We start from the raw sequence: 55,074 nt of genomic DNA, 5'->3' as shown, positions 1-55,074 counted from the left end.
GAGGACCTCCCAGAGGTCGCCGCCGTCCGACGTCCAGCCGCGGCCCTTGACCCGGTGGCCCTGCTCGGTGATGCGGACGTCGAGGCCCACCGCGATCTTCTCGCCGTAGGCCGCCAGCGCCTTCGCGCACCACTCCGGGTCTTCCAGCGCGGCCGTGCCCAGATTCACCCGGGCGCAGCCGGTGGCCAGGGCGGCCTCCAGCGACGCGTCGTCGCGGATGCCGCCGGACAGCTCCACCTTCACGTCCAGCTCGCCGACGACGCGGGCGATCAGCTCGCGGTTGGAGCCACGGCCGAACGCCGCGTCGAGGTCGACGAGATGGATCCACTCCGCCCCGTCGCGCTGCCACTGCAGGGCCGCGTCGAGCGGCTCGCCGTAGTTCGTCTCGGTACCGGCTTCGCCCTGCACGAGCCGGACGGCGCGACCGTCGGCCACGTCAACAGCGGGGAGGAGTGTGAACGTCACCCGAGCAGCCTAGCGTCCCCCAGCACGAGGGCGGCCACGCGCTCCTGGGCCTCCGTGGTCCGCGGGAACTTCGACGGGACCGGCGTGCCGGGGCCGGTCGCGGCAGGTCCGACGCCGGTCCACGGCCCGAAGACCATGATTCCGACGAACGCGGGGTGCTGCCGCGCCAGCGCCAGGTACAGGTACTGGGTGCTTTCGAGGTCCGCGTCGGTCCTGCCCGCGCACCACGACTGGGGCGCGGCTTCGGGGAGCAGGAACAGCTCCTTGCCCGGTGCGCGCTCCGCCAGCTTGGTCATGCGCGCGTCCAGCGCCTCGTACCCGATGCAGTACTCGTCGAAGCCGACCCAGTCGACGGCGGCGGGCACGGTGAAGGTGTCGTCGACCCGGATACCCGCCTCGATCAGCATGACCTTCTTGTCCGGGAAGGTGTTCTTGATCCGCTGGGCCGAGAACTCGACGTCGGCGAAGCGCGCGCCGTGGTGGAACGGCTCGTCCTGCAGCACGAACCCGGCCACGCGGTCGAGGTACGGCCGCACCTTCGCGGCGAGGACCTCCCAGCGCTCGGCGGCGTTCGGGTGCAGCGGGCACCCGGCCGCGTCGCAGTCGAAGAACTCGTTGCCCGTGTGGACGACGCAGCCCGCAGGGGCGCAGTCCCGCAGCACCTCGGGGCGGTAGGCGTCGAAGTCGCTGATCTGCACCAAGTTCAGGTTGCTGCGGCCGCGCACCTCGGGCAGGTGGTTGCCGCCGGCGGCGTTCAGCCGCGCGCCGAAATAGCCGTAGTAGCGCAGCTGGGACCCGGGAAGCTTGCGCAGGTCGTCGGAGTTCATCCGTTCGATGCGCAGGTCGTCGACGAGGCTGACGGTGCTGCCGTTGTCGGAGTAGCGGCCGAGGTAGATCCACAGCCGGTCGGTCGGCACCGCCGTGCCCAGTGTGATCGTCTTGCGCGTGCCGTTGACCAAGAGGTCAAGCGTCGATCCGGCCGGTGTCAGCGTCACGTCGAACGAGCCGTCGGACTTGGGCGAGGCGAACGAGGGCAGGTTCGCGACGGACTGGCCGGCCTGGAAGACCTGAACGCCTCCGTTGGCGCGCACCAGGAAACCGAGATCGATGTCCTGATTGGACACATAACCCCAGCTGTTCGCCGAACGTGCCAGCGCGATCGACGACCAGTCGCCGGACGTGCGGTCGCCCGCCACCGGCGTCAGCGTCGCCGAGATCGAGGAGCCGGTGGACGGCGCGTCGAGCCGCACGGCCGTCGTGCCGAGGTGCATCGACAGCTTGCCGCGGTGATTCGGGTGGTTGACCTGCGCGTACCACGGGCGCGGCACGTCGCCGGTGTTCCACCTGCCGGACACGCGGCTGTACGTGACGGCGCCGGTTCCCTGACGCTGCTTGAGGTTGTCGTTCAGGCCGTAGGTGGGATCCGCGGCCACGGCACCATCGAAGTCGTCCTGGAACGGTGCCGGTGCGGCGTGCGCGCCCCCAGGCACGGCAACGGTGGCAGCCACGAGGGTGGCTACCGTCAGCAGTCGTGTGATCACGACAAGGTAGTCAACCAGTTCCGCAGCAGGTGCGCTCCGGCATCGCCGGACTTCTCCGGGTGGAACTGGGTCGCCCACAACGGGCCGTTCTCGACCGCCGCGACGAACTCGTCCCCCGCGTGGTCCGCCCACGTCACCAGCGGCGGCCTGAGGTGCTCGGCCGGCTCGAGCTCCCAGCGGCGCACGCCGTAGGAGTGCACGAAGTAGAACCGCGTGTCCTTGTCGAGTCCGGCGAAGAGCTTCGAATCCTCGGGCGCACGCACGGTGTTCCAGCCCATGTGCGGCACGATCGGCGCTTCGAGGCGCTCGACGGTGCCGGGCCACTCTCCGCAGCCCTCGGTCAGCACGCCGTGCTCGATGCCGCGTTCGAAGAGGATCTGCATGCCCACGCAGATGCCGAGCACCGGACGGCCGCCGGCGAGGCGCTCGCCGATGAGCCGGGCGCCGCGCACCGCGTTGAGGCCCTCCATGCACGCCGCGTAGGCACCGACGCCGGGCACGACCAGTCCGTCCGCCTCACGGACGGCTCGATGGTCCGACGTCACCTCGACGTCGGCGCCGACGCGCTGCAGCGCGCGCTCGGCGGAGCGCAGGTTGCCGGATCCATAGTCAAGTACGACGACACGTGCCACGCCCACCAGGTTAGTCGGTCGGGACGGCACCCTGCGTGACCGGGATGACCGGCAACACGGTGTTGATCGGTTTCGTGCGCACGAGCCGGCGCCTGAGCACGACCAGCAGCCCGGCCAGCATCGCGAGGAGCAGGAGGACGACGAGGTAGTACACGACCGCCGGGATGTCGAAGATCACCGTCGCGGCGGCCGCCAGCACGATCAGCGGGAAGATCAGCCAGAGCGGCCACAGTTGCGTGCGCGGCGGTTCGAGCGTCCGCAGCACGGCTTCCGCCCTGCCCTGCTCGGTGAGTTCGGCGACCCGCGCGACCTCGTGCAGCCCCGCCGCACGGAAGAAGTCCGGGATCGCCGCGCGGCCGTTCCCGAAGTCGCGGATGCGTTCGAGCGTGCCCTTGCGGCCGGCCGCCGGGTACAGCGCGGTGAGCTTGTCGATGGCGTCGAGCTGCCACTTCTCCTTCTCGCGCAGGTCGACCATGCCCGCGGTGGCGCGGTCGAAGGACCGGCCGACCGGCCCCGACTGTTTGGCCTGCGCAGACAGCCGCAGCACCGCCTCGCGCGATCCCCACATCGAGGCGCGGCCGAGCGACGTGGTGAACATGTAGAGCAGCGCGGCGTCGTCGTTCCACACGGCCAGGGCCGCGCCGCGCCCGATCTTGCGCACCCGGTTCGTCATGTACGCGGCCTCGCTGAGCTTGGTGCCCGGCGGAGGCAGCAGGACCGTGCCGGACTGCACCGGAACCAGCGCCGCGGGACCCACGTTGCCGCTGTGCATGGACTTCTGCAGCTCGGCGGCGTTCAACGGGGTCCAGATCAGCATTCTCACGACCGACATCATTCCTGGTCGGCCTCGCGCGCCCGCACAGACATGCCAAAGACGTCCCGGACGTCCGTCCACACCAGACGTGAGGTGTGCACGAGCAGGATCTGCCTGATCGTGCACACCTCCTCACCTCTAAACGGCGCGAGAAGGCGCGCCGGTCCAGTCATCCCCCATGACTGCGAACATTTCTTCACCCCCTGAAGAAACTACGCACAGCACTCCCCAGCCCCACCACGTCGAGATCATGTGCCGCGTCATGATCTTCAGCCGTGCCGTAGTTGCGGAGTTCTGCGTGTCGTTTGACACCTGTAGAACGAATGCGGTGCGGGATTTGTTGCAGTGTCTCTGATACGAGATGAGAAGAAGTTCCCTCCAAGTAGGGCTCCACCACCATCACGTCGGCGTGGTCGGTGTTCTGCACGGCCTTGCGCAGCCCGTTCGCGTCGAACGGCCGTACCGTGGCCGCGTACAGCACCGTGACGTCGGCGTTCTCGGAATCGACGGCCTTGAGCACGCGGTCGAGCATCGGCCCGACGGCGAGCACGACGCCGCGTTTTCCGTGCCGGACCGTCGTGAATCCTTCGCCCACGGGATAGGCCTGGGTGTTCGCGTGCAGCGAAAGCCTCAGGTAGACCCGGTTGTCGTCTTTCAGCGCCTGCTGGAGCAATGGCGTGACCTCGTCCGGATGTCCGGGCACGTGCACAGTCCAGCCTGGAAGCGTGTCGAACAACGCGACGTCACCCGGTGACTGGTGCGTGCGGCCCCACGCCGGGTCGTCATAGGACGCTCCGATGCTCACGAACACCGCGCCGACGTCCTGATGTCCGATGTCGAGCTTGATCTGCTCGTACGGCCGTTCGACCAGGAACGGCGCGTAGCTGTGCACGACCGGCCGCAGCCCGGCCAGCGCCAGGCCACTCGCGACGCCCACCATGGTCTGCTCGCGAATCCCGACGTCGACGACGCGTTCGTTCTCCTGCGGGAACTCGTTGCTGGAGATCACCGCGGTCACCACGGCGATCCGCGGGTCGGCGGCGATCTCGTCGTTGACCGTCTCGACGAAGGCCTGGCGCATGGTGGTCATCAGTAGCTCTTCTCGATCTTGGCGACCACCGCGTACGGGCGGTCGTGCGGCGCGGTCAGTGCGGTGAAGACGGCCTCGTGGTCGCGGCCGTCGATCTCGGCGGTCTGCCACCCCTCGACGGCGAACCGCCGCGCGATGCCACCGGGCCAGCCGTACATCGCGGACTCGTTGTCGATCACGATCGCGGTGAGGTTCGCGACCTTCAGCCGCGCCGCCACCGCGATCGCCTCGTGGTTGCTGCCCTCATCCAGCTCACCGTCGCCGACCAGCACGAACGTGCGACCACGGCTGCCGGCGATCCGCTGCCCGATCGCCGTGCCCACCGCGATCGGCAACCCGTGGCCGAGCGAGCCGCTGCTGATCTCCGCGCCGCGCACGAGCACCCGGTCGGGGTGCTGGCCGAGCGGGCTGTCCCACGACGTCCAGTCGTCCAGAATGGACTCGTCGATGAACCCCTTCTCCGCGAGCACGGCGTAGTACGCCATCGGTCCGTGCCCCTTGGACAGCAGGAACCGGTCGCGATCGGGGTCGTCGGCCGTCGCGGGCGTGACGTTGAGGACCTTGTCGTAGAGGACCCAGAGCACGTCGATCGTGGAAGCCGCAGCCCACTCGTGCTTCTCGTCCCCGGTCATCCTCGCGAAGAGCTCTGGTATCCGTTGCATGGCACCAACTGTTCAACCTCGACCAAGCTGGAGGTCAAGCGGTTACCATGATCCGGTGAGCAAGTTGCCGGAAATGCTGACCATCGGCCAGGTCGCCGAGCGCAGCGGCGTCCCCCACACCGCCCTGCGCTTCTACGAGGACAGGGGTCTGATCACCTCGGTCCGCACGGCGGGCAACCAGCGCCGCTACCTGCGCTCGGTGCTGCGCCGGCTGGCGTTCATCCGTACCGCGCAACGCGTGGGGCTCACTCTGGAGGACGTCCGCGACGCCCTCGCCCAGCTCCCGGACAACCGCACGCCGACGAAGTCCGACTGGGAACGCCTCTCCCGCTCGTGGAAGTCGGAGCTCGACGCCCGCATCGACGCCCTGTACCGCCTGCGCGACCGCCTCACCGGCTGCATCGGCTGCGGCTGCCTGTCGCTGCGCAGCTGCGCCCTGCAGAACATCGACGACGAACAGGCCTCACACGGGCCGGGCGCTCCCAAGCTCAAGCCCGCCGTCGAGGGCGGCACCGTCTAGGAAGTCCCAGCCCGGTCTCGCCCGGAACCCGCCGCTGACGCCACATCCAGCCCATGAAACCCGCAAACCGGTGGACGCGCTGTGGTTTCCTGTTCAGGAAATGGAAGACGAAAGAATGATCCGCCTCTCGAAGCGGATGTCCCAAGCGCTCCGGCACAAGCCCGAGCGCGTCGGCCTCGCCCTCGACCCTTCGGGCTGGGTGCCGGTGGCCGACCTCCTGAACGCACTCGGCATCTCCGAGACCGACCTGCGCGAGGTCGTCGACCGCAACGACAAGAAGCGCTTCGCCATCGACGGTGACCGCATCCGCGCGAACCAGGGGCACAGCGTCGAGGTGGAACTCGGGCTGCCTACCGCGATCCCGCCGGACCAGCTGTTCCACGGCACCGTCGAGCGGTACCTCGACGACATCATGCGTGACGGGCTCAGGCCCATGTCACGCCACGACGTGCACCTCTCGCCCGACCGCGAGACCGCACGGCGCGTGGGGGCCCGGCGTGGCCGGCCGTTGATCCTTACCGTGGACGCCAAAGCGATGCACACGGACGGGCACGAGTTCCGGCTCAGCGCGAACGGGGTGTGGCTCGCGCAGTACGTGCCGGCGCGCTACCTGGGTACGGCGTGACGCGGAAGGTCGAGGAGGACTACGACGCCATCGCGCAGCGGTATCTCGACTGGTCCGCGCGGATCGCCGACGACCCTCGGCTGCACTACCTCGGCGAGTTCGACGGGCGGCTGCCCGATGGGGCGAAGGTTCTCGAATCGCTCGGCATCGGCACGCCGGACATCACCGAGAACCGAGCACTCGTCGGGCAGCACCTGGAGATCATCACCGACGATCTGGTGACCATGCACGAGCCGGACCCGGCGACGTTCCAGTGGGTCCTCGCCCGCAGGGGCTAGAGGAGCCAGAGAACGGCGCCGCCGACCGCCACCAGGAGCAGCACCAGCAGGATGATCGCCAGGACCTTGGCGGTCTTCCACGTGGTGTAGACGCCACCGGCCAGGAAGCCCGCGAGGGCCAGCAGGCCGATGACGACGACTTCCTTCGGCATCAGAGGATGCCCTTGGTCGACGGGACGCCGGCGACGCGCGGGTCGGGCTCGGTCGCGACGCGCAGGGCGCGGGCGATGGCCTTGTACTCCGCCTCCGCGATGTGGTGCGGGTCGCGGCCGTACTCGACGCGCACGTGCAGTGCGATCTGGGCGTGGAAGGCCAGCGACTCGAAGACGTGCCGGTTCAGCACGAACGGGTAGTTGCCGCCGATCACGAAGCTGTTGAACTGCTCCGGTTCGCCCTTGTGCACGGTGTACGGGCGGCCTGAGACGTCGACCGCGGCGTGCGCGAGGGTCTCGTCCATCGGGATCCAGCAGTCGCCGAAGCGGCGGATGCCCTTCTTGTCCCCCAGCGCTTCCCGGAGTGCCTGGCCCAGCACGATCGCGATGTCCTCGACCGAGTGGTGGGCGTCGATGTGCGTGTCACCCGTGGCGCGGACGATCAGGTCGAAGCTGCCGTGCACGCCGAACGCCGTGAGCATGTGGTCGTAGAACGGCACGCCCGTGTTGATCTCCACCTGGCCGGTGCCGTCCAGGTCGATCTCCACGTAGACCGACGACTCCCTGGTGGTGCGCTCCACCTTGCCGACACGACTCACCGGCTGACCTCCTTGCTGGCCGCGAGGAATGCGTCGTTCTCCTCGGGCGTTCCGATGGTCACCCGCAGGTGACCCGCGATTCCGACGTCCCTGATGAGTACGCCGTGGTCCAAATAGGACTTCCAGACCTCACGTGCGTTCTCGAACCAGCCGAACAGCACGAAGTTCGCGTCCGAGGGCACGACCTGGAAACCCAGGGCCGCCAGCTCGGACGACACGCGATCACGTTCCGCGGCCAGCAGAGCCACCGAACCCAGCGTCTCCTCGGCGTGGCGCAACGACGCGCGTGCGGCCGCCTGCGTCAGCGCGGACAGGTGGTACGGCAGGCGGACGAGCTGCAGGGCGTCGACCACGGCCGGAGCGGCCGCCAGGTAGCCGAGGCGGCCACCGGCGAACGCGAAGGCCTTCGACATCGTGCGCGAGACGATCAGGCGCGAGCCGAACTCGTCCAGCAGCTTGATCGCGCTCTCCTGCGGGGAGAACTCCGCGTACGCCTCGTCGACCACGATCACGCCGGAGCAGGCCGCGATCAGCAGGCGCAGGTCCTCCAGCGGGATCGACTGGCCGGTCGGGTTGTTCGGCGACGTCACGAAGACGACGTCCGGCCGCAGGTCCGAGATCACCGCGGCGGCCTTCTCGACGTCGAGCGAGAAGTCGGCACGGCGCGGGGTCGGCGACCACTCGGTGCGGGTGCCGGCCGCGATGATCGGGTGCATCGAGTACGACGGCTCGAAGCCCAGCGCCACGCGGCCCGGACCGCCGAACGCCTGCAGGATCTGCTGGAGGATCTCGTTGGAACCGTTGGCGGCCCAGAGGTTCTCCGACGTCAGCGGGATCGAGGTCGCGTCCGACAGGTACGCCGCCAGGTTCTCGCGCAACGCCACCGCGTCACGGTCGGGGTAGCGGTGCAGCTCACCGGCGATCTCGGCGACCGCGGCGACGACGTCGGCGGCCAGCGCGTCGGTGGGTGCGTACGGGTTCTCGTTGGTGTTCAGGCGGTACGGGACGTCGAGCTGCGGCGCGCCGTAGGGCGTGCGGCCGCGCAGGTCCTCGCGCAGGGGCAGGTCGGTCAGCTCCACCCGCGCGCCGATCACCGGCTTCATCGGGAGAACCTCGCTGTCACAGCCTGTCCGTGCGCGGGCAGGTCCTCCGCGTTGGCCAGCGCGACGACCTTGTCCGCGACCTCGCGCAGTGCTTCCTCGGAGTAGTCGATCACGTGGATGCCGCGCAGGAACGTCTGCACGGACAGGCCGGACGAGTGCCGCGCGCAGCCACCGGTCGGCAGCACGTGGTTGGAGCCGGCGCAGTAGTCGCCCAGCGACACCGGCGAGTGCGCGCCGACGAAGATCGCGCCGGCGGCCGTGATGCGCTGCGCCACCTCACGCGAGTCGCGCGTCTGGATCTCCAGGTGCTCGGCGGCGTAGGCGTTGACGACCCGCACGCCTTCGTCCACAGAGGACACCAGGACGGTGCCGGACTGCTTGCCTGCCAGCGCCGTGCGGATCCGCTCGGTGTGCTTGGTGGCCCCGATCTGCCGGTCCAGCTCGGCGTCCACCGCGTCCGCCAGCTCGGCGGAGTCCGTCACCAGCACCGACGCCGCGAGCGGGTCGTGCTCGGCCTGGCTGATCAGGTCCGCGGCCACGTGCACGGCGTCGGCGGACGAGTCGGCGAGGATCGCGATCTCCGTCGGTCCCGCCTCGGAGTCGATGCCGATCAGGCCGCGCAGCAACCGCTTGGCCGCCGTCACGTAGATGTTGCCGGGGCCGGTGACGACGTCGACCGGGGCCAGCTCGGCTCCGCCGGTGTCCACACCGCCGTGCGCCAGCAGTGCCACGGCCTGGGCGCCGCCCACGGCCCACACCTCGTCGACGCCGAGCAACGCGGCGGCGGCCAGGATGGTCGGGTGCGGCAGGCCACCGAACTCGGCCTGCGGCGGCGAGCACACCACCAGCGACGCCACGCCGGCGATCTGCGCGGGCACGACGTTCATCACGACCGTCGACGGGTAGACCGCGAGGCCGCCGGGCGCGTACAGGCCGACGCGTTCGACCGGCACCCATTTCTCCGTCACGGTGCCGCCGGGCACGACCTGCGTGGTCGTGTCCACCCGGCGCTGGTCGGCGTGCACCCGCCGCGTGCGGTCGATGGCCTCTTCCAACGCCTCGCGCACAGCCGGGTCCAGCGAGGACAAAGCAGACGAAATCTCGGCGGCGGGCACGCGGATGGAATCGGGACGAACCCCGTCGAACTTCTCCGTGTACTCCAGGGCGGCTTCGACGCCGCGCTCGGCGATCGCCTCCACCAGGGGCCGCACATGATGCAGAACCGCGTCCACGTCCACCTCGGCGCGCGGCACGATGGCGCGCAACTGAGCGGGGGTCGTGGTGCGACCTCGCAGGTCGATGCGGTTCAGCATGCCCTACAGCGTAGTTCCCGCAGAAATCTGTCAACGGTCAGCCCGCTATCGGCGCTACCTCACCCTGTGACAGCACGGCCACGCTCGGTTGAGCACCACTCCGTCGCAAACCCTGCTGATGATGGAGGAACGATGTTCACTAAGCGCCGCGGCAAGATCGCCGCAGTGCTCGCCATCTGTCTGCCCGTGCTGGTCGCGGGCATGGCGACACCCAGCGCCGCCGACTCCGGCCGTTATCTGCTGGAAGTCACGGCGAACACGTCCGCCGAACGCACTCAGGTCGCCCAGATCGGCGTCGACGTGCTCGGTGCGACGAAGCTCACCACCGTCTCGGTCGTCGCGGACAAGGCCCAGTACCGGGCCCTGCAGGCGACCGGCCTGCCGATCAGGTACCTGGGCGACTTCGAGCAGCAGCTCAAGAGCCTCGGCAAGGTCGACTTCTCCGACCCGGTGCCCGGCCAGGTCGGCACCCAGGACTTCCCGTCCGGCTACGCGGGCTACCACAACTTCGCGGAGACGACCGCGGAGATGCGGCAGACCGTTCGCGACCACCCGAGCCTCGCGAGCATGCGGAGCATCGGCAAGAGCTTCCAGAACCGGGACATCTGGGCGCTCAAGGTCAGTGACAACGTGGCCACCGACGAGAGCGAGCCGGAGGTGCTGCTCGTCTGCGGCCAGCACGCCCGCGAGCACCTGACCGTCGAACAGTGCCTGCAGATCATCAAGCGCTACACCGACAACTACGCCACCCCTGCGATCAAGAACCTCATCGACAGCCGTGAGGTGTGGATCGTCCCGATGATGAACCCGGACGGCGCCGAGTACGACATCGCGACCGGCTCGTTCCGCGGCTGGCGCAAGAACCGCCAGGGCAACGGCACCGACCTCAACCGCAACTGGGGCTACAAGTGGGGCTGCTGTGGCGGTTCCAGCGGCAGCACCACCTCGGACACCTACCGCGGCCCGTCGGCGTTCTCCGCGCCGGAGACCGCCCGCATCCGCGACTTCGTGAACTCACGCGTGGTCGGTGGCACCCAGCAGATCAAGACGTTCATCGACATCCACTCGTTCTCGGAGCTCGTGCTGTGGCCGTACGGCTACACCCGAGCCGACACCGCCGCCGGTCTCAACGCGGACGAGGCGCGCGCGTTCCAGACGCTCGGCCGGCAGATGGCCGCCACCAACGGTTACACGCCGGAGCAGGCGAGCGACCTGTACATCACCGACGGCAGCAGCGACGACTGGATGTGGGGCCAGCACAAGATCTGGGCGTACACCTTCGAGATGTACCCGAGCAGCGGCGGCCTCAACGGCTTCTACCCGCGTGACACGGTCATCCCGGCGCAGACCGCCCGCAACGACCGTGCCATCGACCTGTTCCTGAGCTACTCGGACTGTGTGAAGCGGGTCATCGGGCAGACCTGCTGATCCGTTCCAGCGCCTGATCGATCTCCTCCGGAGTGACGAAGTAGTGCGGGGAGGCCCGCACTACCTCGTCCAGGCCCCGGCGGGTCATGTCGATCAGCGTCGACCCCTTCTGCGAGACCGTGACGGCGACGTTCTCCTGCCACAGCCGGTCTTTGAGCTCCGTCGCCGGCACCCGGTCGCTCGTGAACGTGACGATGCCGGACCGCCGTTCACCGAGGTCTCGCACGGTGATGCCGGGAATGGACCGGAGTCCTTCGCTCAAACGCCTGGCCCGGTCCGCGACCTCCGCCTCGATCACGTCCAGCCCCTTGTCCAGGGCGTAGCGCGCGGCGGCGATCATGCCGAGCCGGTCGGCGATGCTGCACTCCCACAGCTCGAACACCCGCGCGTCGTCTCGCAACCGGTACTCCTGCAGCCCGGTCCACACGCCGCTATGCAGATCCACCAGGCGTGGGTGGAGCCTTTCCCGCACCGCGTCGCGCACGACCAGCGCACCGGTACCGCGGGGCCCACGCAGCCACTTACGACCTGTACACGCCAACATGTCGTAGTCGAGCCCACGCAGGTCGAGCTGGCCGGTCGACTGGCAGGCGTCGAGCAGCACCAGTGCACCGACCTCACGAGCCGCCGCCGTGACGTCGTTCACCGGGTTGACCAGGCCGCCGTTCGTCGGCACGTGCACGAGCGAGATCAGCTTGACTCGGTTGTCAAGGTGCAGGGCGCCGAGATCGACCTGTCCGTGGATGTCGGACGGTATGACCTCGACGACCGCCCCGGCCTCCGCCGCACGACGCAGAACCGGGATCGCATTGCCACCGTATTCGACCTCGGTGACAAGAATTCGGTCTCCGGGTTCCAGCGGCACCGCGTCGAACGCCGCGAGCCAAGATCGAGTTGCACTGTCCGTGAAAGCAACCTCGGAAGGCTGACACCCGAAGAGGTCAGCGAGGACGCCGTAGCCCGCCTCCAGGTCATCCCGGCGTTCCGCCGCGGCGCGGTAGCCGCCGATCTCGGTTTCCCGCTTCAGATGGCCGATCACCTCGTCCACGACCGGCGCGGGAGGGATCGAGGAACCTGCGCTGTCCAAGAAGATCAGATCACTCACTCACACCACTGTGCCACGATCGAGTACATGGGGGATCGCTCGTTCGGTTACAGCGCTCAGGTCCGGCCGTTCCTGTGGGTGTTCATCGTGGTGACACCGCTGGAGATCCTGCTCGTGGAGCTGATCGTGCCGTGGTTCTGGCTGCGGGCCGTGCTGCTCGTTTTCGGTGTCGTGGGCGCGGTGCTGCTGGGGTGGCAGATCTGGATGCTCACCAAGTTCAAGCACTCGGTCGACGACGAGTACCTGTGGCTGCGGTACGCGCGTGAGTTCGAGTACCGGATTCCGTTGGCAGCCATCGAGAACCTGACGCAGGGCACGACGAGCCGGATGCTGCACAAGACGCGGTCCGTTGTGGACGGAACGCTCGTGCTGGAGATCTCCGGCTCCACCAACGTCTCACTGCGGCTGAGCGAACCGCAGGAGATCGACCTGGGCCGGCGTGGCGCGCACGCCGTGACGAAGGTCGAGTTCTGGACCGACGACCCCGGCGGCATGGTTCGCGCGCTGCGAAAATAGGCTCACGCGCATGGTGGAGATCCCCTACGGCAAGCGCATGAAGCCGCGGTACGTGCGGTTCCTGATCATCACGGTGGTCGGGGTCGCGCTGGTCGCGTTCGCCCTGGACATCCCGTGGCTGCTCATCACGCTGATCGTCCTGGGTGTACTGAACACGGTCGTGTGCGTGGGCAGTCTCTACGTGCTGACCAAGCAGCCGCACACCATCTCCGACGACGAACTGCGGCTGCGCCAGCTGGGGTTCTTCGACTGGAGCATCCCGACCGCGGACCTCGGTTCCGCCCAGATCGCCGAGCGCACCCACAAGGGGCAGCGCAGCGTCGAGGTGATCGGTGACGCGCTCGTCATCCAGTCGCTGACCAGGACGAACGTGTCCGTGCCGTTCCACGAGCCGCAGCTCGTGGACCTCGGCAAGACGGGCGTGCAGCGGGTCGAGCGCGTCGAGTTCTGGGCGGACGAGCCGGAGAAGGCCGTCCGCGAGATCAACGCCAGGACTACTTAGGCTCCCACTTCTCCAGGTTCCACCACGGCCCCCAGGCCAGCGCGCCGTAGGAGTTCGGGTCGACCACCGGCTGGTAGCCGTTCCACGAGTCGCGCATCACGTACGCGTGCTCGGGGAAGACCAGCACCGCCATCGACGGTGCGGCGACGAACGCCTGCTGGAAAAGCTTGTACGCCACCGCGCGCTGCGCCGGGTCGATCAGCCTGCGGCCGTTCTCGAGGGCGGCGTCGGCGGCGGGGCTGCCCTGGCCGCGCAGGTCGTAGAGCATCAGGTCCGGGTCGAACGGCGAGCCCTCGCCGTACAGCAGCGCGTCCTGGGCCATCCGCGGCCGGATCGCCTCCCACGAGAGGCCGGCGAGCTGCACGTCGACGCCGACGGCCTTGGCGTCGGCCGCGAACGCCGTGGCCAGGTCCGCGCGCAGGTCGTCGCCCAGCGGGTACATCAGTGTGAAACGGGCCGCGACGCCCTCGCGGACGCGGATGCCGTCGGCGCCGGGCACCCAGCCGCCGACGTCGAGCAGCCGCGTCGCCTCGGTCTTGTCGAAGCGGAACTTCGCGGTCGGGTCGAAGTGCTCGGCCAGCGCGTCCGGCACCGGCGTGTAGGCGATGGTGCCCTTGCCGTCGAGCAGGCTGTCGATCATGCCCTGACGGTTCGCGGCGAAGTTCAGCGCCAGCCGGACGGAGGCGTTGCCGGTGACCGGGTTGGCCGCGGGCAGCCGTACGGCGCGGAAGTCGGCGCTGCGGTGGTAGTTCACCTGCAGGCCAGACCTGGCTGCGAACTGCGTGGCGATCTTGGGCGGCAGCACCGTGCCGTCGAACTCGCCGTCCTGCATGCGGCGGGCGCGCTGGTTGTCGTCGGTGACGAAGACGATCGTCACCTTCTTGATCTTCGGCGCGCCGTCGAAGTAGCCCTCGTTGGACTCCAGCAGCAGCCGGTCGCCCTTCTTCCACTCGGTGACCTTGTACGGGCCGGTGCCGACGGGCTGACCGTCCGGCTTCGCCTGCTCGCTGGGCAGGACACCGAGCACCAGCAGGTGCGGGAACGCCGCCTGCGTCTGCGTGAGGGTGAAGCGGACCGTCGACGGGTCGACCTGCTCGACGCCCTTGAGCGTGCTGAACCGGTCCTTGACCGGGTTCCGCAGCGCGGCGGTGTAGGTGGCGACGACGTCCTCCGCGCCGAACGTGCTGCCGTCGGTGAACTTCACGTCGCCGCGCAGCTTGACCGTCCAGCTCAGGCCGTCCGCCGCCGGCTGCGGCAGATCGGCCGCGAGCCGCGGGGTCAGCGACCCGTCCTGGCGGTGCTCGACCAGCCCGTCGTAGATCTTCGACACACCCTGCGCGCCGTAGCCGAGCAGCGGGTTCAGCGTCGTCGGCTCGTCGCGGTCGGCCAGCACGATCGATGTGCCGTTCGACCCACCGTCCGGGCGGGGTGCGGCGGTCTCGGTGCAGCCCGCGACGGCCAGCAACACGACTAGAAGCAGTGGGTAACGCACGGTTCCGGACCCTACAGTGAGGCTCATGCGCATCGCTGTGAGTCAGATCAGCTCGACCACCGATCCACGGTCGAACCTGGAGCTCGTCCGCGACGCGGTGCTCAGGGCCGACGGCGCGCGGGTCGTGCTGCTGCCCGAAGCGACGATGTGCCGGTTCGGCGTGCCGCTCGGGCCGGTCGCGGAGCCGCTGGACGGTCCGTGGGCCTCCGCTGTGCACGAGATCGCGGTCCAGCACGACGTCGTGGTGGTGGCGGGCATGTTCACGCCTTCGGCTGACCGCGTGACGAACACCATGCTGGTGACCGGTCCTGAGCTGCACGTGGGCTACGACAAGATCCACCTGTTCGACGCGTTCGGGTTCCAGGAGTCGCGTACGGTCGCGCCGGGTTCGGACGTGGTGACCTTCGACGTGGACGGCGTCACCTTGGGCGTGGCCACTTGTTACGACATCCGCTTTCCCTCGTTGTTCACGGCCCTGGCCGACAAGGGCGCCTCCGCCGTGCTCGTCGGGGCGTCATGGGGCGCCGGGCCGGGCAAGAAGGAGCAGTGGGAGCTGCTGGTGCGGGCGCGCGCGTTGGACTGCACGTCGTTCGTCGTGGCGTGCGGGCAAGCCTACCCCGGCGACCTGGGTTCGTCCGCGCCGACCGGGATCGGCTACTCGACGGTCGCCGACCCGTTCGGGAACGTCGTCGTGCAGCTGTCGGACCAGCCCTCGTCGTCGATCGTCGACCTCGATCTCGCGCAGGTGGAACAAGCTCGTTCCGTGCTGCCGGTGCTGGCGAACCGACGGCTGCTCTAGCGCAGGTCCAGGCCGAGGTCGAGCGACGGGCTGGAGTGCGTGAGGCCACCGACCGCGAGGTAGTCCACGCCGGTCTCGGCGTACGCGCGGGCCACGTCCAAAGTCAGCCCGCCGGACGCCTCCAGCTTCACGCCGTCCGGACGCCGCCGCACGGCCTGAGCACACTGCTCGGGCGTGAAGTTGTCCAGCAGCACCAGTTCCGCGCCTTCGGCCAGCGCCTCGTCGAGCTGGTCGAGGCTGTCGACCTCGACCTCCATCAGCAGTTCGGGTGCGTGCGCACGGGCCGCGCGGATCGCGGCGCCGACCGAACCGGCCGCGGCGACGTGGTTGTCCTTGATGAGGATCGCGTCACCGAGACCCATGCGGTGGTTCACGCCGCCGCCGGCGCGCACCGCGTACTTCTGCAGCAAACGCAGGCCCGGCAACGTCTTGCGCGAGTCGCGGACGGCCGCACCGGTGCCCTCGATCGCGCTCACCCAGCGGGCGGTCTGCGTGGCGATGCCGGACAGGTGGCAGATCAGGTTCAACGCCGTGCGTTCGACCGTGAGCAGGCCGCGGGTCGGGCCGGTGAGCACCAGGGCGGGCTCACCGGGAACGGCCTTGTCGCCGTCGGAGGCCTCGGAGAGCACCTCGATCTCGGGCAGGTAGCGCTGGAAAGCCGTGCGGGCGACGGAAACGCCGCACAGCACGCCCGCCGCGCGAGGGGTGATCTCGGCGGTCGCGACGGCCTTCTGCGGCACGGTCGCGAGCGTCGTGGCGTCGAGGCCGTAGCGGAGGTCTTCTTCCAGCGCGAGCTGGATGACCCGGTTCGCGTCGTCCCAGTCGATGCTGCCGTCGATGGTCATGCGACACCCTCTGCGAGAACAGGATCGGCCAGCACGGGCTGACCGGTCGGGGTGAGCCGGACGAGCTGACTGCGCCGCCACGCTTCGGAACGTTCGGTGAAGTCCGTGCGGACGTGGCAGCCGCGTGATTCGGTGCGTTGCTGCGCCGCCGCGATCAGGGCGCGGGCGGCCGTGGTCAGCGCCGCGTCCTCGACCAGTTCGCGCGACTCCAGCTGCTTGTCCACAGTGGACACGTCGAGCACCGAGCCGACGACGGCCAGGCCCTCGGCGTCGCGGCCGATCGCGGCGTAGCGGGACATCACGCGCTGCAACAGGTCGCGGTCCGCGACCGGCGCGGTCGGCAGCGAGGCCTCGACCGATCGCGCGGGCGAGATCAGGCCGATGGCGAGGTCCGCGGCGACGGTCTCGGCGGCACGGGTGCCGCAGACCAGGCCTTCGAGCAAGCTGTTGGAGGCCAGGCGGTTCGCGCCGTGCAGACCGGTGCGGGCGACCTCGCCGACCGCGTAGAGACCCGTCACGCCGGTGCGGCCATCGACGGTGGAAACCACTCCGCCACAGGCGAAGTGCGCTGCCGGGGCGACCGGGATCGGGTCCACCGCCGGGTCGATGCCCACCGAGGCGCAGGCCGCGAACACGGTCGGGAAGCGGGTCGCCATGTCGTGCAGCGCCGTCGCGTCCAGGAAGACGTGGTCGTCGACGCCACCGGGTTCCGCCGCCATGTGCCGGGTGATCGCGGCCGCCACGACGTCGCGCGGGGCCAGGTCTTCGAGCGGGTGCACGCCCTTCATCACGCGGGCACCGGTAGCGTCGATCAGCACGGCACCTTCGCCGCGCACGGCCTCCGTGACGAGCGGGCACCGGCCACGGGCGCCGCGGCCCGTGTAGAGGACGGTCGGGTGGAACTGGATGAACTCGACGTCCGCGGCCAGCGCGCCGGCCCTGAGCGCCAGCGCGAGCCCGTCACCCGTTGCCACCGAAGGGTTCGACGTCGCCTGGTACATCTGGCCGAGGCCGCCGGTCGCCAGCAGCACGGCGGGCGCGGTGAGCACACCGGGCACGCCGTTGCTGTCGAGCACGAGGAGTCCGGCCACGGCACCGAGCGGCGTCTTCACCGCGTCGACCGCGACGTGGTTCTCCAGCAGGGGAACCCGTCCGTCCACAGTGGCCTTGAGCAGGGCTCGCTCGACCTCGGCGCCGGTCGCGTCGCCACCGGCGTGCACGACGCGGAACGCGCTGTGGCCACCTTCGCGGGTGCGTTCGAGCAGGCCGCCCGGCTTCGCGTCGAACACGGCACCGCGCTCGCGCAGCCGGGCGACGGCCGCCGGACCGTCGGTGATGATCGCCGCGACTGCCGCGTCCTCGCAGAGGCCCGCGCCCGCCGTCAGCGTGTCCTCGATGTGCCGCGCGACCGAGTCGCCGGGGTCGTGCTGGTCCTCCATGACGACGGCGACGCCGCCCTGGGCCCAGCGGGTGTTGCCGTCGTCTCCCGCGGCCTTCGTGACGACCAGGACGCGCAGTCCCAGCTCACGAGCCCGCAGCGCGGCGGTCAGGCCCGCCACGCCCGTGCCGGCCACGATCAGGTCGGCTCGCGCCTCCCAGCGCGCGGCCATCACTCACCGCCGCCGGGCTTGCCGATCTCGATCATGCGCTGCACGGCACCCTGAGCCCGCTGGGCGGTCTCCAGGTCGACGTGCACCTCGTCCAGGCCGTCCCGCACGCAGCGCAGCAGCGCGGCCGGCGTGATCATCTTCATGTAGGTGCAGGACGCGCGGTCGTTGACGGCGCGGAAGTCGATCTCCGGGGCGGCCTTGCGCAGCTGGTGCAGCATGCCGACCTCGGTCGCGACGAGCACCTTGGTCGCCTTCGTCGAGCGGGCCGCGGTGATCATGTCGCCGGTCGAGAGGATCTTGACCTTCTCCGCCGGGACGATGCCCTCGCCGCTCAGGTAGAGCGCTGACGTCGCGCAGCCGCACTCCGGGTGGATGAAGAGATCCGCGTCCGGGTTCGCGGCGGCGCGCTCGGCCAGCTCAGGGCCGTTGATGCCGGCGTGGACGTGGCACTCGCCCGCCCAGATGTGCAGGTTCTCGCGGCCGGTCTCGCGCTTGACGTGCGCGCCCAGGAACTGGTCCGGGAGGAACAGCACCTCGCGGTCGGCCGGGATGGACCTGACGACGTCGACGGCGTTCGAGGACGTGCAGCAGATGTCCGTCTCGGCCTTCACCTCGGCCGTGGTGTTCACATAGGACACGACGACCGCGCCGGGGTGCTCGGCCTTCCACTCGCGCAGCTGGGCGCCGGTGATCGAGTCGGCCAGCGAGCAGCCCGCGCGCTCGTCCGGAATCAGCACGGTCTTCCGCGGGGCGAGGATCTTCGCGGTCTCGGCCATGAAGTGCACGCCGCAGAAGATGATGGTCTGCGCGTCGGACTGCGCGGCGATCCGGCTCAGCGCGAGGGAGTCGCCCGTGTGGTGGGCGATGTCCTGGATCTCGGGCAGCTGGTAGTTGTGCGCCAGGATGACGGCGTCGCGCTCTTTGGCAAGGCGCAGCACCTCGTCTCGCCACGCGGCGTTCGGCTCGACTCCGCCGTACACACCTGAAGCGGTTCGCTCCACGGTTGCGGTAGCGACCATCACTGCCTCCTCGATCCGGGGTTTTCGCCTGCTGGTCGAAAACGTGGCCGATAGTATCAGCCGGGTGGCAGGTGTGGGGCACGAAGTTCTGGCCGCTGTGTTGCGGGTGAGAGGTGCGTCACTCCAGGTCATGCTGTGGGAGCGCGCTCGGGAACCACACGCTCACCGCTGGTCGCTGCCGGGTGGGGAGCTGCGGGTGGACGAGGACGTCGAGTCCTCCATCCGCCGTCAGCTGGCGGAAAAAGTCGACGTGCGACAGTTGTCACACGTCGAACAGCTCGCCGTGTTCAGCGCGCCGGACCGCGTTCCGGGTCCCCGCGTCGTCGCGACGGCGTTCCTCGGACTGGTGCCTTCGGACGTCGATCCCGAGCGGCCGGCGGACACGGAGTGGCACTGCGTGGAGAAGCTGCCCGCGATGGCGTTCGACCACGCCTCGATCGTGCATCGAGCGCGGCACAGGCTCGGCTCGAAGCTGTCGTACACGAACGTCGGCTTCGCACTGGCACCACCGGAGTTCACGATCTCGCTGCTGCGCGACCACTACTCCGCGGCCCTGGGCTACCGCGTGTCCGCGACGAACCTGCAACGCGTGCTGTCACGCCGGTTGTTGCTGGAACCCACGGGCGGCACCGCTCCCCCCGGCCCGTCCGGCGGCCGCCCGGCGGCGTTGTTCCGCTTCAGCGCCAAGGCAATCCTGGTGACCGATCCGTTCGCCGTCCTGAGGCCACCCGGATCCGGCCGTCCGGCGGGCGGGAGTGGCACGACGTAACGTTGGGCGCGTGGCAGAGACGCTTCCGTTGTTCCCCCTGGGCACAGTGCTGTTGCCAGGGGCGTCTTTGCCGCTGCACATCTTCGAACCCCGCTACCGCCAGCTCGTCGTCGACCTGATGACCGGCTCGCTGTTCGGCCGGACGTTCGGCGTCGTGTGCATCAAGCAGGGCTGGGAGGTGGGCGCCGACAACGTCGACTCGCTGCAGGACATCGGCTGCTCGGCGGACCTGCTGGACGCCCGGCCGCTGCCCGAGGGCCGCTTCGACATCGTGACGCGCGGGGTGCGGCGGTTCCGGCTGCTGGACGTCGACACGACGACGGCGCCGTACCTGCTGGCCCACGTCGACTACCTGGACGACGCCCCGGTGCCCGAGGCGGCTCAGGAGGTCGTGCCGATCCTGGAGCGCGGAGCGCGTGCCGCCCATGAGCGGTACTGCGGCGCCGCTTGGCATCGCGAGGACTGGTCCACGCCCGCCGAGGACGTCGATCTCGGCGCGTTGTCGTATCTGCTGGCTGCCGACTGCCTGCTGCCCGTGGAGGATCGGCAGCGGCTGTTGGAGGAGAGGTCGCCGGCTCGGCGGTTGCGGCTCGTGCGGCGGATGCTGCACCGGGAGACCGGGATCCTGAGCGCGCTTAAGGCCGTGCCGGTGCCGTTGACCGAGTTCGGGCACGTGCCGAGCCCGAACTAGCCGCACCGCCGGCGTCACGCCGCTAAAGCCGCCAGACGAGCCAGCCGGACCGTCGGCGTCGCTCTCTGAACCGCCGAACGAGTCGCCTCAAGCTGTCGCCTGATCGCACGCGGGGCCCTTTCGTACTGCTAGTGAGTACGAAAGGGCCCCGCGTGCGTTGAGGCGCGGCACTAGCGCGGACCGTAGAGCCGTGGCACGAGCGCGGACCGTTGAGCCGCACCCGCCGACGCCACCCAGCCCATCCGCTGCGCGCCGATCGTCGGATCGTTGAATTGTGGCCTTGTGGGATTGTTGAACAATCCTTACTCTGAGGCTCACATCACACCCGACCACTCCTCCACCACGCTGCGAGGTGCCCCATGAGCACGTCCACGACCGAGGAAACAGGCCGTTTCGCCTGGTTCCGCAGTCTCGGCCAGAAGGGCAGGCGCGCGTTCGTCGGCGCCTTCGGCGGCTACGGGCTGGACTCGTACGACTACTGGGTCCTGCCCCTGAGCCTGGTCGCGATCACCGGCTACTTCGGCCTGACCAAGGCGGAAGCCGGCCTGCTGGGCACCAGCACGCTGCTGATGAGCGCCATCGGCGGCGCGGTGGCGGGGATCATGGCCGACCGGTTCGGCCGGTCCAGGACGCTGGTCATCACGGTGGCCGCGTACGCGTTCTTCACGGTGCTGTGCGGTTTCGCGACGAACTACGAGACCCTGCTGGTCTTCCGCGCGCTGCAGGGACTGGGCTTCGGTGGCGAGTGGGCGGCCGGGGCGATCCTCGTGGCCGAGTACTGCAAGCCGAAGTACCGCGGGCGGACCGTGGCGTTCATCCAGAGCGCGTGGGCGGTCGGCTGGGGGCTGGCGGTCCTCGTCAACACGCTGGTCGTCTCGTTCGCGGACCCGGCCATCTCCTGGCGCATCATGTTCTGGACGGGCGCGCTGCCCGCGGTCCTCATCTTCTACGTGCGCCGCAACGTCGAGGACGCGCCGGAAGCCAAGGCACAGCTCAAAGAACGCGGCACGTTCCCGAAGATCTTCCGGGGTCCGATCCTGAAGACCACGGTGTTCGCCGCGTTGCTCGCGACCGGTGTGCAGGGCGGGTACTACACGCTCGCGTTGTGGCTGCCCGCGTTCCTGCAGACGGGGCGCGGCCTCACGGTCATCGGCACTGGCGGGTACCTCGCGTTCCTCATCGTCGGCGCCTGGATCGGGTACGTGTGCGGTGGCTACCTCACGGACTACCTGGGGCGTAAGAGGACCTTCGTGCTGTTCGCGGTCGCCAGCGCGTTGCTGATCGTCGCGTACACGCAGATTCCCAACGGCGCCAACACGTTGGTCATGTTCCTCGGCTTCCCGCTCGGGTTCTGCATGAGCGCGATCTTCAGCGGGTTCGGCAGCTACCTCAGCGAGCTCTACCCGACGCACCTGCGGGGCACCGGCCAGGGCTTCACCTACAACTTCGGGCGGGCGTTCGGCGCGGTGTTCCCCGGTGTGGTCGGGTTCATGGCCGACCGGCTCGGCATCGGCGGTGCGATGCTGTTCGGGGCGGCCGCGTACGGAATCGCCGTCGTCGCACTCATCTGGCTGCCGGAGACGGTCAACAAGGAGCTGGAATGACGACCGCGGGACAAGCGCCGGGACAGGCGCAGGCCAACCTGATCGCCATCCCCCGGGACTGGGCGTACGACTTCCTGCTCTTCACCCACCGCAACCCCAAGCCGTGCCCGGTGCTCGACGTGCTGGACGCGGGCGAGACCGTCAGCGCGCTCAAGCAGGACGCGGACGTGCGCACCCACGCGCCGCGGTACCGCATCTGGGAGAACGGGGAGCTCACAGCAGAACCCGAGAACGCGACCGACTACTGGCGCGACGACCTGGTGACGTTCCTGATCGGCTGCAGCTTCACGTTCGAGACGGCACTCACCAACGCGGGAGTGCCGCTGCGGCACGTCGATCAGGGCAAGAACGTCTCGATGTTCGTCACGGACATCCAGTGCCGGCCCGCGGGAAGGCTGCACGGCCCGATGGTCGTGTCGATGCGCTGGATCCCGGAGTCCCTTGTGGACATGGCGCACAAGGTCACCGCTCTCATGCCGTCCGTGCACGGGGCACCGGTCGGTGCGGGCGACCCGAGGATGCTCGGGATCGAGGACATCGAAGCACCGGACTTCGGGGACGCCGTCGAGCACGAACCCGGTGACGTGCCGGTGTTCTGGGCGTGCGGGGTGACTCCTCAGGCCGTGCTGATGAAGTCCAAGCCGCCGTTCGCGATCACGCACGCGCCCGGTCAGATGTTCGTGACGGACATGCCCGACTTCGCCTACCGCGTCGGGTAACCGAAGAAGGCGGCGTCCCGGCGAACTAACCGAGGCGCCGCCCCAGGTCGTCCAGGCCGTTCCACGCCGTGCAGCAGCCGTACGCCAGCGCGGCGCCCAGCGGCCACGCCAGAATTCCCCACCACGTCTCCAGAGCGGGCGCGACGAGCAACGTGTCGTTCGCCTTGATCGTCGACGGCAGCGGGTACGCGGCCGCGGCCAGCGAGCCGCCGAGGAACTGCGCGAACCACCCCGCCCCGAACGCTCCGGCGGTCATCCCCAGCATCACGACCGGCCCGCGCCGCTGCCGCAGCAGCCACGTCGAGATCCCGGTGACCACGCCGGCGCCGAGACCGATCAGCACGAACATCATCAGCGCGTCGAGCCGGTGGTAGCTCTCCACGCCGATCGGGTAGAACTTGCTGTCCTGCGGCGAGACGATCTTGAGCTGGGCCGGGGCCAGCCACGACCAGAGGTACGCGGCCGGCAGCCCGAACGCGAACGTCGTCAGCGCCACCACGAGGCCCGGCAGCAGATCCCGCTTCACCACCACCTTCGGCCGTGGCCGGGGGTAGTAGTGGTAGACGTACGGCGGCTCCGGCACGGGTTCGATGCGCACCGGCGCTGCTTTTTCGTCCATTCGCGAGAGGTTACTACCGAGCCGACGCCGTCTCTCCGTGGCGGCTGCAGCGCGCCGTCCAGCCGTCCGGGGTCACCTGGACGACCATGCGGCGCGCGCACTCCGGGCAGTAGCGCGGCGGGTCGATCATCGACAGCCGCTGACGGCAGAACGCGTGGTCGCCGTCAGCCTCTTCCTTGCCGCAGAAAGCGCAGTACACAGCCGTCATCACAGGGTCTGGCTCAGCGCCTTGATCGGCATCGACAGCTCTTCGAGCATGTCGAGGTCCTGCTGCGCGGGACGGCCGAGGTTCGTCAGGTAGTTGCCGACGATGATCGCGTTGATGCCGCCGAGCATGCCCTGCTTCGCACCCAGGTCACCGAACGTCAGCTCACGGCCGCCGGCGAACCGCAGGATCGTGCGCGGCAGCGCGAGCCGGAACGCGCCGACCGTGCGCAGCGCCTCGGCACCTTCGACGACCGGGTAGTTCTCGTACGGCGTGCCGGGGTTCGGGATGAGGAAGTTCAGCGGGACCTCGTCCGGCTCCAGCTCCGCGAGCTGCACGGCGAACTCCGCGCGCTGCGCCAGCGTCTCCCCCATGCCGATGATGCCGCCGCAGCAGACCTCCATGCCGGCGTCGCGGATCATCCGCAGCGTGTCCCAGCGCTCCTCCCAGGAGTGCGTGGTGACGACCTGCGGGAAGTGCGAGCGGGCGGTCTCGAGGTTGTGGTTGTAGCGGTGCACGCCCATCGCCACGAGCTCGTCGACCTGCTCCTGCGTGAGCATGCCGAGCGAGCAGGCGATCTGGATGTCGTTGCCGTCCGCGCGGATGGCCTTGATGCCGTCGCGCACCTGCGAGAGCAGCCGCTTGTCCGGGCCGCGCACGGCCGCGACGATGCAGAACTCGGTCGCGCCGGTGTCACGGGTCTGCCGCGCCGCGCGGACCAGGCCGGGGATGTCCAGCCACGCCGACCGCACCGGCGAGGGGAACTGGCCCGACTGCGAGCAGAAGTGACAGTCCTCGGGGCAGCCGCCGGTCTTGAGCGACACGATGCCCTCGACCTCGACCTCGGGGCCGCACCAGCGCTCACGGACCTCATGCGCCAGTGCGAGCAGCTCGGGGACCCGGTCCTCGGGGAGCTCCAGCACCTTCAGCACCTGAGCCTCGGTGAGCCCGACGCCTCGTTCGAGCACCTGCTCACGAGCCTCGTCGAGCACGTCGATCTGTTCCGGTGCTGCGGTCACGATCTCTCCTCCTCTGTGGCCTGGCGAGCCAGTGTGCCTCACTGAATCCTTCCCCGTGCAGCGATGTAGGTCACTGGACCGCGAATTGAGCCGCGAACGTCTCCGGGTCGAACTCCCCGCCGAACCACGGTGAGAACGATCTCCTGGCGACGGTCAGGAAGTCCACCGGGCCGAGCTTCGTCACACCCTGCGGCAGCGCGCCGAGCAGCGGTGCGCCCGCCGCCTCCGGCAGGTCGGCCAGGTTCGTGAGCGAGGCGAGGTCGGGGTGCAGCGGCCAGCTGCCCACCACGACACCGATCGACTCGAGTCCACGCCGCTGCAACGCCTCGGCCGTCAGCGCGGTCGCGTTCAACGTGCCGAGCCCGGCCTGAGCCACGATCAGGACGGGTGCGTTCACCGCCCACGCGATGTCGGCCAGCGTCGAGCCGCCCTCGTCGAACCGCACCAGCAACCCGCCCGCGCCCTCGACCAGCACCAGGTCGTGGGTCTCGTCGAGCGCGGTGACCTCGGCGGCGACGTCCTTGGGGTGCACGGTGGCCATGCCCGCACGTCTCGCCGCGGTGGCGGGGGCCAGCGGGTCGGGGTATCTGGCCAGCTCACGGGTCGTCACGTCGCCCGCCAGCCGCGCCACCTCCGCCACGTCGCCAGGCTCGCCGGGCAGCAGACCGGTCTGCGCGGGCTTGAGCACCGCGACCCGTCTGCCTTCTGCCCTGGCCAGCGCCGCGATGCCCGCGGTCACGGCGGTCTTGCCGACCTCGGTCCCGGTTCCGGTGATCACCAGCACGCTCACAGGCACTCACCTTAGGACGTCACCTACCGTAAGGGCATGACCGAGCAACCGATCGTGATGTACGGCGCCGAATGGTGTGGCGACTGCCGCCGGGCCAAGTCGTGGCTGACCCGCAACAACGTGCCGTTCACCTACGTCGACGTCGAAAACGACGACGAGGCGCGCGACAAAGCGATCGAGATCTCCGGCCGCAAGCAGATCCCGGTCGTCGTGCTCCCGAACGGTGAGTTCCTGGTCGAGCCGACCGACACTCAGCTCGCCGCCGCGATCACGCCCTGACAGATCGCCGCGATGTCGTCGTCCGTGCTGACGAACGGCGGCATCGTGTAGATCAGGTCGCGGAACGGCCGCAGCCAGACGCCCGCGTCAACCGCGGCGCGAGTGGCACGGGCCATGTCCACGGGCTCATGCAGCTGCACGACACCGATGGCGCCCAGCACGCGCACGTCCCGAACGCCGGGCAACGCGCGTGCGGGCGCGAGTCCTGCCGTCAGACCGGCGGAGATGCGGGCTACCTCGCGCTTCCAGTCCTGGGACAGCAGCAGGTCGATCGACGCCAGCGACACCGCCGCAGCCAGCGGGTTGCCCATGAACGTCGGTCCGTGCGCGAGCACCGGCACCTCGCCCCTGCTGATCCCGTCCGCCACCCGTGACGTGCACAGGGTGGCGGCCATCGTCAGGTACCCGCCGGTCAGCGACTTGCCCAGGCACATGACGTCCGGGCTGACGTTCGCGTGATCGGCACCGAACAGCTCGCCCGTACGGCCGAAGCCCGTGGCGATCTCGTCGAACACCAGCAGCACGTCGTGCGTGTACGCCAGCTCGCGCAACACGTGCAGATAGCGCGGGTCGTGGAAGCGCATGCCCCCGGCGCCCTGCACGACCGGCTCGACGATGATCGCGGCGAGTTCGTCCGCGTGTTCCTCGACCAGGTCGGCGAGGTGCTGGACGTACGCGGTGTCCATCTCGGCCGGCGGCGCGTCCGCGAACACCTGCTGCGGCAGGATTCCGCGCCACAGCGAATGCATCCCGCCCTCGGGGTCGCAGACGGACATCGGGTTGAACGTGTCGCCGTGGTAGCCGCCGCGCCACGTCAGCAGGCGGTGCTTCTCCGGCCGGTTCTGCGAGCGCCAGTACTGCAGGCACATCTTCACCGCGACCTCGACCGACACGGAGCCGGAGTCGCAGAGGAACACGTGCTGCAACGGCTCGGGGGTGATCTCGACGAGCTTCGTGCTGAGGCGGATGGCGGGCTCGTGCGTGAGGCCGCCGAACATCACGTGGCTCATCCTGCCGAGCTGCTCGGTGACGGCCGCGTCCAGCGCCGGGTGGCGGTAGCCGTGGATGGCCGCCCACCACGACGACATGCCGTCGACGAGCTCGCGGCCGTCCGCGAGCGTCAGCCGGACACCCGAGGCCTCCGAGACGAGCAACGGCTCCTGGGTGCCCGGCATCGGGCCGTACGGGTGCCAGACGTGCGCCTGGTCGAGCTTCAGCAGGTCGTCCACCCGCAGCACATTAGGCGAGGCGGACAGGCAGGGTGTGCAGCCCTCGGATCAGCGTGCTGTCCCGCCACACCAACGTCTCCGGCTCCGCGGCCAGCGTCAGGTTCGGGAACCGGTCGAGCAGCTGCGTCAGCGCCACGTCGAACTCCAGCCGGGCCAGCGGCGCGCCGAGGCAGAAGTGGATGCCGTGACCGAACGCCACGTGCCCCTGCGCGGACCGCGTCACGTCGAGCTTGTCCGCATCGGCGTACTTCGCGGGGTCGCGGTTCGCGGCGACCAGCGACACCATCAGGATCTCGCCGGCGGGCACCGTGACGCCGCCGAGCTCGAGGTCCTCCCTGGTGTAGCGGAAGGTCGCGACGTTGACCGGGCCCTCCAGCCGCAGGAACTCCTCGGTGCTCGCCGGGATCAGCTCGGGGCGGTCCTTGAGGATCTGCAGCTGGTCCGGGTTCCTCAGCAACGACAGCACCGCGTTGCCGATGAGGTTCACCGTCGTCTCGTGGCCCGCCACGAGCAGCAGGAACGCCATCGAGATCAGCTCTTCGGTGTTCAGCCGGTCACCGGAGTCGTCGGCGTGCACGAGCGCGGAGAAGAACGTGTCGTCGGGCTCGGCCTGGGCGATGGCCGTGACGTGCTGGAAGAGGAAGCCGGCCATCGCGGACGCGGCGGCCTGCACCTGGTCCGGCGTGCCGAAGGACAGCAGCTGGTTCGACCACTCGCGGAAGTCGTCGCGGTTGTCGATCGGGATGCCGAGCAGCTCGCAGATGACGGTGATCGGCAGCGGGAACGCGAACGCCTCCAGCAGGTCGACCTCGTCGCCGTCGTTGAGCTTGGCGATCAGCTCGGCAGCGATCTCCTGCACACGTGGGCGCATCAGCTCGATGCGACGGGCGGTGAACGCCTTGGTCACGAGCTTGCGCAGCCGGGTGTGGCCCGGCGGGTCCATGTTGAGCATGTGCACGGCGAGCGTGGGTTCGATCTCGCGGCGCTGGTCGGTGCCGGGAGCGTGCACGGCCATCAGGTGACCGCCCTCGGCGATGTTCTTGCTGACCTGCGGAGCGGTGAGGGCGATCTTCGCCTCGTCGTACCGAGTCACGAGCCAGACCTTGAGCCCGCGCGGCATGTGGACTTCCTGCACGGGCCCCTCGGCACGCAGCAGGTCGTGCACTTCGTGCGGGTTCTGGACGTAGTCGTCGGGCAACTGGGTGAGTGTCGTCACCTCACCCAGTTAACCCCGTTTACTCAACCCTCGCCACTATTTCTGCGGCCAGGCGGCTAACGCTGGATGGTGACGCCGCGGATGGTCTTGAGGTCACCGAAGAGCGACGGCGTCGTGCTGACCCGGTAGTTGTCCACCACCAGCATCTCCTTCGACTTGTCGCGCTTCTGCACCTCCAGGTGCACGGCGACCTGACCCTCGTGCGACTTGAACACGATCTTGAGTTCCTCGATCAGCGCGGGCGTCAGCGTCTTGGTGTGCAGCCCGAGCACGAGCGGCGGGTCCGCGCCGGGGTTGGCCTCCGCATCGCTGATGTCGAGCGGGACGACACCGTCACCGAAGATCGCCATCTTGTCGTCGCGCCAGTTCACGCGGCCCTTCACGCACACGGCGGAGTCGAGCTCCAGGTCGTCGCGTAGCACCTCGTAGGACTTCGGGAAGAACAGGACCTCGATGGACGCGTCCAGGTCCTCGATGACCGTGATCGCCCACGGCAGGCCGTTCTTGTTCACCCGGCGCTCGATCGACGAGATCATGCCCGAGACGATCAGCTCGCCCTCCTTGGGCGGATCGTCGAGCACGACCGCGATCGGCCGTGGCGCGTACTTGCGCAGGATCCGCTCGGCGCCGTCGAGGGGGTGCGAGGACACGTACAGCCCCAGCATCTCCTTCTCGAGGCTGAGCATCTGCTTGCGCGGGTACTCGTCCGTGCCGAACTTGAGGTGCGCCAGCGGTGAGCTGCTGTCGTCCTGGTCGTCGGCGCTGTCGCCACCGAACAGGTCGAACTGCCCCTCCGCCTCCTTGCGCTTGATCGGGACGACGGCGTCGACCGCGTCCTCGTGCACCTGGATCAGCGAGAGCCTGGGGTGGCCGAACGCGTCGAACGCGCCTGCCTTGATCAGCGACTCGATCACACGCTTGTTACAGGCGACGAGCTCGGACTTGTCCATGAAGTCCGTGAAGGACGTGTAGGCGCCCTTCTCCCGGCGGCTCTTGATGATCGACTCGACGACGTTCGCGCCGACGTTGCGGATCGCGCCCAGGCCGAAGCGGATGTCCGTGCCGACGGCACCGAAGCGCAGCGCCGACTCGTTGACGTCCGGCGGGAGGACCTTGATGCCCAGGCGGCGGCACTCGGCGAGGTAGACCGCCGACTTGTCCTTGTTGTCACCGACCGACGTGAGCAGGGCGGCCATGTACTCGGCGCGGAAGTTCGCCTTGAGGTACGCCGTCCAGTACGAGATCAGGCCGTACGCGGCCGCGTGCGACTTGTTGAACGCGTAGCCGGCGAACGGGAGGATCGTGTCCCACAGCGCCTGGATCGCCTCGTCGGAGAAGCCGCGCGGGTCGTTGCGCATGCCCTCGCGGAAGCCCTCGAACTCCTTGGCCAGAACCTCGGCCTTCTTCTTGCCCATGGCCTTGCGGAGCACGTCCGCTCGACCCATCGAGTAGCCCGCGACCTCCTGGGCGATGAACATGATCTGCTCTTGGTAGACGATCAGACCGTGCGTCTCGCCGAGGATCACCTTGAGCGGTTCCTCGAGCTGCGGGTGGATCGGCTTGACTTCCTGACGGCCGTTCTTGCGGTCCGCGTAGTCGTTGTGCGCGTTCACACCCATCGGACCGGGGCGGTACAGCGCGCCGACGGCGACGATGTCCTCGAACGTCGTCGGCTGCATCCGGCGCAGCAGGTCGCGCATCGGCCCGCCGTCCAGCTGGAACACGCCGAGCGTGTCACCGCGGCCGAGCAGCGCGTAGGTCTCCGGGTCGTCGAGCGTGAGCTTGTCGAAGTCCGGGACCGCGTCCTTGCCGCGGTTGGCCTCGATGTTCTCGATCGCGTCGCCCATCACCGTGAGGTTGCGCAGCCCGAGGAAGTCCATCTTCAGCAGGCCGATGTTCTCGCACGACGGGTAGTCCCAGCCGGTGATGAACGAGCCGTCGTCGCGGTACCAGAGCGGGATGGACTCCGTGAGCGGGTCCTTCGACATGATCACCGCGCAGGCGTGCACGCCGGCGTTGCGGATCAGGCCCTCGAGACCGAGCGCGGTGTCGAAGATCTCCTTCACCTGCGAGTCGGTCTCCAGCAGCGACCGGACCTCGGCGGCCTCGCCGTAGCGCGGGTGGCTCTTGTTGACGATGCCGTTGAGCGGGATGTCTTTCGCCATGATCGGCGGCGGCAGCGCCTTCGAGATCTTGTCGGCGATCGCGAAGCCCGGCTGGCCGTGGTGCACGCGCGCCGAGTCCTTCAGCGCCGCCTTGGTCTTAATGGTGCCGAACGTGATCACCTGGGCGACCTTGTCCGTGCCGTACTTCTCGCTGGCGTAGCGGATCATCTCGCCACGACGGCGGTCGTCGAAGTCGATGTCGATGTCGGGCATGGCGGTGCGCTCGGGGTTCAGGAACCGCTCGAACAGCAGACCGTGCGGGATCGGGTCGATGTTCGTGATACCCATCGCCCACGACACGGCCGCGCCCGCGGCCGAACCACGGCCGGGACCGACGCGGATGCCCACGCTGCGGGCGTAGCTGATCAGGTCGGCGACGATCAGGAAGTACGCCGGGAAGCCCTTGTCGATGATGACCTTGGCCTCGAAGTCGCAGCGCTTGATGTACTCGTCCGGAACCTCCCGGCCCTCGAACCGCCATTCGAGCCCGCGCTGGATCTCCTTGCGGAACCAGGAGGCCTGGTCCTCGCCCTGCGGCACCTCGAAGTTCGGGATGCGGTCCTTGACGGTCCAGATGTCCTCGTAGGACTCGACCATCGACGCGACCAGCAGCGTGTTGTCGCACGCCTCCGGGAGGTCCTTCCAGATCTCCCGCATCTCCTCGGACGACTTCAGGTAGTAGCCGTCGCCGTCGAACTTGAACCGGTTCGGGTCGGTCAGCATCTTGCCGGACTGCACGCAGAGCAACGCGGAGTGCGTGTCCGCCTGGTCCTTGGTGACGTAGTGGCTGTCGTTCGTCGCGAGCGGCGGGATGCCGAGCTTCCTGCTGATCTCCAGCAGGCCGTCGCGGACCCGGCGCTCGATCTCCAGGCCGTGGTCCATCAACTCCAGGAAGAAGTTGTCCTTGCCGAAGATGTCGCGGTAGTCGGACGCGGCCTGGAACGCCTCGTCGACCTGTCCGAGCCGCAGCCGGGTCTGCACCTCGCCGGACGGGCAGCCGGTCGTCGCGATGATGCCGTCGGCGTGCTCCGAGACGAGCTCGCGGTCCATGCGGGGCTTGTAGTAGTAACCCGTCTTGCTGGCCTCGGTGTGCAGCCGGAAGAGGTTCCGCAGTCCGTCCGCGTTGCGCGCCCACATCGTCATGTGGGTGTACGCGCCGGCGCCGGAGATGTCGTCGCCGCGCTGACCGGGATCGCCCCAGGCGACCGGCTTCTTGTGCAGGCGGTTGTGCGGGGCGAGGTAGGCCTCGATGCCGATGATCGGCTTGATGCCCGTCTTCATCGCCGTTTGGTAGAACTCGTCCGACCCGTACATGTTGCCGTGGTCGCTCATGCCGACAGCGGTCATGCCGAGCCGCCCGGCCTCCTCGAACAGCGGAGCCACCTTGGCCGCACCGTCGAGCATCGAGTACTCGGTGTGCACGTGCAGATGCACAAACGAGTCCGCCACGGTACCTCCATGAGATCGAACGGACGCGTGGGAAGGACGCGAATTCCGGATCTGCCAACCCTATCCCGCCGCGCTCCGGCACTCACGCACCAACCTGCCGTCTGTCGGGGTGATCTCGATCCGGTATGCGGTGACACGGTGATCGTCACCTCCGGGTAGCGTTCTTTTCGTGGTGCCCCCCGATCCCGTAGACGCCCGCCTGCTCGCCGTTCTCGCCGAGTCGGGCCGCGCCGCCGTGCACGAGATCGCCCAGCGCCTGGGCATGGACCCGCGCGAGGCCGCCATGCGCCTGATCACCCTCTCGGGCAGCGGACTGCCGTTGCTGGTGGGTGTGGAGTGCGACCCGAACGGCGTGCGCAGGGCCCTCGCGAACGCCGCCGCCTACGGCAGCTACACGGGCGGTCCGCCGTCCGGCCCGTACGCGGTGCACCAGAGCGGTCCTCACCCGGTCCAGCAGCAGCCCTACGGTCCGCAGGGCCCGGTCAGCCAGCCGTTCCCCGCTCAGCAGCCACCGCAGGCCACCTGGGGTCCGCCCCAGTCCGCCGGCTGGGTGCGCGCGGACCAGCCGCAGCCCAAGCCCGTCGTCTCGCGGACCGGCAAGATCGGCTCGGTGCTGGAGGCGGACAGCCTCGAAGGCGCCCGCCTCACCATCCAGCTGGTCGAGGTCGTCGACCCGGCCGACTTCCTGTTCACGGCGGCCGGCTACAAGCTCGCCGAGGGCGAACGGTCCGTGGTCGTGCACACCGAGGTGACGAACACCTCGCAGGTCCCCTACACCTCGCTGCCGGACATGTACCTGGTCCTCGTGACCAAGACCGGCGAGACCGTGACGAAGGCGCCTGTCTCGCTGTCCTCCCGGCCCGCGCACAAGCTCGGCGTGCAGCCGGGCGAGACGACGGGCGGGCACAGCGTGTTCGTGCTGCCCGACGAGACCCAGGTGATCCAGGTCCGCTGGAGCGTGCGCCCCGAGGTCGACCTGAACACCCTGGTCTGGACCGTCGAGGACTGAGCACACCGGTCGACATCAGGCGCAACGTCGTCAACCGGTGATCTGCCCAGCCGCGATCAGCCTTCTTCGCGCAGCTTCTCCAGCGAGACGAACAGGTCGGCGGGGTACTCCGACGTGTACGAGACCCACTGGCCGTCCGCCGGGTGGTGGAACCCGAGCTGACGCGCGTGCAGCCACTGCCGCGTCACCCCGAGCCGCTTGGCCAGCGTCGGGTCGGCCCCGTACGTCAGGTCGCCCACGCACGGGTGGTGCAGCGCCGAGAAGTGCACACGGATCTGATGCGTGCGCCCGGTCTCCAGATGCACCTCGACGAACGACGCCGCGCGGAACGCCTCGATGACCTCGTAGTGCGTGATGGACGGCTTGCCGTCCTGCATCACGGCGAACTTGTAGTCGTGCTTGGGGTGGCGGTCGATCGGGGCGTCGATGGTGCCCTTGATCGGGTCCGGGTGACCCTGCACGATCGCGTGGTAGACCTTCTCGACGGTCCGTTCCTTGAAGGCGTGCTTCAGCGCCGAGTACGCGGACTCGGACTTCGCGACCACCATCACGCCGGTCGTGCCGACGTCGAGCCGGTGCACGACACCCTGGCGTTCGGCGGCTCCGGACGTGGCGACGCGGTGGCCACCGGCGAGGAGCCCGCCGACGACGGTCGGCCCGGTCCAGCCCGGTGACGGGTGCACGGCGACCCCGACGGGCTTGTCGACGACGATGATGTCGTCGTCCTCGTGGATGATGATCAGGCCCTCGACGGGGATCGCCTGGACGGTGATCGGCTGCGGCGGCGCCGGCAGCGTGATCTCCAGCATCGCCCCGGCCGTGAGCCGGTCGGACTTGCCGACGACCCGGCCGTCGACCAGCACCTCGTCGGCGTCGGCGATGGACGCGACGACGGTGCGGGACAAGCCGAGCAGCTTCGCGAGACCGGCGTCGACGCGCATGCCGTCCAGACCGTCGGGAATGGGCAGCGTTCGGTATCCGCTCACGCGGGGCCTCGACCTTCTTCTTCTTGCAGAACCTGCTGAAACTACCAGGAGCGGCTACTTCGACTCCTGCAGACCGTCCTGCTCCGGGAGGGGCTCGGTCCGCTTGTGAACGGTCCCGTCGTAGTCGTGCTGCAGGAGCGCCAGGATGATGATCGTCACGCCACCGCAGACGATCGCCATGTCCGCGACGTTGAACACCGGCCACACCTGGCCGTACGGGTCGAACAGCGACAGGAAGTCGACGACGTGGCCGCGCATCGGGCCCGGCGTGCGGAAGAGGCGGTCGGCGAGGTTGCCGATGGCGCCGCCCAGCACCAGGCCGAGGCCGACGGCCCAGCCCTGGGAACGGAGGTTGCGCGAGATCCAGACGATGAACCCGGCGACGCCGAACGCGATCAGCGCGAGGATCCACGTCATGCTCTCCGCCAGGCCGAACGCGGCGCCGGGGTTGCGGACGAACGTCAGGTAGAGCACGCCGCCGAACAGCTTGATCGGGTCGGCGCCCTCGAGGAACGCGACGGACACGACCTTGGTGACCACGTCGAGGGCCAGCACGCCGGCCGCCAGGATCGCGAGGATCTTCGTCCTCGGTTCCGGCAGCGAGCCGGAGATCGAACCGGAGATCGGGAACTCGTCGTCGTCCTCCACCTTCGCGGGGGACTCCGCGGCCGGCTCCTCGACCACGATCGCGACCGTCTCGGGTTCGCTGACCTGCGCTTCCGCCGGTACGTCAGCGACCATCCCGGAGGCTTTCTCCTCGGCCTTGGACTCGTCACTCACCAGGTCATTGTCCACTACAGGGACTACGCGAGGAACGGCGGCAGGGTTCGGTTGTCGTCCTGCGGCACCCAGCGGCCGTCCCGCTGCGTGTAGGTCCACTTCGGACCTTCGGTGACCAGGGTGCGCAGCGCCGCGATCAGGCGATCGACGTGCTCGGCCGTCGTGCCGAGGCCGACCGACGCGCGCACGGCCCGTTCCTCGTGCGATCCGGCCTGCTTGACCAGGCGCCCCACGATCACGTGCGCGCAGAACGCCCCGTCGCGCACGCCGATGCCGTACTCGGCGGACAGCGCCGCCGCGAGGAAGCCCGCGTCGAAGCCGGAGATCGTGAAGCTCACGACGCCGACCTTGTCCGCGTCGGCCAGGATCGCGAGCTCGCGGAAGCCGGGGATGGTGCGCAGGCCGTTCCGCAGGCGCGTCAGCAGTTCCTGCTCGTGCGCGACGGTCTGCTCCCAGTGCCGCGACAGGATCTCGCAGGCCGCGGCCAGCGCGTGCACGCCGACGACGTTCGGGCTGCCGGCCTCGTGCCGCTCGGGCACCGCGGACCAGGCCACGCCGAGGCGGTCCCCGTGGTCGGTCACCTTGGACGTCGCGCCGCCGCCCACGAGGTACGGCTGGGCCTGCTGCAGCCAGTCCGCACGGCCGACCAGCACGCCCGCGCCGAAGGGCGCGTAGATCTTGTGGCCGGAGAACGCGATGTAGTCGACGCCCAGCTCACGGGCGTTGATCGGGCGGTGCGGGGCGAGCTGCGCGGCGTCGAGCGCGATGCGCGCGCCGTGGCGGCGGGCGACCTTCGCGAGCTCGGCGACCGGCCACAGCTCCCCCGTGACGTTGGACGCCCCGGTGACGATCACGAGCCGAGGGCCGACCGGGGCGGCGGCCAACGCCCGGTCCAGCGCGACAATCGCTGCGCCAGACGAAGATGGGGCGGGAACCCGCTGAACGTTCGGACCGCGCCACGGCAGCAGCGCCGCGTGGTGCTCGCTGTCGAACAGCACGACGGCGGTGTTCTTGGGAACGCTGCGCGCCAACAGGTTCAGCGAGTCCGTGGTGTTACGGGTGAAGACGACGGCGTCGGAGGAGTGCGCCCCGACGAACCTGCGGACGCGGTCGCGGGCCTGCTCGTAGACGCGGGTCGAGACCTGCGACGCGAACCCGGCGCCGCGGTGCACGCTGGCGTACCAGGGCAGCAGTTCGTCGACGGCGTCGCGCACTTCCTGCAGACAGGGCGCCGACGCCGCGTGGTCAAGGTTGGCGTAGGTGACGCGCTCGCCGGTGACCAGGGGAACGCGCAGGTCGGCGCCGACGACAGCCGGAACGGAAGTGGTGGTTCCAGGGGTGATCGCGAGCGTCATCGAGCTGCCTCCGAGGCCAGGGGCCCCGTTGTGTGAAGGCCCGCGCTTGACCGGCGCCCCACGCGCCGGACCAGGTCCTCACCAAGGGCACCCCACCGCGGTTGGAGGGTTGCCGGCCAGCAAGCTTGGGCTTGACGCTGGCTCTCATGACCTGCCGACGACGTTAGCGGAGGGTGACACTCCCGTCGACACCCGATCACATCGTGAGAAGCCTCGGAGACCGATAGGCCCTGTCCTGCAGGTCTCGTCCGCGATAGTCGCGGCCGAGGGCCCCGGAGACGGCACCGCCGCAAAGCCCGAATACGCCCGGTATGAGGGCATTGCGGCGGCACCGCCTCCGGGTCTCTCGACCGTGACTCTCATCGAACGGACCTGCAGAACAGGGCCTAATCCCCGGTCTCGCCCTTCCACCTGGCGTAGCGACCGGCCCTGTCGACGGCACGTACGCGCCGCTCAGCGGCGTCGCGCGCCTCTTCGGTGGTGACGATGAGCAACTGGTCGTCCGTCTGCAGCCTCGTCGTCGGTTGTGGCGTGAAACTCTTCCCCGAGCGCACCACGAGGCTGACCGTGGCTCCGGTCGGTAGCCGCAGTTCGGACATGTAGACGCCGTGCAGCTTCGACCCGCGCTGGATGTGTACCTGCAGCAGTTCGGCCCCGAGCTCGTCGAGCGGCGAGGCGTCGACCTGGACCTCCTGCACCTCGCCCGCCTTCACCAGCCCGAGGCGCCGCGCGAGGAACGGCAGCGTCGTGCCCTGCACCACCGTCAGGACGATGACCAGCAGGAACACCACGTCGACCAGCTCGCGAGCACCCTCGACGCCCTGGATCAGCGGGATCAGCGCGAACACGATGGGCACCGCGCCGCGCAACCCCGACCAGGACAGGAACGCCTGTTCGCGCCACGGCACCTTGAACGGCAGCGAGGCGAGGACCACCGACAGCGGCCGGGCCACGAACGTCAGCACCACGCCCGCGACCAGTGCGGGGAACAGCACGTCGAGCAGGCGCGACGGCGAGGCGTAGAGGCCGAGCAGCACGAAGAGCCCGATCTGGGCGAGCCAGCCGAGGCCTTCGGCGAACGAGAGGGTGTCGGCGCGGTGCGGCAGGCGGGCGTTGCCGAGGACCAGCGCGGCGACGTACGTGGCGAGGAATCCGGAGGCGTGCACGAGGTCACCGGCCGTGTAGGCCATCACGCACACGGCCACCGTGGCGAGCGGGTACAGACCGGTGGAGGGCAGCGCCGCGCGTCGGAGCCCGGCCCCGCCGAGATATCCGAGTGCCACGCCGATGAGCGCGCCCACGCCCAGTTCGTAGATCACCAGCAGCGGCGCGGTCCAGGAGATCTGGTCCGACGAGGCCAGCAGCACCACGGCGATGTAGACCGGCGCGTCGTTGAGGCCGGACTCCAGTTCGAGCGCGCCCGTGAGCCGCGAGCCGACGCCCAGGGAGCGCAGGACGCTGAAGACGGCGGCCGCGTCGGTGGACGACAGCACCGCGCCCCACAGCAACGCCATCCGCCAGTCGAGGCCCAGCAGGAAGTGCAACGCCGTTCCGGTCACCGCCACGCTCACCGCGACGGCCACTGTGGACAGTGCGACGCCCAGCCGCAGCGAGGACTTCACCGCGCTCCAGCGGGTCGTGATCCCGCCCTCGGTCAGGATCAGCACCAGCGCCGCGATGCCGAGGGACTGGGTGAGGTCGGCGTCGTCGAACTTGATACCGACGACGGACTCGCCGAGGAGCACGCCGATGCCGAGGTAGAGCAGGAGTGAGGGCAGCCCGAGCCGGGTCGACACCCGCACCGCGATCACGGAGATCAGCAGCACGGCGGCGCCGACGCCCAGAACGACCGTGACGTCACCCACCTGGACCATTCTGGTTGATCACCACCGATTCCGACGAATCCGACGATCGCCTCTACCGCGCTCATGCACGAAGGAGCATGTTGATCAGTGGCTCAATCCCTAACCCTGCATGGAGTTGAACCATGAGGATCCTCATCGCACTGGCGGCCGCCTTGATGGTGACCGGAGCGACCACCGCGCAAGCGGTGGCACCCGCGGCCCTGGCGGCACCGGACATCAACGTCGCGAACGTCCGAGCACACCTGAACCAGTTCCAGTCGATCGCCAACGCCAACGGCGGCAACCGCGCACACGGACGACCGGGGTACCTGGCCTCGATCAACTGGGTGAAGAGCAAGCTCGACGCGGCCGGCTTCACGACGCGCGTGCAGTCGTTCACCTACAACGGCGCCACCGGCTACAACCTGATCGCGGACTACCCCGGCGGCGACCTGAACAACGTCGTCATGCTGGGCGGCCACCTCGACAGCGTCAGGTCGGGCCCCGGCATCAACGACAACGGCACGGGCTCCGCGTCGATCCTGGAGGTCGCCCTCCAGATGAAGGCGACGAACTTCCAGCCCACCAAGCACGTGCGGTTCGGCTGGTGGGGCGCCGAGGAACTCGGACTGCGCGGTTCGCGGGCCTACGTGGCCTCGCTGTCCGCCACCGAGAAGTCGAGGATCAAGGCGTACCTGAACTTCGACATGACCGGCTCGCCGAACCCGGGCTACTTCGTCTACGACGGCGCCGACAACCAGCCCTCCGGTTCGGTGGCGTTGCAGCAGCGGCTGCAGGCGGGCTTCACCTCGATCGGCGTTCAGACCGAGCTGATCAAGGTCGGCGGCCGCTCCGATCACGCGGCGTTCGCACTGGAGAACATCGCGACCGGAGGCACGTTCACCGGCGCCGAGCAGACCAAGACCGCGGCTCAGGCCCGGAAGTGGGGCGGCACGGCCGGCCAGGCCTTCGACCGTTGCTACCACCGCTCCTGCGACACCACGGCGAACGTCAACGCCACGGCGCTCGACCGCAACGCGGACGTGATCGCCTACGCGTTGTGGGCGACCGCGGCCTGATCTGATTTCTGCGTGAGCACCTGCACGGCCTCGTCGAGCACCGGTTCGACGAGGCCGGGCAGGGTCGTCCACATCTGCGCCTGGCCCAGGTAGAGGCTGAACGCGATCAGCGCGCGTCTCCTCGCCTGGGCCTTGCCGAACCCCAGCTGCTCGAACAACTCGGTCAGGTAGCCGATCCGCTTCTCGGTGACGCGCTGGAGGACCGGCGCGATCAGCTCGTTCCCGGCACCCGCCTGCAACGCCATCTCCACCGAGCCCTTGCGGGTCTGGTCGAGCACCATGGCGAACAGCGTCCGGAGCTTGCCGTGCGGCGTCTGCTCGGACTCGACCAGCTCGATGACCTTCTCGGTGTGCTCCCGCTCCCACCGCTCGACCGTCGCCTTCAGCAACGCCTCGCGGTTCGGGAAGTGGTGGTAGACGCTCCCCTTCGTGGCTCCGGCCCGCGCCGCCAGCGGCTCGATCGCGACGGCCGGAAGCCCTCCCTCGGCGAGCGCTCTCAGCGCTATCTCAGTCCAGTCGTCACGATTTCTCCGCGCCACGGTTCCATACGCTAGCGTACGTTCCAGGAACATACGGCAGCGTATGGAGAGGAATTTCCATGATCAAGAATGTCCACACCCGCGACCTCGGCGTGCCCGCCGGCCCGTTCGTCGAGCGCGTCCAGGAGCTCTGGCCGCCCGCCTGGGGCAAGCAGGAGTTCGATCGCCCGCTGGGCGTGGGAGCCGACGGCGGGCACGGCCCGATCCGCTACCACTGCACCGAGTTCGTCCCCGGCGAGTCGATCACCTTCGCGTTCGAGGACGGCGACGGCACGCACACCCTGTCGGCCTCGGGCACGGTCCTGCGGCACGAGTTGATCGGCGATTTCAGCCTGGGCAAGCGCCTGCGGTGGGCGTTGATCATCCGGTGGATGCACGACGCGTGCCTGGAGGACCTGTTCGACGCCTGCGAACGCGCGGCAGGCCGCGTACCCGCCGCACCCGCCCGGTGGTCACCGTGGGTGCGGCTGGTGCGGCGCTCACTCGGGGTGAGCCCGCACCAGCCACAACTCGTCTAACGGTCACGCCTTGGCGACGGCGACCTTCACCTTGGCGCCGTCACCGACGGTGCCCTCGGACGTGCCCTCACCGAACACCACCGACGTCGTCAGCGTCTCCGCCTGGACGAACGCCAGGTGCGGCTCGACAGCCGAACGCACGGCCTCCGGCAGCTCCAGCGTCAGCGTGATCCGGTCGGACACGTCGAGCTGGGCGTCCTTGCGGGCCTGCTGCACCACGCGCACCAGGTCACGCGCGACACCCTCGGCCTCCAGTTCCGGCGACACCACCGTGTCGAGCACGACGACACCGGCGCCACCGGGCAGAGCGGCCGTGGCGGCGGGATCCGTTGCCACCAGGCGCTGTTCGTACTCGCCCTCGAACAGCTCGACACCGGCGGCGACGATCCTGCCGTCCACTTCGGACCAGTCACCGGCCTTGACGGCCTTGATGACCTTCTGCACGTTCGGGCCGAGCCGCGGCCCGGCCGCCCGCGCGTTGACGACCAGCTGGAACTGCCCGTAGGCGTCGACGTCCGTGGACAGCGACACCTCCTTGACGTTGACCTCGTCGCGCACGATCCCGGCGAAGTCCTCCAGCAGGCCCGCCACCGGCGACGCCACCGTCAAGCGCGCCAACGGAAGCCGCACGCGCAGCTTGTTCGCCTTGCGCAGCGACAACGCCGTCGAGCAGACGTCGCGCACCTCGTCCATCGCCGCGACCAGCGCGTCGTCCGCCGGCACGTCCGACACCGACGGGAAGTCCGTCAGGTGCACCGAACGGCCACCGGTCAGCCCGCGCCACACGACCTCGGAGGTGTACGGCAGCAACGGCGCCGTGACGCGCGTGACGACCTCCAGCACGGTGTGCAGGGTGTCGATCGCGTCCTGCTCGCCGTCCCAGAACCGCTGCCGCGACCGGCGCACGTACCAGTTCGTCAGCACCTCCAGGTACTCACGCACCAGCTGGCACGCACCGGAGATGTCGTAGACGTCCATCGCCGCCTGGACGTCGCGCACCAGATCGTGCGTCTTCGCCAGCGCGTACCGGTCGAGCACGTTCTTCGAGTCGACGCGCCACGTGCCCTCCTTCCCGGAAGCGTTGGAGTACAACGCGAGGAAGTACCAGGAGTTCCACAACGGCAGCACCGCCTGGCGCACCGCGTCCCGGATGCCGCGCTCGGTCACCACGAGGTCGCCGCCGCGCAGGATCGGCGACGCCATGAGGAACCAGCGCATGGCGTCGGAGCCGTCGCGGTCGAAGACCTCGTTGACGTCCGGGTAGTTCTTCAGCGACTTGGACATCTTCTGGCCGTCGTCACCGAGCACGATCCCGTGGGCCATGCAGTCGCTGAACGCGGGCCGGTCGAACAGCGCCGTCGCGAGCACGTGCATGGTGTAGAACCAGCCGCGCGTCTGCCCGTTGTACTCGACGATGAAGTTGCCCGGGTAGTGGTTCTCGAACCAGTCCGCGTTCTCGAACGGGTAGTGCACCTGCGCGAACGACATCGAGCCCGACTCGAACCAGCAGTCGAGCACGTCCGGGATGCGCCGCATCACCGACTGGCCGCTCGGGTCGTCCGGGTTCGGCCGCGTCAGCTCGTCGATGAACGGCCGGTGCAGGTTGTCCGGGCGCACGCCGAAGTCGCGTTCCAGCTCGTCCAGCGACCCGTACACGTCCGTGCGCGGGAACTCGGGGTTGTCCGAGGTCCACACGGGCAGCGGCGAGCCCCAGTACCGGTTGCGCGAGATGTTCCAGTCGCGCGCGTTCTCGAGCCACTTGCCGAACTGGCCGTCCTTGATGTGGCCGGGCACCCAGTTGATCTGCTGGTTGAGCTCGACCATCCGGTCCTTGAACTGCGTGACCGCGACGAACCACGCCGACAGCGCACGCTGGATCAGCGGGTTCTGGCAACGCCAGCAGTGCGGGTACGGGTGGTCGTAGGTCTCGTGCCGCAGCAGCAGGCCCGCGTCCTTGAGGTCGCGGATGATCAGCTTGTTCGCCTCGAAGACGTGCACACCCGCGTACGGCGCCGCCTCGGCGGTGAACTTGCCGTCCGGCCCGACCGGCACGACGACCTCGATGCCCGCCGCGTCCGTCACGACCTTGTCGTCCTCACCGAACGCCGGTGCGATGTGGACGATGCCGGTGCCGTCGTCGGTGGTCACGTAGTCGGCCGTCAGGACCTGGTGCGCGTTCTCGCGGCCGACGAAGAAGTCGAACGGCGGCAGGTACTTCCTGCCGACCAGGTCCGAGCCCTTGTAGCGGGCGACGACCTCGGGCTCCTCGCCCAGCTCACGCGCGTACGCCGCGACACGGGCCTCGGCGAGCAGGTACCTGTCACCGTCGGAGCCCACGACCGTCACGTAGTCGACGTCCGGGTGCACTGCGGCGGCGAGGTTGCTCGGCAGCGTCCACGGCGTCGTCGTCCAGATCAGGGCCTTCTCGCCGGACTCCAGGCGCAGCGCCACCGTGACGGCCGGGTCCTGCCGGTCGCGGTAGGCGTCGTCCATCTTGGTCTCGGTGTTGGACAGCGGCGTCTGGCAGCGCCAGCAGTACCAGAGCACCCGGAAGCCCTCGTAGATCAAGCCCTTGTCCCACAAGGCCTTGAACGCCCACATGACGCTTTCCATGTAGTCGAGGTCGAGCGTCTTGTAGTCGTTGTCGAAGTCGACCCAGCGCGCCTGCCGCGTCACGTAGTCGCGCCACTGGTCCGTGAACTGCAGCACGGACGTACGGCAGGCCTCGTTGAACTTCTCGATGCCGAGCTCGTCGATCTCGTGCTTCTGCGTGATGCCAAGCTGCTTCTCGGCCTCGTACTCCGCCGGCATGCCGTGCGTGTCCCAGCCGAACCGGCGCTCGACGTGCTTGCCGCGCATCGTCTGGTAGCGCGGCACGACGTCCTTGACGTAGCCGGTCAGCAGGTGCCCGTAGTGCGGCAGGCCGTTCGCGAACGGCGGGCCGTCGTAGAAGACGAACTCGTTCTCGCCGTGCTCACCGGCCGGGTTGCGGTCGATGCTCGCCTGGAAGGTCTCGTCGTCCTTCCAGTACCCGAGCACGTCCTGCTCGAGGTTCGGAAAGGACGGCTGCGCCGGGACCTCGTTCGCTCCGGCCCTGGGGTAGGCCATCTTCACTGCTCCTCGCGGTCAGATGCGACACGCGAGGACGACACGCCGATGTGGCTCGGCCCGCCGCGGTACCACCCCGCTTGCCCGCCTTCTTGCGGCGAGCCTCTCGTTCTTCGGCTGTGACGGGCCGGTCCCGTCCGGTTCTACTGAGGTGCTCGCGCACCCGTTCTTCCGGAGGCTCCCCGGTGATGGCCGGATCGGTGCCTGTTGGTTACAGGGTAACCGGAGGCACAAACCGTATGCTCGCCCGATGACGTTGACCATCGCGTTGTCGATCGTGCTGGCCCTGCTGTTCGTGGCGACGGGCGCGGGCAAGCTGTTCGGCGCGAAGGCGTCACTCGAGGCGCGCGACCACTTTCGGATGAACCCTGCGCTGTGGCGCACCATCGGCGCGCTGGAGTGGGCGGGCGCGGCGGGCCTCGTCGTCGGTCTGGTCACGTGGGAATGGGTGGCGCACGCGGCCACCGTCGGCCTCGGGCTGCTGATGGTCGGTGCCACGATCACGCGGTTGCGGTACGACTCGAAGCCCAGCGGTGTCGTCGTGGACCTCGCGCTGCTCGCGTTGCTGATCATGCTGCTGTTCCTGGACCGGTGAGGTTCCACCTCGATGCGCCGCCGCGGCAGGCGAACTGGACCACACCGAGCACGTCCGGCCGTCGGCGCCCGATCGTGCTCCGAGCATCTGCTCGACGGGCTCAGTCGGAGTGTGCGGAACGACTCCTGCGCACCAGCACCGCGTCCGGGGTGCACAGCGCGCACGGCGTGAACTGCAACTGCCGTGCCTCCTGCACCGGGAGGCCCAGCGTGGGCCTCCCGGCAAGCCAGGAGCACGAACTCAGGTGATATCGGGGCCGTTCGTCCAGCACCCGCACCTCGTCCACCAGATCGGCCACGACGAGCAGGTCCGCCGCGTCGGTGTCCTCTTCCGGTGGTTCCTCGTCAGCGGACGGCGTGTCGGCTACCGCCGGCTCCACCACCCGTTGATCATCAGCTGCACGTAGTTGATCTACACTCTGCGCGTCGGCAGCGGGGTCCCCCGGCCGTCTCCGCCACCAGTCCCAAGCAAGGACCAGGGCGGCGAGCACGCTCGCGCCCACGGACGACCACGCCCAGATCGTGTTGGACGTGGCCAGCGCAGGCACGAGCAACCCGAGGGCTGCCAGCACCAGAAGCAGAACTACGAAGAGCACCTAGCGAACAGTAGTTCAGCCCGCTTCGGCGCGTGCACCGAAGGAGTAGCCCTGGGAACGACCCTCGGACGGAGCGGCCGGGCCGCGGTCCTGGAGGTCGCGCAGGGACGACTCGAGCATCGTCTTCAGTCGCGTGCGGTACTCACGTTCGAACGTCTGCAGCTTGTCGATCTGCTTCTCGAGCGTGTTCTTCTCCTGGGTGATGTTGCCCATCACCTCAGCGTGCTTGCGCTGCGCGTCACGGTCCAGCGCGGTGGCCTTCTCACGGGCCTGCCGCTCCAGCGTCTCGGAACGCGTCCGCGCGTCGTTGAGCATGGTCTCGGCACGCGTGCGCGCCTCGTTGACCATCGTGTCGGCCTTGGCGCGAGCCTCGGACAACAGCTGCTCGGACTTCGTGCGCGCCTCGGACAGCATGCCGTCCGCTTCGGCCTTCGCCTCGCCCGTCAGCCGGTCCGCCATCTCCTGGGCAAGGCCCAGGACCTTCGCGGCCTGCACGTGGTGGTCTCCGCCACCACCGGGGGACGTCTGCTCCATGACGGAGGGCGGCGGGACCGGCGCCAGGCGGCGCGGCTCCTCCACCGGCATGCGGGTCGTCATGGGGCTGGAAGCAGCCTTCGCACGCGCGTCGTCGAGGTCGGCACGTGACGTCTCGAGCTGCTGGTCGAGCTGCTCGACCTGCTGACGGAGGTCGTTGTTCTCCTCGATCAAGCGGGCGAGCTCGCCCTCAACCAGGTCGAGGAACGCGTCCACCTCGTCCTCGTTGTAGCCCCGCTTGCCAATCGGCGGCTTGCTGAATGCAACGTTGTGCACATCAGCGGGGGTCAACGGCATCGGATCACCTCTCGCACTCCTGGGCTGCGGTCATCCCACGGTTCCCCGTCACCTGGGATCTGCGAATCGCATCAGAATGATAACGACCAGCCACAGCACAATAATCGATAGGTCCAGCCCGACGCCCCCGATCCGCACAGTCGGGATCACCCGACGGAGTGCACGGACCGGTGGGTCGGTGACCGTGTAGACGGTCTCAAGCGTCACGGCGACGCCGCCGGCGGGGCGCCACTCCCTCGCGAACGTCCGCACCAGCTCGACCACGACACGCGCGGTCAGGAACAGCGAGAACGCGAACAGGAGGTAGAAGATGACGAGCCAGATCGGGTCCACGAGGTCAACTCTAACCGTGGTTCCCGAACCCGCCCTCGGCCAGCTTCCTGCGGTCCTCCGCCGTGACGTCAACGTTGGGCGGTGAGAGAAGGAACACCCTGCTCGTGATCTTGTCCATGGACCCGCGCAGAGCGAACGCGAGTCCGGCCGAGAAGTCGACGAGACGCTTCGCGTCCGCGTCGTCCATGTCGGTCAGGTTCAAGATCACCGGGGTGCCGTCGCGGTAGTGCTCCCCGATCGTGCGCGCCTCGCTGTAGGTACGGGGGTGAAGCGTGGTGATGCGCGCCAACGGGTTGCCTACCGGCTCCGCGACCGGACGCAGCCTGCTCACGGGCTCGCGCTGCGGCTCGACAGCGAGTGCGCCGTGCACGGGTGCGTCGGCACTCCAGCGTCGCGTGCCCGGAGGGTTGCCCCCGCGCCGCGACTCCGGCTCGTAGTCGTCCGGCTCGTCGATGTCGGCCCGGTACCCGGAGCCCTGGAGCTCCGACCGGCCCGGCGTGAACACGCGGTTGCGCCGCGGGTACGGGTCGTAGTCGTCGGCCTCGGCCGCGTACTCGGACCGGTAGTCGCCGTAGCGGCCGCGGTCGTCCTCGTAGCCGGGGTCGTCTGCGTACTCGGCGGGGACCATCCCGAAGTAGGCCTTCAGCTTGTGCAAAGCGCTCATTCCAGCCCCTCCTCGGCGGTTCCCCACTCTTAGGGACGGTGCGGACGGTCCCGAGGTTCCCGACTACCTACGGCGAGATTAGTCGCCGGCTGCCGAGCAACGCCGTTCCGACACGCACACAGGTCGATCCGTGCGAGATGGCATCTTCCAGGTCACCGCTCATTCCCGCTGACACATGGGTGGCAGTGGGATGATCATCACGTAGGCGAGATACCACCGAAACCAACGCCTGAAACGCCTGCGATGGCTTCATCGTCCGAGGCGCGACGGTCATCGCACCCCGAAGAATAAGATCACCCGAACGAGTGATCACGCCAGCCAGTTCCGCCACATCCGCAACAGCAACCCCACCGCGCGACGTGTCCCCGTCGATACTGACCTGCAGCAACACGTCGAGCGTGGTGCCTTTCGCGTGCGCCGCCTTCGCCAACGCCTCGGCCAGCCGGACGCTGTCCACGGAGTCGACCTGGTCGGCCCACTCGACGACGGACTTCGCCTTGTTGCGCTGCAACCGCCCGACCATGTGCCACCGCGCCTCGCCGAGGTGTCTCAACTGGGCGACCTTCGCACCGGCCTCCTGGTCGCGGTTCTCCGCGAAATGCCGGAGCCCAAGCCGGTAAAGGATCTCCACATCGCTGGCGGGCCAGGTTTTCGTCACCGCCAGCAACATCACCTCGTCCCGAGCCCGCCCCGCCACCTCACATGCCTTGGCGATGCGTTCCTCGACCTCCGCGAGGTTCTCCTCCAACTCCGCAGCCCGACTCACGGCTCAATCCAAACAACGGACGCAAGCCGCCCGGTAGGCGCCTGCCGCCGATGGCTGAACAGGTCCTTCTCCTCGAACGTGCACCGAGGATCGACCCCGATCTTCCCGACCCCGGCACCAGCCAGCTGATTCCACAGCCCGGCCCGCAAATCCAGGGCAGGCGTACCTTTCCGCGACTTGGAGGCGCTACCGGGCAGGTGCTTCTCGACGTCCTTCTGCATCTCGGCAGGCACCTCATAACACTCACCGCACACCGAGGGCCCCAGCAACACCTCGATGCGCTCAAGCTCAGCCCCCAGCACCATCATCGCCTTGAGAGCCTCGACAACCACACCGACCCGAGCACCAACACGCCCAGCGTGCACAGCCCCGACAACCCCGGCCTCTTGATCCCCGAGCAACACCGGCACACAGTCAGCAGTCAACACGACAAGCCCGAGACCAGCCCGTTTCGTCACAACGGCATCGGTAGCCTCAAGCGGCTCCCCCTGCGGCCCGTCAACGGTGGCAACAGTGCGCCCGTGCACCTGCTCCATCCAGACCAACCGATCGACCGAAAGCCCAACCCCCGCAGCCAGCCGCTCCCGGTTAGCCTCAACCGCCCGAACGTCGTCCCCAACGTGATCGCCGAGGTTGAACGACTCGTAGGGCGCCTTGGACACGCCACCGGCACGGGTGGTGACAACACGACGAATGCGCACACTCACACCCTAGTTCGCACGAACACGCACCCCAGCCCTCCCCCGCGCGACGACGCCACAGGCGAGCCGTCCCTCCCCACGCGACGCCAAAGGCGAGCCGTCCACCCATGCGACGCCAAAGGCGAGCCGTCCACCCACGCGACGCCAAAGGCGAGCCGTCCTTCCCCACGCGAAGCCGTAGGCGAGCCGTCCTTACCGCGCGGGCCAGGCGGTGGGGTCCCATCACGAGTCGCGCCATAGCACTTGCTGCACCTGAGGGGTGAGGTCAAGTCGACACGCTTTTCGTCGACTTGACCTCACCCCTCAGGTGTGGCCCGCTCTTGGCTCGGCTCGTGATGGGACCCCACCGCCAACGCACTCTCTAAGCACCAGGCAGCCGCCCACAGCAACAGGCGTGCCATCTACCTACGCACGGCGTGGACCCCCTGATCAGATTGCCGGGGTCTGGGGCAGAGCCCCAGGGAAAGCACGCAACCGCAAGCTCGCCGCCCGCAAGCCGACCACCCACCCGGCCGCGGCACGCAACCCAACCAAGCTGACGCAGGCGTCCCCCCAATAGAAGGACCCCCTGAGCCCAAACGCTACTCAGGGGGTCCGACAAGATCAGCACACCAGGCCCGGCACCGCCAGGCCCGGCCAGGTCCGGCACCGCCCGACCCGGCACCACCAGGTCAGGCAACAGCCCCAACCACAGACCCAGCCAAAAAAGGCCAGACCCGAACCTCACCGCCGCATGAACGGCGGCACATCCACCTCATCATCAGGGTCCTCGGTAACCGGCACAGGCCGAGAAGGCAACGACCCATTGGGAGACAAGGACCGAGGCACCGAGGGCACGTACCCGTTGCCCTGGGCCGGCGAAGGCTGAGGCGGCACCGAGGTAGGAGGCTGCTGCACAGGCGGGGCGTGCCGAACCTCAGGCTGAACCGGGGGCTGAACCGGAGGCTGGACGGGAGCGTGGACAACAGGCTGCGGAGTCTGAGCCACCGGCTGCTGCACATGGGTAGGCGTGGCCGTGGCGGAAGCGATCGGCCCGGTAGCCGTCCGAGGCGGCGAGGACAGCGCCGTCGGCTCCAGCTTCTTGTGGGTCGGACCGCCTGCGTCGAAGCCGGCCGCGATCACCGTGACCCGGACCTCGTCGCCCAGGGAGTCGTCGATGACCGTACCGAAGATGATGTTCGCGTCGGGGTGCGCGGCCTCCTGGACGAGCGAGGCCGACTCGTTGATCTCGAACAACCCCAGGTCGGAGCCGCCGGCGATGGACAGCAGCACGCCGTGCGCGCCCTCCATCGAGGCTTCCAGCAGTGGCGAGTTGATGGCCTTCTGCGCGGCTTGCACCGCTCGGCCCTCTCCTCGTGCCGAGCCGATGCCCATCAACGCCGAGCCCGCGCCGGACATGACCGACTTGACGTCGGCGAAGTCCAGGTTGATCAGACCGGGGGTCGTGATCAGGTCGGTGATGCCCTGGACACCGGACAGGAGCACCTCGTCCGCGGAGCGGAAGGCGTCCATCAGGCTCACGCCGATGTCGCCGAGCTGCAGCAGCCGGTCGTTCGGGATGACGATGAGCGTGTCGCACTCGTTGCGCAGCGCCTGGATGCCGTCTTCGGCCTGCTTGGCGCGGCGCTTGCCCTCGAAGGAGAACGGGCGCGTCACGACACCGATGGTCAGTGCGCCGAGCTTGCGGGCGATCGAGGCCACCACCGGCGCACCGCCGGTGCCCGTGCCACCGCCCTCACCCGCGGTGACGAAGACCATGTCGGCCCCCTTGAGGACCTCCTCGATCTCCTCGCGGTGGTCTTCGGCGGCCCTATGCCCGACCTCGGGGTTCGCGCCGGCACCGAGGCCGCGGGTCAGCTCCCGGCCGATGTCGAGCTTCACGTCGGCATCAGACATCAGCAAGGCCTGGGCATCGGTGTTCACCGCGATGAACTCGACGCCCTTCAGCCCGACCTCGATCATGCGGTTGACGGCGTTGACACCGCCACCACCGATGCCGACGACCTTGATCACCGCGAGGTAGTTGTGCGGGGGCGTCATCGGATCCGCCTTCCTGATCGTGGTCCGCGCTGTGGTGCTGGGTGTGATGCACCCGGATTGAAACTCTCAACCTCTCGTCGAGGCCCAGAGTTATGTCAACCCCATATGTTCCTGCTGGACGGTAAGCACCAGCGGTGCGTCGGTCCAGCAGCCACGCCGTAGGGTCCCAACACTGTGCGCTACTACTCCCCGGTCGTGCCGTCAAGTAGCGCGTACGGTCCTGAGGACGACGCACCCGCAAGCCTAGTCGGACCTCGAATCGGAGATCGTCTCGCCCATCCCTTCGTCACTTCCACACCTTTCGAGGTGATCCATCGCTACTGTCGGTGGATGGGGATGAAGATGCTGAGCGTCGCGCTGGCCGCGATCGCTCTGGGGGCAGTAACGGTCGCACCAGCGAGTGCGGCGCCGGAAGGCAACAAGATCGTCGAGATCAAGAGCGCGGCCGACGGGCTGTGCCTCGACTTCACCAGGTCGGACACGAGCCGCGCGGGCATGAGCGCCTGCACGGGCGGTGCCGCGCAGCAGTTCGAGCGCATCCCGACCGCCACGGGCGGGTCGTACCTGCGCAACATCGCGGACGGGCACTGCGTGGACGGGTACAGCTCCGACGTGCTGGACACCCAGTGCCAGCACGGCGTGCCCGGCCAGCGGTTCCAGGAGGTGGCCGACGCCGACGGCACCGTCAGGTTGTCGGCGCCGACGCGGTCCGGCACCAGGTTCATCGACTCCGTGCTCTTCGCGGGCGACGGCACGGTCATCATGGCGGACGACTCCGCGCGGAGCACCCAGCGCTGGCTGGTCCGCGAGGTGGGGGTGGTACCGCCGCCCCAGCTCGGCGCCGTGACGAAGCTGAGAAGCGCCTACGAGGGCACCTGCGTGACCGACGGCGTCAATTACTTCAACGAACTGAAGCCCTGCGCCACCGCGTCGGGGTTCGAACGGATCGACGTGGGCGGCGGCAAGGTCGCGCTGCGAAGCCAGGCCAGTGGCAAGTGCCTGGCGGTGGCGGCGCCCTCCGACTCCGTGCAACTGGCGGACTGCGACACGACCGCGCCCGACCAGCAGTGGACGCTCACCGGTGACGAGCTCGGCAACTACACGATCGCGAACGCCGACAGGCACCTGTTGCCGTTCGGCGACCGCGTGATCGTCTACCCGTACGCGGCGATCGGCCTCCTGCAGCACTGGCAGCTCCCGGCGGCCTAGTCGCCGGCGGTTCCGTCCAGCAGTTCCCTGACCACGTCCAGCTGACCGGCGTGCCGGGCGGTCTCCTCGATGACGTGCGCGAGCACCCATCGGGCCGAGATCGCCCGGTCGCCCCGGAACGACACCTCGGCATCGAGAGCACGCGAGGTCGACGCACCGCATTTCTCCGCCGTTACCAGTCCGCCGGTCTGACGCGCAGTTCGCCGCATACCGACGCACCGAACCCGTCGAGGCCGCGCCAACGACGGCTCGGACATCAACCCGTCCCTGGTGGACGACCTCATTGATCGCAGCCCGGCGTGAGTACTTCCTTCGGGTGACAACGATCGATACGGCTAATACCGCGAGTGGTAGTCCGATGAGCACGGTAGTCGTTCATCACCAGGAGGCATGTCTTGGCACCCGCACCCGCGTCCGTGCGTTCGCTCGTCGTCGCAGCGATCGTCCTGGAACTCGTCACGAGCAGGCTGGGCAGCCTCGTCGTACGGGTCGCGATGGCGCGGCTGAGGCCGAACGGCTAGCGCGAACCCCAGGAGAATCCCTTGTGCTCGCAACCGATTCCTCGGCACCGGCGGCCCCGCCGGTTCCCGACGCCGTCACGGCCACCGGTACCGCGGCCGTGACGAGCACGACCTCGAACTGAAGGACCTAAGTGGAACCTCTTCCACCAGTAGTGACCATCGGACCGGAGTTACCGCGGAAGCGCCGGCCACCGTGGCTCGCGATCTGTTTCACCCTGGTCGCGCTGACAGCGGGCGGACTCGGGTTCGGGCTGGGCAGGGCCACCGGTCCCGATCTGCTGCGCTCCGCCGGCACGAGCCCGGCCGCGCCGAACGTGTTCACGATCAGCGGGTCGATGACCGTCAACGGCCAGTGCGGTTCTGGTGGCTACACCGACGTCACCCTCGGCGGGCAGGTCGAGATCGTCAACCAGGACAACAAGGTGCTCGGCGTCGGCACGCTGCAAGGCGGCACCGGCTCGTGCTCCTTCAGGTTCACCGTGAGCGGCATCCCCGAGGGGCAACGGCTCTACGGTGCGCAGATCGGCAACGCCAACCGGGGCGTCATCTGGCACTCCGAGCAGGACGCGAAGTCCCAGGGCTTCCACCTGACGCTGGGCTGAGCGCTCAGGAAACCGTGGCCAGGTCCGGCGACGACACGTCATAGGTCGTGCCTGGCCGCGAGAGCAGCACGAGCAGCACGGCAGCTTTGCGTGCCGTGTCGTCGGAGTTGCCCCACTTCACCACGCGGTTTCCCGACAGCGTCAGCTTCACGTCGGCACTGGTCGTCGCCGCCACCGACACCACGTCGGGGCGCAGCTTCTCCGGCAGCCCGTTCACGACCCCGACCACGGCGCGAGTGGCCGGGTCCGAGGACGACGGCAGCGTCAGCACCAGTTCGGGGACGCCCGGCGCGGCGGCCGGGAGGACCGCGTAGTCCTTGCCGGTCGAGTCGACGAGGTGGAAGCCGTCGGGCATCTTCACCGAGCCGATCGGGACGCGTTCGGTGAGCAGCAGCCGGACCGTGCCTGGGAGCTGGCGTTCCACCTCCACGGCGGCGACGCGCGGGATGCCGGCCACGCGGTCGTGGATCTCCTGGAGGTCCAGGCGGATCAGCGGGGAGCCGGCCTCGATCGCCGCCACGGCGCGGACCTCGTCCTCGGTCAGCACGCCGTTGCCGCGGACGTCGACCTGGCGGACGCCGAGCAACGGGGTGAAGAAGACGCAGTAGGCCAGGGCCAGCACGGACAGCACTGCCAGCAGCGCCACCAGGCGACGGCGCAGGATCACCCTGCGCCGCGCCCGGTACTCGGCGCTCTTCGGCCTCCGGTTCGCGGAGCGAACTCGCGTGGACCTGCCGCGAACCGGTGCGCTCATGACAGCGCGCTGACGATCTCGGGGCCGAGCATCGTCACGTCACCCGCGCCCATGGTCACCACCAGGTCGCCCTCGCTCACCAGCGACGCCACCAGCGCGGGCACGCGGTCGAACGACGGCTCGTAGTGCACGGAAGCCGTGACCTGGCCGGCGATCAGCGTGCCGGTCACGCCGGGTTCGGGCTCCTCGCGGGCACCGTAGACGTCCAGCACGACGACCTCGTCCGCCAGCGACAACGCGGCGGCGAACTCCGTGGCGAACATCCGGGTCCTCGAGTACAGGTGCGGCTGGAACACCACGACGACACGGCCCGCACCGGCGACCGGACGCGCGGCACGCAGCTGTGCGTCTACCTCGGTCGGGTGGTGCGCGTAGTCGTCGTACACCGACACACCGTTGCCACGGCCCTTGAACTCGAACCGCCGCCGCACGCCACCGAAAGCCGCGAGGCCTTCGAGCAGTCCTGCCTGGTCCGCGCCGAGCTCCAGACCGGCCAGCAGAGCGGCGATCGCGTTCAACGCCATGTGCTCGCCAGGCACCGCGACCCGGACCTCGACCGCCACACCGTCGATCTCGACCGACGCCAGGCCACCGGACTCCAGCGGCTTGTAGTCGATCAGACGCGCGTCAGCGGCCGAACGTCCGTACTCGCGCACGCGGATCCCGCGCGCCCGCGCCTCGGCGATCAGGCGAGCGGCACCGGGATCATCCGCACAGGACACCAGCACGCCGCCCGGCACGATCCGTTCCAGGAACGAGTCGAACACGGCCGTGTAGGCCTCGACGGTGCCGTGGTGGTCGAGGTGGTCGGCCTCCACGTTCGTCACGACGGCGACGGACGGCGAGAAGAACAGGAACGAGCCGTCGGACTCGTCCGCCTCGGCCACGAACACGCCGCCGGTGCCCTGGTGGGCGTTGGCACCGGACTCGTTCAGGTCACCACCGATCGCGAACGACGGGTCGACCCGGCAGTGCTGCAACGCGACGGTGAGCATCGACGTGGTCGACGTCTTGCCGTGCGTACCGGCAACACACACGACGCGATGGTCTTCCATCAACGCCGCGAGCGCCTCGGCACGGCGCAGCACGGTGATGCCGCGCTCACGGGCCGACGCGTACTCGGGGTTCGTGTCCTTGATCGCGGTCGACACCACGACCTCGGTCGGACCGCCCGCGAGCTGGTCCAGGTTCGAGGCGTCGTGACCGACGGCGATCCGCGCGCCCTGGGCACGCAGGGCCAGCACGGTCCGCGAGTCCTTGGCGTCCGATCCGGACACCTGCACGCCGCGCGCCAGCAGGATGCGCGCGATGCCGCTCATGCCGGCACCGCCGATGCCGACGAGGTGAACGCGTTCGAGGCTCATTTCTTGATCACATCCAGAACGGTGCGGGCCAGGATCTCGTCCGCCTCACGACGGCCGGTGCCGAGCGTCGCGCGGGACATCTGCGCGAGCCGGTTGCGGTCCGCCATCAGCGGCACCACCAGCGAAGCGACCTTCTCCGGCGTCAGTTCCGAGTCCGGCACCAGCAGGCCGCCGCCCGCGGAGACGACCGGGCCGGCGTTGAGCGCCTGCTCACCGTTGCCGATGGGCAGCGGCACGAACACCGCGGGCAGGCCGACGGCCGACACCTCGGCGACGGTCATCGCGCCAGAACGGCACAGCACGGCGTCCGCGGCGGCGTACGCCAGGTCCATGCGCTCCAGGTACGGCACCGGCACGTACGCCGGAGCGCCCGGAACCTGTTGCACCGCAACGGAGTTCTTCGGCCCGTACGCGTGCAGCACACCCACGCCGGCACGGGCGAACTCGGCCGCGACCGGTGCCACGGCCTCGTTGATCGAACGCGCGCCCTGCGAGCCGCCGAACACCAGCAGCACCGGCGCGTGCGGGTCCAGGCCGAAGAACCGGCGGGCCTCGGCACGCAACGCGGCGCGGTCCAGCGACGTGATCGACTGGCGCAGCGGGATGCCGATGATCTGCGCGTCGGTCAGACCGGAGTCCGGCACCGCCGCGGCGACGTGCGCGGCGAACTTCGCGCCGACCTTGTTCGCGAGTCCGGCCTTGGCGTTCGCCTCGTGCACCACGATCGGGATGCGGCCACGCGCGGCCAGGTACGCGGGCAGCGCCACGTAGCCGCCGAACCCGACGACGACGTCCGCGCCGACGCGCTCCAGCACCTCGCGGGTCTGCTTCACGGCGCCGCGCACGTTCAGCGGCAGCTTCAGCAGATCGAGGGTGGGCTTGCGCGGCATCGGCACCGGCGGGATCAGCTCCAGCTGGTACCCGCGGGCCGGCACGATCTTGTTCTCCAGGCCGCGTTCGGTGCCGAGCGCGACGACACGCGCGTCCGGCCGCAGCCGCATGACCGCGTCGGCCAGC

At 69.0% G+C, this 55,074-nt stretch carries 58 protein-coding genes and 1 riboswitch (2 of these 59 only partly in view); of the genes, 19 read left to right on the top strand and 39 right to left on the bottom strand.

The window, feature by feature from the left end; all coding sequences use genetic code 11:
• From priA to BLR21_RS27150, 6 genes are all read right to left on the bottom strand, one after another.
• On the bottom strand, positions 1-465 hold the 5' portion of the coding sequence (gene priA, locus BLR21_RS27175; protein WP_090009813.1) for a bifunctional 1-(5-phosphoribosyl)-5-((5-phosphoribosylamino)methylideneamino)imidazole-4-carboxamide isomerase/phosphoribosylanthranilate isomerase PriA. 267 nt of this gene lie to the left of the window's left edge; only the first 465 of its 732 coding nucleotides appear in the window; it begins with the start codon at positions 463-465; its stop codon lies off the left edge, out of view.
• A complete protein-coding gene (locus BLR21_RS27170) occupies positions 462-2,006 on the bottom strand; it encodes a hypothetical protein (protein ID WP_090009811.1) in 1,545 nt (514 codons plus the stop codon). Before BLR21_RS27170 ends, priA begins: the two co-directional genes overlap by 4 nt.
• A complete protein-coding gene (gene hisH, locus BLR21_RS27165; RefSeq protein ID WP_090010033.1) occupies positions 2,003-2,638 on the bottom strand; it encodes an imidazole glycerol phosphate synthase subunit HisH in 636 nt (211 codons plus the stop codon). Before hisH ends, BLR21_RS27170 begins: the two co-directional genes overlap by 4 nt.
• Before the next feature lie 10 nt (positions 2,639-2,648).
• Complete coding sequence (locus BLR21_RS27160; protein ID WP_143027887.1) at positions 2,649-3,461, bottom strand: hypothetical protein; 813 nt, start codon at positions 3,459-3,461, stop codon at positions 2,649-2,651.
• 187 nt (positions 3,462-3,648) lie between these two features.
• Entirely contained in the window at positions 3,649-4,542 is an 894-nt protein-coding gene (locus tag BLR21_RS27155; RefSeq protein WP_090009805.1) for a transketolase family protein, read from the bottom strand.
• A complete protein-coding gene (locus BLR21_RS27150; protein WP_256334963.1) occupies positions 4,542-5,204 on the bottom strand; it encodes a thiamine pyrophosphate-dependent enzyme in 663 nt (220 codons plus the stop codon). The genes BLR21_RS27155 and BLR21_RS27150 overlap by 1 nt, the downstream gene beginning before the upstream one ends.
• A 73-nt stretch (positions 5,205-5,277) precedes the next feature.
• On the opposite strand from BLR21_RS27150, the gene soxR reads away from it, so the two are divergent.
• The 3 genes from soxR (at position 5,278) to BLR21_RS27135 (ending at position 6,627) form a co-directional block, all read left to right on the top strand.
• Entirely contained in the window at positions 5,278-5,724 is a 447-nt protein-coding gene (gene soxR / locus BLR21_RS27145; protein WP_256334968.1) for a redox-sensitive transcriptional activator SoxR, read from the top strand.
• 100 nt (positions 5,725-5,824) lie between these two features.
• On the top strand, positions 5,825-6,349 hold the full coding sequence (locus BLR21_RS27140; RefSeq protein WP_090009796.1) for an RNA 2'-phosphotransferase: 525 nt from the start codon (positions 5,825-5,827) through the stop codon (positions 6,347-6,349).
• Positions 6,346-6,627 carry a hypothetical protein gene (locus BLR21_RS27135; protein WP_090009791.1) on the top strand — a complete coding sequence of 94 codons (282 nt, stop codon included), beginning with the start codon at positions 6,346-6,348 and terminating at the stop codon, positions 6,625-6,627. Before BLR21_RS27140 ends, BLR21_RS27135 begins: the two co-directional genes overlap by 4 nt.
• On the opposite strand, the gene BLR21_RS42745 is transcribed toward BLR21_RS27135, so the two are convergent.
• The 4 genes from BLR21_RS42745 to hisD are packed head-to-tail and all read right to left on the bottom strand — an operon-like array spanning position 6,624 to position 9,794.
• Complete coding sequence (locus tag BLR21_RS42745; protein ID WP_170176337.1) at positions 6,624-6,779, bottom strand: hypothetical protein; 156 nt, start codon at positions 6,777-6,779, stop codon at positions 6,624-6,626. The genes BLR21_RS27135 and BLR21_RS42745 overlap by 4 nt on opposite strands.
• Positions 6,779-7,378, bottom strand: a complete 600-nt coding sequence (hisB, locus tag BLR21_RS27130; protein ID WP_090009788.1) for an imidazoleglycerol-phosphate dehydratase HisB — start codon at positions 7,376-7,378, stop codon at positions 6,779-6,781. Before hisB ends, BLR21_RS42745 begins: the two co-directional genes overlap by 1 nt.
• Positions 7,375-8,481: a histidinol-phosphate transaminase gene (locus BLR21_RS27125; protein ID WP_090009782.1), complete on the bottom strand. Its 1,107-nt coding sequence runs from the start codon at positions 8,479-8,481 to the stop codon at positions 7,375-7,377. The genes hisB and BLR21_RS27125 overlap by 4 nt, the downstream gene beginning before the upstream one ends.
• Complete coding sequence (gene hisD / locus BLR21_RS27120) at positions 8,478-9,794, bottom strand: histidinol dehydrogenase (protein WP_090009779.1); 1,317 nt, start codon at positions 9,792-9,794, stop codon at positions 8,478-8,480. Before hisD ends, BLR21_RS27125 begins: the two co-directional genes overlap by 4 nt.
• 132 nt (positions 9,795-9,926) lie before the next feature.
• Here hisD and BLR21_RS27115 point away from each other — a divergent pair, with 132 nt between their 5' ends.
• On the top strand, positions 9,927-11,222 hold the full coding sequence (locus tag BLR21_RS27115) for a M14 family metallopeptidase (protein ID WP_090009775.1): 1,296 nt from the start codon (positions 9,927-9,929) through the stop codon (positions 11,220-11,222).
• Here the strand turns inward: BLR21_RS27115 and BLR21_RS27110 are convergent.
• Positions 11,203-12,327 (bottom strand): aminotransferase class V-fold PLP-dependent enzyme, encoded by a 1,125-nt coding sequence (locus BLR21_RS27110; RefSeq protein WP_090009772.1) that lies wholly within the window; start codon positions 12,325-12,327, stop codon positions 11,203-11,205. The two genes, BLR21_RS27115 and BLR21_RS27110, sit on opposite strands and share 20 nt — an antisense overlap.
• A 27-nt stretch (positions 12,328-12,354) precedes the next feature.
• On the opposite strand from BLR21_RS27110, the gene BLR21_RS27105 reads away from it, so the two are divergent.
• The gene (locus tag BLR21_RS27105; protein ID WP_090009770.1) at positions 12,355-12,843 is read left to right on the top strand and encodes a hypothetical protein; all 489 of its coding nucleotides are present in this window, start codon (positions 12,355-12,357) and stop codon (positions 12,841-12,843) included.
• Positions 12,844-12,853: 10 nt separating this feature from the next.
• Complete coding sequence (locus tag BLR21_RS27100; RefSeq protein ID WP_090009767.1) at positions 12,854-13,345, top strand: hypothetical protein; 492 nt, start codon at positions 12,854-12,856, stop codon at positions 13,343-13,345.
• Here the strand turns inward: BLR21_RS27100 and BLR21_RS27095 are convergent.
• Entirely contained in the window at positions 13,338-14,837 is a 1,500-nt protein-coding gene (locus BLR21_RS27095; RefSeq protein WP_256334962.1) for an ABC transporter substrate-binding protein, read from the bottom strand. The two genes, BLR21_RS27100 and BLR21_RS27095, sit on opposite strands and share 8 nt — an antisense overlap.
• A gap of 25 nt (positions 14,838-14,862) precedes the next feature.
• Between BLR21_RS27095 and BLR21_RS27090 the strand changes: the two genes are divergently transcribed.
• Complete coding sequence (locus tag BLR21_RS27090; protein WP_090010031.1) at positions 14,863-15,636, top strand: carbon-nitrogen hydrolase family protein; 774 nt, start codon at positions 14,863-14,865, stop codon at positions 15,634-15,636.
• Here BLR21_RS27090 and nadC read toward each other — a convergent pair.
• From nadC to nadA, 3 genes are read right to left on the bottom strand one after another with little or no spacing between them, the layout of a single operon-like run.
• A complete protein-coding gene (nadC, locus tag BLR21_RS27085) occupies positions 15,633-16,481 on the bottom strand; it encodes a carboxylating nicotinate-nucleotide diphosphorylase (protein WP_090009761.1) in 849 nt (282 codons plus the stop codon). The two genes, BLR21_RS27090 and nadC, sit on opposite strands and share 4 nt — an antisense overlap.
• Entirely contained in the window at positions 16,478-18,091 is a 1,614-nt protein-coding gene (locus BLR21_RS27080) for an L-aspartate oxidase (protein WP_090009758.1), read from the bottom strand. The genes nadC and BLR21_RS27080 overlap by 4 nt, the downstream gene beginning before the upstream one ends.
• Positions 18,091-19,110, bottom strand: a complete 1,020-nt coding sequence (nadA, locus tag BLR21_RS27075) for a quinolinate synthase NadA (protein ID WP_090009755.1) — start codon at positions 19,108-19,110, stop codon at positions 18,091-18,093. Before nadA ends, BLR21_RS27080 begins: the two co-directional genes overlap by 1 nt.
• A gap of 100 nt (positions 19,111-19,210) precedes the next feature.
• Here nadA and BLR21_RS27070 point away from each other — a divergent pair, with 100 nt between their 5' ends.
• From BLR21_RS27070 to BLR21_RS27055, 4 genes are all read left to right on the top strand, one after another.
• Positions 19,211-19,879, top strand: a complete 669-nt coding sequence (locus tag BLR21_RS27070) for an NUDIX hydrolase (RefSeq protein ID WP_084401696.1) — start codon at positions 19,211-19,213, stop codon at positions 19,877-19,879.
• 10 nt (positions 19,880-19,889) lie between these two features.
• Entirely contained in the window at positions 19,890-20,570 is a 681-nt protein-coding gene (locus BLR21_RS27065; protein WP_090009752.1) for an LON peptidase substrate-binding domain-containing protein, read from the top strand.
• A 359-nt stretch (positions 20,571-20,929) separates the two neighbouring features.
• Entirely contained in the window at positions 20,930-22,174 is a 1,245-nt protein-coding gene (locus BLR21_RS27060; RefSeq protein ID WP_090009749.1) for an MFS transporter, read from the top strand.
• Positions 22,171-22,893 carry a putative hydro-lyase gene (locus tag BLR21_RS27055; protein ID WP_090009746.1) on the top strand — a complete coding sequence of 241 codons (723 nt, stop codon included), beginning with the start codon at positions 22,171-22,173 and terminating at the stop codon, positions 22,891-22,893. The genes BLR21_RS27060 and BLR21_RS27055 overlap by 4 nt, the downstream gene beginning before the upstream one ends.
• 25 nt (positions 22,894-22,918) lie before the next feature.
• Here BLR21_RS27055 and BLR21_RS27050 read toward each other — a convergent pair whose 3' ends face one another.
• The 4 genes from BLR21_RS27050 to bioD all read right to left on the bottom strand — a co-directional run bounded on the left by BLR21_RS27050 (position 22,919) and on the right by bioD (position 25,526).
• Complete coding sequence (locus BLR21_RS27050; RefSeq protein WP_090009744.1) at positions 22,919-23,512, bottom strand: DUF2567 domain-containing protein; 594 nt, start codon at positions 23,510-23,512, stop codon at positions 22,919-22,921.
• A 13-nt stretch (positions 23,513-23,525) separates the two neighbouring features.
• Positions 23,526-23,720, bottom strand: coding sequence for a biotin synthase auxiliary protein BsaP (bsaP, locus tag BLR21_RS27045; RefSeq protein ID WP_030477055.1), 195 nt, complete (start codon positions 23,718-23,720; stop codon positions 23,526-23,528).
• Positions 23,720-24,736: a biotin synthase BioB gene (gene bioB, locus BLR21_RS27040; protein WP_090009741.1), complete on the bottom strand. Its 1,017-nt coding sequence runs from the start codon at positions 24,734-24,736 to the stop codon at positions 23,720-23,722. Before bioB ends, bsaP begins: the two co-directional genes overlap by 1 nt.
• 70 nt (positions 24,737-24,806) lie before the next feature.
• Entirely contained in the window at positions 24,807-25,526 is a 720-nt protein-coding gene (gene bioD / locus BLR21_RS27035) for a dethiobiotin synthase (protein ID WP_090009738.1), read from the bottom strand.
• Positions 25,527-25,562: 36 nt separating this feature from the next.
• Here bioD and BLR21_RS27030 point away from each other — a divergent pair, with 36 nt between their 5' ends.
• Positions 25,563-25,805 carry a glutaredoxin family protein gene (locus tag BLR21_RS27030; RefSeq protein ID WP_090009735.1) on the top strand — a complete coding sequence of 81 codons (243 nt, stop codon included), beginning with the start codon at positions 25,563-25,565 and terminating at the stop codon, positions 25,803-25,805.
• Here BLR21_RS27030 and BLR21_RS27025 read toward each other — a convergent pair.
• The 3 genes from BLR21_RS27025 to dnaE are packed head-to-tail and all read right to left on the bottom strand — an operon-like array spanning position 25,778 to position 31,819.
• Entirely contained in the window at positions 25,778-27,040 is a 1,263-nt protein-coding gene (locus BLR21_RS27025; protein WP_090010026.1) for an adenosylmethionine--8-amino-7-oxononanoate transaminase, read from the bottom strand. The two genes, BLR21_RS27030 and BLR21_RS27025, sit on opposite strands and share 28 nt — an antisense overlap.
• Positions 27,041-27,044: 4 nt before the next feature.
• Positions 27,045-28,250 carry a cytochrome P450 family protein gene (locus BLR21_RS27020; RefSeq protein WP_256334960.1) on the bottom strand — a complete coding sequence of 402 codons (1,206 nt, stop codon included), beginning with the start codon at positions 28,248-28,250 and terminating at the stop codon, positions 27,045-27,047.
• Positions 28,251-28,306: 56 nt separating this feature from the next.
• Positions 28,307-31,819 (bottom strand): DNA polymerase III subunit alpha, encoded by a 3,513-nt coding sequence (gene dnaE / locus BLR21_RS27015; protein ID WP_090010022.1) that lies wholly within the window; start codon positions 31,817-31,819, stop codon positions 28,307-28,309.
• 214 nt (positions 31,820-32,033) lie between these two features.
• On the opposite strand from dnaE, the gene BLR21_RS27010 reads away from it, so the two are divergent.
• On the top strand, positions 32,034-32,873 hold the full coding sequence (locus tag BLR21_RS27010; protein ID WP_090009732.1) for an AsnC family protein: 840 nt from the start codon (positions 32,034-32,036) through the stop codon (positions 32,871-32,873).
• 56 nt (positions 32,874-32,929) lie between these two features.
• Here BLR21_RS27010 and BLR21_RS27005 read toward each other — a convergent pair whose 3' ends face one another.
• From BLR21_RS27005 to BLR21_RS26990, 4 genes are all read right to left on the bottom strand, one after another.
• The gene (locus tag BLR21_RS27005; protein ID WP_090010019.1) at positions 32,930-33,814 is read right to left on the bottom strand and encodes an RluA family pseudouridine synthase; all 885 of its coding nucleotides are present in this window, start codon (positions 33,812-33,814) and stop codon (positions 32,930-32,932) included.
• 99 nt (positions 33,815-33,913) lie between these two features.
• A complete protein-coding gene (gene lspA / locus BLR21_RS27000; protein ID WP_256334958.1) occupies positions 33,914-34,639 on the bottom strand; it encodes a signal peptidase II in 726 nt (241 codons plus the stop codon).
• 23 nt (positions 34,640-34,662) lie between these two features.
• Positions 34,663-35,994: an aminotransferase class V-fold PLP-dependent enzyme gene (locus BLR21_RS26995; protein ID WP_090009730.1), complete on the bottom strand. Its 1,332-nt coding sequence runs from the start codon at positions 35,992-35,994 to the stop codon at positions 34,663-34,665.
• Positions 35,995-36,031: 37 nt separating this feature from the next.
• Positions 36,032-36,146, bottom strand: a riboswitch (SAM riboswitch).
• A 234-nt stretch (positions 36,147-36,380) separates the two neighbouring features.
• Complete coding sequence (locus BLR21_RS26990) at positions 36,381-37,868, bottom strand: potassium/proton antiporter (RefSeq protein WP_420843912.1); 1,488 nt, start codon at positions 37,866-37,868, stop codon at positions 36,381-36,383.
• 113 nt (positions 37,869-37,981) lie between these two features.
• On the opposite strand from BLR21_RS26990, the gene BLR21_RS26985 reads away from it, so the two are divergent.
• Entirely contained in the window at positions 37,982-38,917 is a 936-nt protein-coding gene (locus BLR21_RS26985) for a M28 family metallopeptidase (protein ID WP_090009727.1), read from the top strand.
• Here BLR21_RS26985 and BLR21_RS26980 read toward each other — a convergent pair.
• Positions 38,890-39,456, bottom strand: coding sequence for a TetR/AcrR family transcriptional regulator (locus BLR21_RS26980; protein ID WP_256334957.1), 567 nt, complete (start codon positions 39,454-39,456; stop codon positions 38,890-38,892). The two genes, BLR21_RS26985 and BLR21_RS26980, sit on opposite strands and share 28 nt — an antisense overlap.
• Positions 39,457-39,515: 59 nt before the next feature.
• Here BLR21_RS26980 and BLR21_RS26975 point away from each other — a divergent pair, with 59 nt between their 5' ends.
• On the top strand, positions 39,516-39,974 hold the full coding sequence (locus BLR21_RS26975) for a hypothetical protein (protein WP_090009722.1): 459 nt from the start codon (positions 39,516-39,518) through the stop codon (positions 39,972-39,974).
• A gap of 3 nt (positions 39,975-39,977) precedes the next feature.
• Here BLR21_RS26975 and ileS read toward each other — a convergent pair whose 3' ends face one another.
• Positions 39,978-43,082 carry an isoleucine--tRNA ligase gene (ileS, locus tag BLR21_RS26970; protein ID WP_090010012.1) on the bottom strand — a complete coding sequence of 1,035 codons (3,105 nt, stop codon included), beginning with the start codon at positions 43,080-43,082 and terminating at the stop codon, positions 39,978-39,980.
• A gap of 250 nt (positions 43,083-43,332) precedes the next feature.
• On the opposite strand from ileS, the gene BLR21_RS41835 reads away from it, so the two are divergent.
• A complete protein-coding gene (locus BLR21_RS41835) occupies positions 43,333-43,677 on the top strand; it encodes a DoxX family protein (RefSeq protein WP_036014530.1) in 345 nt (114 codons plus the stop codon).
• Between the two features lie 100 nt (positions 43,678-43,777).
• Here the strand turns inward: BLR21_RS41835 and BLR21_RS26960 are convergent, their stop codons facing one another.
• The 7 genes from BLR21_RS26960 to ftsZ all read right to left on the bottom strand — a co-directional run bounded on the left by BLR21_RS26960 (position 43,778) and on the right by ftsZ (position 49,607).
• Complete coding sequence (locus BLR21_RS26960; RefSeq protein ID WP_090009717.1) at positions 43,778-44,272, bottom strand: hypothetical protein; 495 nt, start codon at positions 44,270-44,272, stop codon at positions 43,778-43,780.
• A gap of 15 nt (positions 44,273-44,287) precedes the next feature.
• The gene (gene wag31, locus BLR21_RS26955) at positions 44,288-45,103 is read right to left on the bottom strand and encodes a DivIVA-like cell division protein Wag31 (RefSeq protein WP_030477074.1); all 816 of its coding nucleotides are present in this window, start codon (positions 45,101-45,103) and stop codon (positions 44,288-44,290) included.
• Between the two features lie 48 nt (positions 45,104-45,151).
• Positions 45,152-45,427 carry a YggT family protein gene (locus BLR21_RS26950; RefSeq protein ID WP_030477075.1) on the bottom strand — a complete coding sequence of 92 codons (276 nt, stop codon included), beginning with the start codon at positions 45,425-45,427 and terminating at the stop codon, positions 45,152-45,154.
• 19 nt (positions 45,428-45,446) lie between these two features.
• Positions 45,447-46,100 carry a cell division protein SepF gene (locus BLR21_RS26945; RefSeq protein WP_090009714.1) on the bottom strand — a complete coding sequence of 218 codons (654 nt, stop codon included), beginning with the start codon at positions 46,098-46,100 and terminating at the stop codon, positions 45,447-45,449.
• A gap of 67 nt (positions 46,101-46,167) precedes the next feature.
• Positions 46,168-46,848: a YggS family pyridoxal phosphate-dependent enzyme gene (locus tag BLR21_RS26940; RefSeq protein WP_256334956.1), complete on the bottom strand. Its 681-nt coding sequence runs from the start codon at positions 46,846-46,848 to the stop codon at positions 46,168-46,170.
• Between the two features lie 14 nt (positions 46,849-46,862).
• Entirely contained in the window at positions 46,863-47,567 is a 705-nt protein-coding gene (gene pgeF / locus BLR21_RS26935) for a peptidoglycan editing factor PgeF (RefSeq protein ID WP_090010009.1), read from the bottom strand.
• Between the two features lie 723 nt (positions 47,568-48,290).
• On the bottom strand, positions 48,291-49,607 hold the full coding sequence (gene ftsZ, locus BLR21_RS26930; protein WP_090009707.1) for a cell division protein FtsZ: 1,317 nt from the start codon (positions 49,605-49,607) through the stop codon (positions 48,291-48,293).
• A 330-nt stretch (positions 49,608-49,937) separates the two neighbouring features.
• Here ftsZ and BLR21_RS26925 point away from each other — a divergent pair, with 330 nt between their 5' ends.
• Positions 49,938-50,816, top strand: a complete 879-nt coding sequence (locus BLR21_RS26925; protein WP_090009704.1) for an RICIN domain-containing protein — start codon at positions 49,938-49,940, stop codon at positions 50,814-50,816.
• Here BLR21_RS26925 and BLR21_RS44010 read toward each other — a convergent pair.
• A complete protein-coding gene (locus tag BLR21_RS44010) occupies positions 50,813-51,025 on the bottom strand; it encodes a mycothiol transferase (protein ID WP_338061071.1) in 213 nt (70 codons plus the stop codon). The two genes, BLR21_RS26925 and BLR21_RS44010, sit on opposite strands and share 4 nt — an antisense overlap.
• A gap of 186 nt (positions 51,026-51,211) precedes the next feature.
• Here BLR21_RS44010 and BLR21_RS44005 point away from each other — a divergent pair, with 186 nt between their 5' ends.
• Both BLR21_RS44005 and BLR21_RS26915 read left to right on the top strand, forming a co-directional pair.
• Positions 51,212-51,337: a hypothetical protein gene (locus BLR21_RS44005; protein ID WP_256334955.1), complete on the top strand. Its 126-nt coding sequence runs from the start codon at positions 51,212-51,214 to the stop codon at positions 51,335-51,337.
• Between the two features lie 131 nt (positions 51,338-51,468).
• A complete protein-coding gene (locus tag BLR21_RS26915; RefSeq protein ID WP_143027885.1) occupies positions 51,469-51,939 on the top strand; it encodes a hypothetical protein in 471 nt (156 codons plus the stop codon).
• Positions 51,940-51,943: 4 nt separating this feature from the next.
• On the opposite strand, the gene BLR21_RS26910 is transcribed toward BLR21_RS26915, so the two are convergent.
• The 3 genes in view from BLR21_RS26910 to murG are tightly spaced (each overlapping or abutting the next) and all read right to left on the bottom strand, a layout consistent with a single transcriptional unit that may run on beyond the window.
• On the bottom strand, positions 51,944-52,693 hold the full coding sequence (locus BLR21_RS26910) for a cell division protein FtsQ/DivIB (RefSeq protein ID WP_090009695.1): 750 nt from the start codon (positions 52,691-52,693) through the stop codon (positions 51,944-51,946).
• On the bottom strand, positions 52,690-54,057 hold the full coding sequence (gene murC, locus BLR21_RS26905) for a UDP-N-acetylmuramate--L-alanine ligase (protein ID WP_090009692.1): 1,368 nt from the start codon (positions 54,055-54,057) through the stop codon (positions 52,690-52,692). The genes BLR21_RS26910 and murC overlap by 4 nt, the downstream gene beginning before the upstream one ends.
• On the bottom strand, positions 54,054-55,074 hold the 3' portion of the coding sequence (gene murG, locus BLR21_RS26900; protein ID WP_176929807.1) for an undecaprenyldiphospho-muramoylpentapeptide beta-N-acetylglucosaminyltransferase. The gene runs 83 nt beyond the window's last position; only the last 1,021 of its 1,104 coding nucleotides appear in the window; the start codon falls outside the window, past its right edge — the gene reads right to left on this strand; it ends in the stop codon at positions 54,054-54,056. Before murG ends, murC begins: the two co-directional genes overlap by 4 nt.

This window comes from Lentzea albidocapillata subsp. violacea (genome assembly GCF_900100275.1).
Lineage (GTDB): Bacteria > Actinomycetota > Actinomycetes > Mycobacteriales > Pseudonocardiaceae > Lentzea > Lentzea violacea.
Note: the sequence above shows the minus strand (reverse complement) of the source record. Positions and strands in the feature narration are given on the sequence as shown.

What these genes read in the sequence shown, in the direction of transcription:
- nadA (WP_090009755.1), bottom strand. Translation starts at nt 19,110, where the DNA reads ATGGTCGCTACCGCAACCGTGGAGCGAACCGCTTCAGGTGTGTACGGC.
- ftsZ (WP_090009707.1), bottom strand. Translation starts at nt 49,607, where the DNA reads ATGACGCCCCCGCACAACTACCTCGCGGTGATCAAGGTCGTCGGCATC.
- BLR21_RS27050 (WP_090009744.1), bottom strand. Translation starts at nt 23,512, where the DNA reads ATGGACGAAAAAGCAGCGCCGGTGCGCATCGAACCCGTGCCGGAGCCG.
- murC (WP_090009692.1), bottom strand. Translation starts at nt 54,057, where the DNA reads ATGAGCCTCGAACGCGTTCACCTCGTCGGCATCGGCGGTGCCGGCATG.
- BLR21_RS27005 (WP_090010019.1), bottom strand. Translation starts at nt 33,814, where the DNA reads ATGCGCGTCGACGCCGGTCTCGCGAAGCTGCTCGGCTTGTCCCGCACC.
- BLR21_RS27155 (WP_090009805.1), bottom strand. Translation starts at nt 4,542, where the DNA reads ATGACCACCATGCGCCAGGCCTTCGTCGAGACGGTCAACGACGAGATC.
- BLR21_RS27060 (WP_090009749.1), top strand. Translation starts at nt 20,930, where the DNA reads ATGAGCACGTCCACGACCGAGGAAACAGGCCGTTTCGCCTGGTTCCGC.
- BLR21_RS27115 (WP_090009775.1), top strand. Translation starts at nt 9,927, where the DNA reads ATGTTCACTAAGCGCCGCGGCAAGATCGCCGCAGTGCTCGCCATCTGT.
- BLR21_RS26975 (WP_090009722.1), top strand. Translation starts at nt 39,516, where the DNA reads ATGATCAAGAATGTCCACACCCGCGACCTCGGCGTGCCCGCCGGCCCG.
- BLR21_RS26925 (WP_090009704.1), top strand. Translation starts at nt 49,938, where the DNA reads ATGGGGATGAAGATGCTGAGCGTCGCGCTGGCCGCGATCGCTCTGGGG.
- soxR (WP_256334968.1), top strand. Translation starts at nt 5,278, where the DNA reads ATGCTGACCATCGGCCAGGTCGCCGAGCGCAGCGGCGTCCCCCACACC.
- nadC (WP_090009761.1), bottom strand. Translation starts at nt 16,481, where the DNA reads ATGACCATCGACGGCAGCATCGACTGGGACGACGCGAACCGGGTCATC.
- ileS (WP_090010012.1), bottom strand. Translation starts at nt 43,082, where the DNA reads ATGGCCTACCCCAGGGCCGGAGCGAACGAGGTCCCGGCGCAGCCGTCC.
- BLR21_RS27090 (WP_090010031.1), top strand. Translation starts at nt 14,863, where the DNA reads ATGCGCATCGCTGTGAGTCAGATCAGCTCGACCACCGATCCACGGTCG.
- BLR21_RS27030 (WP_090009735.1), top strand. Translation starts at nt 25,563, where the DNA reads ATGACCGAGCAACCGATCGTGATGTACGGCGCCGAATGGTGTGGCGAC.
- BLR21_RS26985 (WP_090009727.1), top strand. Translation starts at nt 37,982, where the DNA reads ATGAGGATCCTCATCGCACTGGCGGCCGCCTTGATGGTGACCGGAGCG.
- hisD (WP_090009779.1), bottom strand. Translation starts at nt 9,794, where the DNA reads ATGCTGAACCGCATCGACCTGCGAGGTCGCACCACGACCCCCGCTCAG.
- BLR21_RS26910 (WP_090009695.1), bottom strand. Translation starts at nt 52,693, where the DNA reads ATGAGCGCACCGGTTCGCGGCAGGTCCACGCGAGTTCGCTCCGCGAAC.
- wag31 (WP_030477074.1), bottom strand. Translation starts at nt 45,103, where the DNA reads ATGCCGTTGACCCCCGCTGATGTGCACAACGTTGCATTCAGCAAGCCG.
- BLR21_RS27100 (WP_090009767.1), top strand. Translation starts at nt 12,854, where the DNA reads ATGGTGGAGATCCCCTACGGCAAGCGCATGAAGCCGCGGTACGTGCGG.
- BLR21_RS26945 (WP_090009714.1), bottom strand. Translation starts at nt 46,100, where the DNA reads ATGAGCGCTTTGCACAAGCTGAAGGCCTACTTCGGGATGGTCCCCGCC.
- BLR21_RS27150 (WP_256334963.1), bottom strand. Translation starts at nt 5,204, where the DNA reads ATGCAACGGATACCAGAGCTCTTCGCGAGGATGACCGGGGACGAGAAG.
- BLR21_RS27140 (WP_090009796.1), top strand. Translation starts at nt 5,825, where the DNA reads ATGGAAGACGAAAGAATGATCCGCCTCTCGAAGCGGATGTCCCAAGCG.
- BLR21_RS27105 (WP_090009770.1), top strand. Translation starts at nt 12,355, where the DNA reads ATGGGGGATCGCTCGTTCGGTTACAGCGCTCAGGTCCGGCCGTTCCTG.
- BLR21_RS26990 (WP_420843912.1), bottom strand. Translation starts at nt 37,868, where the DNA reads ATGGTCCAGGTGGGTGACGTCACGGTCGTTCTGGGCGTCGGCGCCGCC.
- BLR21_RS27125 (WP_090009782.1), bottom strand. Translation starts at nt 8,481, where the DNA reads ATGAAGCCGGTGATCGGCGCGCGGGTGGAGCTGACCGACCTGCCCCTG.
- BLR21_RS44010 (WP_338061071.1), bottom strand. Translation starts at nt 51,025, where the DNA reads ATGCGGCGAACTGCGCGTCAGACCGGCGGACTGGTAACGGCGGAGAAA.
- BLR21_RS41835 (WP_036014530.1), top strand. Translation starts at nt 43,333, where the DNA reads ATGACGTTGACCATCGCGTTGTCGATCGTGCTGGCCCTGCTGTTCGTG.
- dnaE (WP_090010022.1), bottom strand. Translation starts at nt 31,819, where the DNA reads ATGCTCGACGGTGCGGCCAAGGTGGCTCCGCTGTTCGAGGAGGCCGGG.
- BLR21_RS27055 (WP_090009746.1), top strand. Translation starts at nt 22,171, where the DNA reads ATGACGACCGCGGGACAAGCGCCGGGACAGGCGCAGGCCAACCTGATC.
- BLR21_RS27080 (WP_090009758.1), bottom strand. Translation starts at nt 18,091, where the DNA reads ATGGCCGCGCGCTGGGAGGCGCGAGCCGACCTGATCGTGGCCGGCACG.
- BLR21_RS42745 (WP_170176337.1), bottom strand. Translation starts at nt 6,779, where the DNA reads ATGCCGAAGGAAGTCGTCGTCATCGGCCTGCTGGCCCTCGCGGGCTTC.
- bsaP (WP_030477055.1), bottom strand. Translation starts at nt 23,720, where the DNA reads ATGACGGCTGTGTACTGCGCTTTCTGCGGCAAGGAAGAGGCTGACGGC.
- BLR21_RS26995 (WP_090009730.1), bottom strand. Translation starts at nt 35,994, where the DNA reads ATGACGCTCGCGATCACCCCTGGAACCACCACTTCCGTTCCGGCTGTC.